At 59.9% G+C, this 56,268-nt stretch carries 51 protein-coding genes; 25 read left to right on the top strand and 26 right to left on the bottom strand.

Going from position 1 to position 56,268, the window contains the following annotated elements; all coding sequences use genetic code 11:
• The first annotated feature begins 90 nt into the window (after positions 1-90).
• The gene (locus AACY18_RS09045) at positions 91-420 is read left to right on the top strand and encodes a DUF1820 family protein (protein ID WP_003185742.1); all 330 of its coding nucleotides are present in this window, start codon (positions 91-93) and stop codon (positions 418-420) included.
• 138 nt (positions 421-558) lie between these two features.
• On the opposite strand, the gene AACY18_RS09040 is transcribed toward AACY18_RS09045, so the two are convergent.
• From AACY18_RS09040 to AACY18_RS09025, 4 genes are all read right to left on the bottom strand, one after another.
• Positions 559-1,113, bottom strand: a complete 555-nt coding sequence (locus AACY18_RS09040; protein WP_042561233.1) for a tetratricopeptide repeat protein — start codon at positions 1,111-1,113, stop codon at positions 559-561.
• 224 nt (positions 1,114-1,337) lie between these two features.
• Positions 1,338-2,621 carry a glutamate-1-semialdehyde 2,1-aminomutase gene (gene hemL / locus AACY18_RS09035; protein WP_221730174.1) on the bottom strand — a complete coding sequence of 428 codons (1,284 nt, stop codon included), beginning with the start codon at positions 2,619-2,621 and terminating at the stop codon, positions 1,338-1,340.
• Between the two features lie 17 nt (positions 2,622-2,638).
• Positions 2,639-3,262 (bottom strand): thiamine phosphate synthase, encoded by a 624-nt coding sequence (gene thiE / locus AACY18_RS09030; protein WP_339464721.1) that lies wholly within the window; start codon positions 3,260-3,262, stop codon positions 2,639-2,641.
• 18 nt (positions 3,263-3,280) lie between these two features.
• Positions 3,281-4,078, bottom strand: coding sequence for a hydroxymethylpyrimidine/phosphomethylpyrimidine kinase (locus tag AACY18_RS09025; protein ID WP_339431364.1), 798 nt, complete (start codon positions 4,076-4,078; stop codon positions 3,281-3,283).
• Positions 4,079-4,383: 305 nt separating this feature from the next.
• Between AACY18_RS09025 and AACY18_RS09020 the strand changes: the two genes are divergently transcribed.
• From AACY18_RS09020 to AACY18_RS09005, 4 genes are all read left to right on the top strand, one after another.
• The gene (locus tag AACY18_RS09020) at positions 4,384-6,738 is read left to right on the top strand and encodes a 7TM diverse intracellular signaling domain-containing protein (protein ID WP_339464720.1); all 2,355 of its coding nucleotides are present in this window, start codon (positions 4,384-4,386) and stop codon (positions 6,736-6,738) included.
• A 98-nt stretch (positions 6,739-6,836) separates the two neighbouring features.
• Positions 6,837-8,486 (top strand): acyl-CoA dehydrogenase family protein, encoded by a 1,650-nt coding sequence (locus AACY18_RS09015; protein WP_339464719.1) that lies wholly within the window; start codon positions 6,837-6,839, stop codon positions 8,484-8,486.
• Between the two features lie 93 nt (positions 8,487-8,579).
• Positions 8,580-10,079, top strand: a complete 1,500-nt coding sequence (amn, locus tag AACY18_RS09010; protein WP_339431367.1) for an AMP nucleosidase — start codon at positions 8,580-8,582, stop codon at positions 10,077-10,079.
• A 141-nt stretch (positions 10,080-10,220) separates the two neighbouring features.
• Positions 10,221-10,787: a pseudouridine synthase gene (locus tag AACY18_RS09005; RefSeq protein ID WP_221730278.1), complete on the top strand. Its 567-nt coding sequence runs from the start codon at positions 10,221-10,223 to the stop codon at positions 10,785-10,787.
• Here the strand turns inward: AACY18_RS09005 and AACY18_RS09000 are convergent.
• Together AACY18_RS09000 and AACY18_RS08995 are read right to left on the bottom strand one after the other, a co-directional pair.
• Entirely contained in the window at positions 10,782-10,991 is a 210-nt protein-coding gene (locus AACY18_RS09000; RefSeq protein WP_003185724.1) for a DUF2788 domain-containing protein, read from the bottom strand. The genes AACY18_RS09005 and AACY18_RS09000 overlap by 6 nt on opposite strands.
• Positions 10,992-11,181: 190 nt before the next feature.
• Entirely contained in the window at positions 11,182-11,661 is a 480-nt protein-coding gene (locus tag AACY18_RS08995; RefSeq protein WP_007909658.1) for an Lrp/AsnC family transcriptional regulator, read from the bottom strand.
• A 449-nt stretch (positions 11,662-12,110) separates the two neighbouring features.
• Here AACY18_RS08995 and AACY18_RS08990 point away from each other — a divergent pair, with 449 nt between their 5' ends.
• Positions 12,111-13,115 carry a DUF6515 family protein gene (locus tag AACY18_RS08990; protein WP_339464718.1) on the top strand — a complete coding sequence of 335 codons (1,005 nt, stop codon included), beginning with the start codon at positions 12,111-12,113 and terminating at the stop codon, positions 13,113-13,115.
• Here the strand turns inward: AACY18_RS08990 and AACY18_RS08985 are convergent.
• Positions 13,109-14,017 carry a cation diffusion facilitator family transporter gene (locus AACY18_RS08985; RefSeq protein WP_339464717.1) on the bottom strand — a complete coding sequence of 303 codons (909 nt, stop codon included), beginning with the start codon at positions 14,015-14,017 and terminating at the stop codon, positions 13,109-13,111. The genes AACY18_RS08990 and AACY18_RS08985 overlap by 7 nt on opposite strands.
• Positions 14,018-14,031: 14 nt before the next feature.
• Positions 14,032-14,466 carry a polyribonucleotide nucleotidyltransferase gene (locus AACY18_RS08980; protein ID WP_339464716.1) on the bottom strand — a complete coding sequence of 145 codons (435 nt, stop codon included), beginning with the start codon at positions 14,464-14,466 and terminating at the stop codon, positions 14,032-14,034.
• Between the two features lie 109 nt (positions 14,467-14,575).
• Between AACY18_RS08980 and hrpB the strand changes: the two genes are divergently transcribed.
• On the top strand, positions 14,576-17,095 hold the full coding sequence (gene hrpB / locus AACY18_RS08975) for an ATP-dependent helicase HrpB (RefSeq protein WP_339464715.1): 2,520 nt from the start codon (positions 14,576-14,578) through the stop codon (positions 17,093-17,095).
• Between the two features lie 96 nt (positions 17,096-17,191).
• On the opposite strand, the gene AACY18_RS08970 is transcribed toward hrpB, so the two are convergent.
• Together AACY18_RS08970 and AACY18_RS08965 are read right to left on the bottom strand one after the other, a co-directional pair.
• The gene (locus tag AACY18_RS08970) at positions 17,192-18,088 is read right to left on the bottom strand and encodes an EamA family transporter (RefSeq protein ID WP_339431372.1); all 897 of its coding nucleotides are present in this window, start codon (positions 18,086-18,088) and stop codon (positions 17,192-17,194) included.
• A gap of 13 nt (positions 18,089-18,101) precedes the next feature.
• Positions 18,102-19,379 carry an MFS transporter gene (locus AACY18_RS08965; RefSeq protein ID WP_339431373.1) on the bottom strand — a complete coding sequence of 426 codons (1,278 nt, stop codon included), beginning with the start codon at positions 19,377-19,379 and terminating at the stop codon, positions 18,102-18,104.
• A gap of 154 nt (positions 19,380-19,533) precedes the next feature.
• Here AACY18_RS08965 and AACY18_RS08960 point away from each other — a divergent pair, with 154 nt between their 5' ends.
• A complete protein-coding gene (locus tag AACY18_RS08960; RefSeq protein WP_221730162.1) occupies positions 19,534-19,989 on the top strand; it encodes a winged helix-turn-helix transcriptional regulator in 456 nt (151 codons plus the stop codon).
• A gap of 19 nt (positions 19,990-20,008) precedes the next feature.
• Here AACY18_RS08960 and AACY18_RS08955 read toward each other — a convergent pair whose 3' ends face one another.
• On the bottom strand, positions 20,009-21,088 hold the full coding sequence (locus AACY18_RS08955; RefSeq protein WP_339464714.1) for an endonuclease/exonuclease/phosphatase family protein: 1,080 nt from the start codon (positions 21,086-21,088) through the stop codon (positions 20,009-20,011).
• A 75-nt stretch (positions 21,089-21,163) separates the two neighbouring features.
• A complete protein-coding gene (locus AACY18_RS08950) occupies positions 21,164-21,838 on the bottom strand; it encodes a YciC family protein (RefSeq protein WP_221730160.1) in 675 nt (224 codons plus the stop codon).
• Positions 21,839-22,017: 179 nt separating this feature from the next.
• Between AACY18_RS08950 and AACY18_RS08945 the strand changes: the two genes are divergently transcribed.
• The 3 genes from AACY18_RS08945 to AACY18_RS08935 all read left to right on the top strand — a co-directional run bounded on the left by AACY18_RS08945 (position 22,018) and on the right by AACY18_RS08935 (position 24,041).
• Positions 22,018-22,776, top strand: a complete 759-nt coding sequence (locus tag AACY18_RS08945) for a DUF2076 domain-containing protein (RefSeq protein ID WP_339431421.1) — start codon at positions 22,018-22,020, stop codon at positions 22,774-22,776.
• 138 nt (positions 22,777-22,914) lie between these two features.
• Positions 22,915-23,394, top strand: coding sequence for a LabA-like NYN domain-containing protein (locus tag AACY18_RS08940; protein ID WP_003228475.1), 480 nt, complete (start codon positions 22,915-22,917; stop codon positions 23,392-23,394).
• Positions 23,395-23,435: 41 nt separating this feature from the next.
• Positions 23,436-24,041 (top strand): 3'-5' exonuclease, encoded by a 606-nt coding sequence (locus tag AACY18_RS08935; RefSeq protein ID WP_339464713.1) that lies wholly within the window; start codon positions 23,436-23,438, stop codon positions 24,039-24,041.
• Between the two features lie 129 nt (positions 24,042-24,170).
• Here the strand turns inward: AACY18_RS08935 and AACY18_RS08930 are convergent, their stop codons facing one another.
• A complete protein-coding gene (locus AACY18_RS08930; protein ID WP_339464712.1) occupies positions 24,171-24,629 on the bottom strand; it encodes an Lrp/AsnC family transcriptional regulator in 459 nt (152 codons plus the stop codon).
• A 163-nt stretch (positions 24,630-24,792) separates the two neighbouring features.
• Between AACY18_RS08930 and yedA the strand changes: the two genes are divergently transcribed.
• Both yedA and AACY18_RS08920 read left to right on the top strand, forming a co-directional pair.
• Positions 24,793-25,728 (top strand): drug/metabolite exporter YedA, encoded by a 936-nt coding sequence (gene yedA / locus AACY18_RS08925; protein WP_339464711.1) that lies wholly within the window; start codon positions 24,793-24,795, stop codon positions 25,726-25,728.
• A 77-nt stretch (positions 25,729-25,805) separates the two neighbouring features.
• Positions 25,806-27,143 carry a DEAD/DEAH box helicase gene (locus AACY18_RS08920; RefSeq protein ID WP_339464710.1) on the top strand — a complete coding sequence of 446 codons (1,338 nt, stop codon included), beginning with the start codon at positions 25,806-25,808 and terminating at the stop codon, positions 27,141-27,143.
• A 124-nt stretch (positions 27,144-27,267) separates the two neighbouring features.
• On the opposite strand, the gene AACY18_RS08915 is transcribed toward AACY18_RS08920, so the two are convergent.
• Positions 27,268-28,509 (bottom strand): TIGR03862 family flavoprotein, encoded by a 1,242-nt coding sequence (locus tag AACY18_RS08915; RefSeq protein ID WP_339464709.1) that lies wholly within the window; start codon positions 28,507-28,509, stop codon positions 27,268-27,270.
• A 198-nt stretch (positions 28,510-28,707) separates the two neighbouring features.
• Positions 28,708-29,628, bottom strand: a complete 921-nt coding sequence (locus AACY18_RS08910; RefSeq protein ID WP_339464708.1) for a histone deacetylase family protein — start codon at positions 29,626-29,628, stop codon at positions 28,708-28,710.
• Between the two features lie 83 nt (positions 29,629-29,711).
• On the opposite strand from AACY18_RS08910, the gene AACY18_RS08905 reads away from it, so the two are divergent.
• The 3 genes from AACY18_RS08905 (at position 29,712) to AACY18_RS08895 (ending at position 31,850) form a co-directional block, all read left to right on the top strand.
• Positions 29,712-30,281: a GNAT family N-acetyltransferase gene (locus tag AACY18_RS08905; RefSeq protein ID WP_339431392.1), complete on the top strand. Its 570-nt coding sequence runs from the start codon at positions 29,712-29,714 to the stop codon at positions 30,279-30,281.
• Between the two features lie 109 nt (positions 30,282-30,390).
• Positions 30,391-31,260, top strand: a complete 870-nt coding sequence (tesB, locus tag AACY18_RS08900) for an acyl-CoA thioesterase II (RefSeq protein WP_339464707.1) — start codon at positions 30,391-30,393, stop codon at positions 31,258-31,260.
• Positions 31,257-31,850: an HAD family hydrolase gene (locus AACY18_RS08895; RefSeq protein ID WP_339431394.1), complete on the top strand. Its 594-nt coding sequence runs from the start codon at positions 31,257-31,259 to the stop codon at positions 31,848-31,850. Before tesB ends, AACY18_RS08895 begins: the two co-directional genes overlap by 4 nt.
• 138 nt (positions 31,851-31,988) lie before the next feature.
• On the opposite strand, the gene AACY18_RS08890 is transcribed toward AACY18_RS08895, so the two are convergent.
• The gene (locus AACY18_RS08890) at positions 31,989-32,942 is read right to left on the bottom strand and encodes an alpha/beta hydrolase (protein WP_339431395.1); all 954 of its coding nucleotides are present in this window, start codon (positions 32,940-32,942) and stop codon (positions 31,989-31,991) included.
• Positions 32,943-33,830 (bottom strand): KPN_02809 family neutral zinc metallopeptidase, encoded by an 888-nt coding sequence (gene ypfJ, locus AACY18_RS08885; protein ID WP_339464706.1) that lies wholly within the window; start codon positions 33,828-33,830, stop codon positions 32,943-32,945.
• 230 nt (positions 33,831-34,060) lie between these two features.
• Here ypfJ and AACY18_RS08880 point away from each other — a divergent pair, with 230 nt between their 5' ends.
• A complete protein-coding gene (locus tag AACY18_RS08880; RefSeq protein ID WP_339431397.1) occupies positions 34,061-34,837 on the top strand; it encodes an IclR family transcriptional regulator in 777 nt (258 codons plus the stop codon).
• A 146-nt stretch (positions 34,838-34,983) separates the two neighbouring features.
• Positions 34,984-35,862: a DMT family transporter gene (locus AACY18_RS08875; RefSeq protein WP_339431398.1), complete on the top strand. Its 879-nt coding sequence runs from the start codon at positions 34,984-34,986 to the stop codon at positions 35,860-35,862.
• Positions 35,863-36,185: 323 nt separating this feature from the next.
• Here AACY18_RS08875 and AACY18_RS08870 read toward each other — a convergent pair whose 3' ends face one another.
• Together AACY18_RS08870 and AACY18_RS08865 are read right to left on the bottom strand one after the other, a co-directional pair.
• A complete protein-coding gene (locus tag AACY18_RS08870; RefSeq protein WP_339464705.1) occupies positions 36,186-40,064 on the bottom strand; it encodes a hypothetical protein in 3,879 nt (1,292 codons plus the stop codon).
• Between the two features lie 217 nt (positions 40,065-40,281).
• Positions 40,282-41,619, bottom strand: a complete 1,338-nt coding sequence (locus AACY18_RS08865) for an MFS transporter (RefSeq protein WP_339431400.1) — start codon at positions 41,617-41,619, stop codon at positions 40,282-40,284.
• A gap of 261 nt (positions 41,620-41,880) precedes the next feature.
• On the opposite strand from AACY18_RS08865, the gene quiC reads away from it, so the two are divergent.
• Entirely contained in the window at positions 41,881-43,782 is a 1,902-nt protein-coding gene (quiC, locus tag AACY18_RS08860; RefSeq protein ID WP_339464704.1) for a 3-dehydroshikimate dehydratase QuiC, read from the top strand.
• 102 nt (positions 43,783-43,884) lie between these two features.
• Positions 43,885-44,553, top strand: coding sequence for a TetR family transcriptional regulator (locus tag AACY18_RS08855; protein ID WP_339431402.1), 669 nt, complete (start codon positions 43,885-43,887; stop codon positions 44,551-44,553).
• A gap of 51 nt (positions 44,554-44,604) precedes the next feature.
• Here the strand turns inward: AACY18_RS08855 and AACY18_RS08850 are convergent, their stop codons facing one another.
• From AACY18_RS08850 to AACY18_RS08835, 4 genes are all read right to left on the bottom strand, one after another.
• On the bottom strand, positions 44,605-45,459 hold the full coding sequence (locus AACY18_RS08850) for a shikimate dehydrogenase (protein ID WP_339464703.1): 855 nt from the start codon (positions 45,457-45,459) through the stop codon (positions 44,605-44,607).
• Positions 45,460-45,464: 5 nt separating this feature from the next.
• Positions 45,465-45,905: a type II 3-dehydroquinate dehydratase gene (aroQ, locus tag AACY18_RS08845; protein ID WP_339431404.1), complete on the bottom strand. Its 441-nt coding sequence runs from the start codon at positions 45,903-45,905 to the stop codon at positions 45,465-45,467.
• Between the two features lie 194 nt (positions 45,906-46,099).
• Positions 46,100-47,179: a tRNA (uridine(54)-C5)-methyltransferase TrmA gene (gene trmA, locus AACY18_RS08840; RefSeq protein WP_339464702.1), complete on the bottom strand. Its 1,080-nt coding sequence runs from the start codon at positions 47,177-47,179 to the stop codon at positions 46,100-46,102.
• Entirely contained in the window at positions 47,176-48,471 is a 1,296-nt protein-coding gene (locus AACY18_RS08835) for an NCS2 family permease (RefSeq protein ID WP_339464701.1), read from the bottom strand. Before AACY18_RS08835 ends, trmA begins: the two co-directional genes overlap by 4 nt.
• Before the next feature lie 221 nt (positions 48,472-48,692).
• Between AACY18_RS08835 and AACY18_RS08830 the strand changes: the two genes are divergently transcribed.
• Both AACY18_RS08830 and AACY18_RS08825 read left to right on the top strand, forming a co-directional pair.
• Positions 48,693-49,142 carry a DUF4879 domain-containing protein gene (locus AACY18_RS08830; protein WP_339431422.1) on the top strand — a complete coding sequence of 150 codons (450 nt, stop codon included), beginning with the start codon at positions 48,693-48,695 and terminating at the stop codon, positions 49,140-49,142.
• 66 nt (positions 49,143-49,208) lie between these two features.
• Positions 49,209-49,760 (top strand): DJ-1 family glyoxalase III, encoded by a 552-nt coding sequence (locus tag AACY18_RS08825; protein WP_339431407.1) that lies wholly within the window; start codon positions 49,209-49,211, stop codon positions 49,758-49,760.
• Between the two features lie 6 nt (positions 49,761-49,766).
• Here AACY18_RS08825 and AACY18_RS08820 read toward each other — a convergent pair whose 3' ends face one another.
• Complete coding sequence (locus AACY18_RS08820) at positions 49,767-51,005, bottom strand: MFS transporter (RefSeq protein ID WP_339431408.1); 1,239 nt, start codon at positions 51,003-51,005, stop codon at positions 49,767-49,769.
• A 392-nt stretch (positions 51,006-51,397) separates the two neighbouring features.
• On the opposite strand from AACY18_RS08820, the gene AACY18_RS08815 reads away from it, so the two are divergent.
• From AACY18_RS08815 to AACY18_RS08805, 3 genes are read left to right on the top strand one after another with little or no spacing between them, the layout of a single operon-like run.
• On the top strand, positions 51,398-52,840 hold the full coding sequence (locus tag AACY18_RS08815; RefSeq protein WP_339431409.1) for a cytochrome ubiquinol oxidase subunit I: 1,443 nt from the start codon (positions 51,398-51,400) through the stop codon (positions 52,838-52,840).
• Positions 52,841-52,843: 3 nt separating this feature from the next.
• Positions 52,844-53,851, top strand: coding sequence for a cytochrome d ubiquinol oxidase subunit II (gene cydB, locus AACY18_RS08810; protein WP_339431410.1), 1,008 nt, complete (start codon positions 52,844-52,846; stop codon positions 53,849-53,851).
• Between the two features lie 57 nt (positions 53,852-53,908).
• On the top strand, positions 53,909-54,076 hold the full coding sequence (locus AACY18_RS08805) for a DUF2474 domain-containing protein (RefSeq protein WP_221730131.1): 168 nt from the start codon (positions 53,909-53,911) through the stop codon (positions 54,074-54,076).
• Between the two features lie 73 nt (positions 54,077-54,149).
• Here the strand turns inward: AACY18_RS08805 and AACY18_RS08800 are convergent, their stop codons facing one another.
• Both AACY18_RS08800 and AACY18_RS08795 read right to left on the bottom strand, forming a co-directional pair.
• Positions 54,150-55,274 carry a class I SAM-dependent methyltransferase gene (locus AACY18_RS08800; protein WP_339431411.1) on the bottom strand — a complete coding sequence of 375 codons (1,125 nt, stop codon included), beginning with the start codon at positions 55,272-55,274 and terminating at the stop codon, positions 54,150-54,152.
• A gap of 177 nt (positions 55,275-55,451) precedes the next feature.
• Positions 55,452-56,132 carry an autoinducer binding domain-containing protein gene (locus AACY18_RS08795; protein ID WP_339464768.1) on the bottom strand — a complete coding sequence of 227 codons (681 nt, stop codon included), beginning with the start codon at positions 56,130-56,132 and terminating at the stop codon, positions 55,452-55,454.
• Between the last annotated feature and the right edge of the window lie 136 nt (positions 56,133-56,268).

Genomic DNA, 56,268 nt, shown 5'->3' with positions numbered 1-56,268 from the left:
GAACAAGCCCTCAGGTTCCTACCGCTGTGCGTCCGGTGGCTATGCTATAGTTTGCGCCCTCATTTTTATCCCCGATGTTATCCGCCCGCCATGACCAAACGCGAAGCTCCAATCTACAAGGTGATTTTCCTCAATCAGGGCCAGGTATTCGAAATGTACGCCAAGCAGATCTATCAAAGTGATCTGTGGGGTTTCCTGGAAGTGGAAGAGTTCGTCTTTGGCGAGCGCACGCAAGTGGTCGTCGATCCGAGCGAAGAAAAGCTCAAGGCACAGTTTGAAGGCGTTGTGCGCAGCTTTGTGCCGATGCATTCGATCGTGCGCATCGACGAAGTCGAACGCCTCGGCACCCCGAAAATCAGCGAAGCCCGCGGTGCGGTCGGCAATGTAATGCCGTTTCCGATGCCGATGCCTGAGAAGTAAGGCTCAGGACCGAGTCGCCTCATTCGCGAGCAAGTCGAATCGTCGCACCGTCGCTCCCACAATTGATCTTCAGTGTTCAGAAGATCCCATGTGGGGGCGGGCTTGCTCGCGAAGAGGCCAGAAAAATCCGTACAGAATTCAGGGAAGGGGCGAGAACGGCGTACGCCCATCGGCGCTTTGCAGTTCCATCAGGTATTTACGGAAAATTTGCCCGAGTACCTGAGTGGCGGTTTCGAGATCTTCGCGGGACATTTTTTCGGAGACTTCGTCGGCTGTGTCGAGCGCCTCTTCGGCGCCGTTGACCGCGGCCATCTTCAGTACGATGTACGCCTGAATGTTGTTGGCCTGCACGCCTTCACCGTGGAAGAACATGGTGCCGAGCTTGAATTGCGCCTGGGCGTGGCCTTGCAATGAGGCCTTTTCGAAATAGCTCAGGGCTTGATTGAGGTCGCGCGGCGCATTCTTGCCGTCGTAGTAGAACTCGCCCAACTCGTATTGCGCTTGCGCATCCCCTTCATCCGCCGCTTTCTGGCAGGCAGCCAATGCCTGCGTGACGTCTTGCGGCTGAGTATTGAGGGTGCAACGACCCATCGCCGGGATCAACAACGAGTTGCCGCCTGCTTGTGCATGCGCGAGCAGGGGCTGAAGGAGCAACAGGCAGCCCAAGGCAAGGGTGCGGCCGGTGCGGTTCATGGGAATCGACTTACCTCTGAAGGGCACGCGGACCCATCGAGGGATCCAATAAGCGCGCATTATGAAATAAGCAGGGCCAACCTTACAAAGTCTTTACTCGTTTTTCTGCTGCGCGGGGAATATATCGCCCACTTTCAGGAAGATTTTTGGCAGAGGCGTGGAAAAAGCGTGGGGATGTAGGTGAAGGCTGACGCTGGCAATGGCCAACGTCAGCGGTACGGCAATTACTTCAACGCAGCGAAGGCGCGTTCGGCAGCGTCCAGCGTCAGTTTTAACTCGGCTTCGCCATGGGCGATCGACGTGAAGCCGGCTTCGAATGCGCTCGGCGCCAGATACACGCCGCCCTCCAGCATCAGGTGGAAGAAGCGACCGAACAGTGCAGCGTCGCTAGCCATCACGTCTTCAAAGGTGACGATGGCGTCGGCGCCGCTGAAGTACAGGCCGAACATGCCGCCCGCCTGGGTGGTCACGAATGGAATGCCAGCGGCATCGGCGCGTTGTTGCAGACCGTCGAGCAGACGCGTGGTGTAGTCGGTCAGCTCGGCGTGGAAACCCGGACGGCTGATCAGGCGCAGGGTGGTCAAGCCAGCGGCCATGGCCAGAGGATTGCCCGACAAGGTGCCGGCCTGATACACCGGGCCCAGTGGCGCGATGCGCTCCATGATTTCACGTTTGCCACCGAAGCAGCCGACCGGCATGCCGCCGCCAATGATCTTGCCGAACGTGGTCAGGTCGGGATTGACGCCGTAGTACGCCTGAGCACCGCCGAGGGCGACGCGGAAACCGGTCATCACTTCGTCGAAAATCAGCACCACGCCATGTTTGTCGCACAGCGAGCGCAAGCCTTCGAGGAACCCCGGTGCTGGCGGCACGCAGTTCATGTTGCCGGCCACGGGCTCGACGATGATGCAGGCCACTTCCTGGCCGACTTCAGCGAGCATCTTTTCAACGGCGTCAATGTCGTTGAAGGGCAGGGTCAGGGTGTGTTTGGCGAACGCCGCCGGCACACCGGCCGAACTTGGCACGCCTTGGGTCAGTGCGCCGGAACCGGCCTTGACCAGCAGGCTGTCGGAGTGACCGTGGTAGCAGCCTTCGAACTTGATGATGCTGTCACGACCGGTGTAACCGCGAGCCAGGCGGATGGCGCTCATGGTCGCTTCGGTGCCGGAACTGACCATGCGCACCATGTCCATCGACGGCACCAGCGAGCAGACCAGGTCGGCCATCTCGGTTTCCATCGCGGTTGGCGCACCGTAGGACAGGCCGTGTTGCAGTTGATTGCGCACGGCGTCGAGCACGTCTGGATGGCTGTGGCCAAGGATCATCGGGCCCCACGAACCGACGTAATCGACATAACGCTTGTCGTCTTCGTCGGTAACGTAGGCGCCTTCGGCGTGCTTGAAGAACAGCGGTGTGCCGCCCACGCTCTTGAACGCACGAACTGGCGAATTGACGCCACCGGGAATGTGTTTCTGGGCGTTGGCAAACAGGGTTTCGGAACGAGACATGATCGGGCTCTCAATCTTCAGGATTTGAACAGTTCGTTGAACGCGCGAGCGCGGCGGGTCACTTCGGCGGTGCTTTCAGCGCCGAACAGGCCGTGGACGACGGCCAGCAGGTCGACACCATGGGCCACCAGCGGCGCGGCGTTGTCGAGGGTGATGCCGCCGATCGCGCAGATCGGCAAATGCAGTTGGCGACGGGCGTCATCGAGCAGATCGAGGCTGCAAGTCGGTGCGCCGGGTTTGGTGTTGGAGTTGAAGAAGCGGCCGAAGGCGACGTAGCTCGCGCCTTCTTTGGCGGCTTGTTCGGCCAGTTCGATCTGCGCGTGGCAGGTCGAGCCGATGATCGCTTTCGAGCCGAGCAGAGCGCGGGTCGGTGACAGTGGGCCGTCGGTCTGGCCCAAGTGCACGCCAACGTTGAGGCGCGCAGCCAGTTCGGCGTCATCGTTGATGATCAACTGCGTTTTGTAGCGCTCACACAGATCACGCAGCGCTTCGGCCTCACGCAGACGGCGGGCCTCATCGTTGCTCTTGTCGCGGTATTGCAGCAGGGTGACGCCGCCTTCCAGCGCCGCCTCCACGTAAGACAGAAACTTCCCGGCCAGCAATTGGCTGTCGGTAATGGCATACAGGCCACGTAGTTTCATCAGGCAGACCTCACGACGTTACGAGCAGAAATCCAGCGGCAGACGACGCGGCACGAACTGGCCTTTGCCCAGTTGTTCGGCGTCGCGCAGGGTGCGCCAGGTGTAATCCAGTGCACTGCGCACAGCGCTGGCGAGGTTTTCGCCCTGAGCCAGGCGACCGGCCAGAGCGCTGGCGAGGGTGCAACCGGAACCGTGATAGCTACCCGGCAGACGCTGGCAATAAAAGGTTTCACGCAGGCCGTCGCGGCTGTACAGGCGATTGTGGATTTCAGTTTCGTCGCCGTGGCCGCCGGTGATCAGCAGGTTTTTGACGAACGGCAAGAGTTTTTCAGCGCACTCGTCGGCAGTGCCTTCGGGCAGTTCAGCGAGGATTCGGGCTTCGGGAAGGTTGGGGGTGGCAATGATCGACAGCGGCAGCAGACGTTCGCGCATCGCATAGCCGACCTCGTCCTTGCCCAGACGTCCGCCGCCGCCGGCGCGCAGCACCGGGTCGCAGACCACAGGCAAGTGCGGATGCGCTGAAAGCAGTTCGACGACGGTGTCGACCATTTCCAGCGAACCGAGCATGCCCAGTTTGACCGCAGCGACGTCGGAGTCGTTGAGCACGGCATTGGCCTGGGCCAACACCCACTCGCGGTCGAGGACGCGGAAGTCAGTGACGTTGACGGTGTCTTGCACGGTCAGGGCGGTGACGGCCGGAGCCGCATGGCAACCCTGCGCGAGCAGGGCTTCGATATCTGCCTGCAAGCCGGCGCCACCACTGGGGTCGTGGCCGGAGAGACAGAGGACAACGGGGCGTGAGCTGTAGATATTCATGGTGCGCGAGCTTACCACCAAACCTGATTTTCCGGTTCAGTGCCGTTGTGTCCTGCCGATAGCCCGGGCATAGAACCCCGACCGTATTGTCACAACTTGACCGGCTCAACAGCTCTAGCTCGCTGCTTTGCTCTGAAACGCCCGTTCTAGAGCCTTTGTGGGAAAAATTTCGATGGTGCTCAATGGCCATCAACGGCTATGCTAGGCTGGATCCAAACCAATAACAGGTAATACCGGTTTTACGTCTACTCAAAGGGAATGGGGGGGCTTCCTGACACAACCGGACGAGCCACGCTGGGGCTTCAATGCGCTATTTGCTGATGTTGCTGTTCTGCTTGCCCCTCATGGCGAGCGCCGTCGAATTCGACGAGTTTACCCAGAGCCTCCCTCTGGGCCGGTCACTGCAAGTGTTCGAAGATCCGGGCGGTCAGGCGAGCATTGCCGATGTCCGCGCGCAGGCTGCAGCCGGCCATTTCAAACCCAACGACAAAGCCACGCTCAACGCCGGGTACTCGCGTTCGGCGTTCTGGCTGAAAATCGACCTGCATTACCGTCCTAATAATCCGACCGCACAACGCACCTGGTTGCTGGAACTGGCTTATCCGCCACTCGACCATCTCGACCTGTATCTGCCCGATGCCAAGGGCGACTACCGCCTGGTGCGTCAGACCGGCGATGCGCTGCCGTTTGCCAGCCGCGAGATTCGTCAGAACAGTTATCTGTTTGACCTCGCCTTCAAACCCGATCAGCAACAAACCGTGTTCCTGCGCCTGGCCAGTGAAGGCTCGATCCAGGCACCCGTGACATTATGGTCGAGCACCGCGTACCTTGAAGACCAGCCAGTGCGCCTGTATGTGCTGGGCGTCATTTATGGTGTGTTGCTGGGGATGCTGGTCTACAACCTGTTCATCTACCTCAGTGTGCGCGACACCAGTTACCTCTATTACATCTTCTACATTGCCTCGTTCGGTCTTTATCAACTGTCGGTGAACGGCGCCGCCGTCGAGTATTTCTGGCCGAACAATCCGTGGTGGGCCAACGCTTCCACCCCCTTCTTTATCGGTTGCGCCGGCCTGTTCGGCAGCCAGTTCGCCCGCAGCTTCTTGCAGACCAAAAACCACAGTCGTTGGCTTGATCGCCTGCTGATCGCCCTGATCGCGTTCGGTGCATTGGTGGTCGGGTTGTCGCTGATGACCAGTTACGCCCTGGCCCTGCGGCTGGCGACGACCCTGGCGTTGACCTTTACCGTGGTGATTTTCGCGGCGGGGATTCTCGCCTGGTGGCGCGGCTTGCGCGTGGCGCGGTACTTCATCATTGCCTGGTCGGCGTTCCTGCTGGGCGGCGTCATCAATACGCTGATGGTGCTGGGCTTGCTGCCGAACGTATTCCTGACCATGTACGCCAGCCAGATCGGCTCGGCCATCGAAGTGGCGCTGTTGTCGCTGGCACTGGCGGATCGCATCAACGCCATGCGCGAGCAGCAGGCGCAAACGCTGTACGACGCCGGTCAGAAACTTGAAGTGCTCAACCAGCAACTGGCCCACAGCAACAAGCTCAAGGATGAATTCCTTGCGACCCTGACCCATGAACTGCGCACGCCGATGAACGGTGTGATCGGCTCGCTGGAACTGATGCAGACCGTCGACCTTGACCCCGAGCTTGAGCAATACCAGCAGACCGCCGCCGGTTCTGCCCGGGACATGATGCGCATGGTCAACGGCATCCTTACCCTCACCGAATTGCAGGCCGGCAAGCTCAAGGCCACCCCTGGCAGTTTCAGCCTGCGCGGTGTGGTTGAAGCATTGCGTGTGCAGTTCGACGGTAATGCCGCGAGCAAGTCGCTGGACTTCAAGGTCGATGTTCTGCCGACCCTGCCGGACCGCCTGCACGGTGACAGCGCGAAACTGGCCCAATGCCTGGAATGCCTGCTGGACAACGCCCTCAAGTTCACCCGCGTTGGCGGGCTGGCGCTGCGCGTGACCGGCAAGCCGTCGACGGACAATCGTCTGGCGTTGTCGTTTGCGGTGATCGACACCGGCATCGGCTTCACCGATCTGGGCGAGGCGACGCTGTATCAGCGTTTCTTCCAGCTCGACGGTTCGATGACCCGCGAATATGGCGGATTGGGCGTGGGTCTGGCGATCTGTCGGCAATTGGTCGAGTTGCTCGGCGGCACGCTCACCCACCGTTCTGAACCCGGAAGTGGCAGTCGCTTCCAGTTGGATGTCGAGTTCGAGTTGCCGGTGGTCGAGCCTGCCCTTGCCCCCACGCCTTTGCGCGATTGCATCCGCGCACCGCAGGACTGCACGGTGATGTTGGTGGATGACAACAGCGTCAATCAACTGGTGATGCGCGGGATGTTGCTCAAGCTCGGTTTTCGCGTGCGTACCGCCGACAACGTTGCAGTGGCGCTGGACTTGTTGCAGCGTGAAACCTTCGACGCGGTGCTGATCGATTGCCAACTGCCCAGCCACGAAGGTGTTTCGCTATGCTGCCAGATTCACGCTTTGCCTGGCTGTGCCCATCTGCCGGTATTCATGTTGGCGTTGAGCGCTGATCGAGAGCCTTGTGCCACGGACGCGTCGATTGATTACCTCAACAAACCGGTGAAATTCGAAGATCTGCAGTCGGCGCTGGAGCGATGGGTATTGTGCTGCTGACAGGGTAAAAGCGCCGCCAGTTCGGCGGCTATGACACTTTGTTCGACGATGGGCCGGTGCTTAACTGGTGTCTCTGGCTGATCCCAAGGAGCCCCGTCATGAACCTGCATCAGTTCGCCGAAACCCACGAAGTCACCAATCAGCCACCGTCGCTGGACGGCACCAACCTCTACCGCATCGACCTGCCATTGCAGGAGTGGTCGCGGCGGTTCGGTGCCGGTTGGGCCGAGTCGCGGATCGATGCCTACGGTGAACTGGCCGGCGGCCCGTTGATGGAAGCCGGGTTCCTCGCCAATCAGAACAAACCGGTGTTCGCCAGCCATGACCGCTACGGTCATCGCATCGATCTGGTGGAATTCCATCCCGCTTATCACGAACTGATGCGTACCGCGATCGAGCATGGCCTGACTTCGTCGCCGTGGACTCATCCACAGGACGGTGCCCATGTCGCCCGCGCCTCGATGAGTTATCTGCACAGCCAGGCCGAGGCCGGCAGCGGGTGCCCGTTGACCATGACCTTCGCCAGTGTGCCGGCCCTGCGCTTGCAACCCAACCTGGCCGAGCAATGGCTGCCGAAAGTCCTTGCCACCCAATACGATCCGCGCAATGTCGGCATGGCGCACAAGGCCGGTGTCACCCTCGGCATGGCCATGACTGAAAAACAGGGCGGCACCGATGTGCGGGCCAACACCACCAAGGCTTATCCGGTCGGCGGCAGTGGGCCGGGGCAGGCGTATGAACTGGTCGGGCACAAGTGGTTCTGCTCGGCGCCGATGTGCGATGCGTTTCTCACGCTGGCGCAGACCGACAAGGGCTTGAGCTGTTTCCTGCTGCCACGCCATCGCCCGGACGACACGCGCAATCAGTTCTATATCCAGCGCCTGAAAAACAAACTCGGCAATCAGTCCAATGCCTCCAGCGAAGTGGAATTTCGCGGCGCGTTGGCGTGGATGATCGGCGAAGAAGGGCGTGGTGTGCCGACCATCATCGAAATGGTGGCGATGACGCGCTTTGATTGCATGGTCGGCTCCAGCGCCTTGATGCGTCAGGCCCTGACTCAGGCCAGCCATCACTGCGCGCACCGTAAGGTCGGCGGCAAACTGCTCAGCGAGCAACCGTTGATGCAGAACGTGCTGGCCGATCTGGCCCTTGAAAGTGAAGCCGCATTGGCCTTGAGCCTGCGCATGGGCCGTGCGCTGGATCATCTGGACGATCGCCACGAAGCGCAATTCGCCCGGCTGGTGACGGCGGTGGGCAAATACTGGATCTGCAAACGCGCCCCGGCAATGATCAACGAGGCGGCCGAGTGCATGGGCGGCGCGGGGTATGTCGAAGACAGCATCCTGCCGCGCCTGTACCGCGAGGCGCCGGTCAACTCGACGTGGGAAGGCTCGGGCAACGTGCAGTGCCTCGACGTGCTGCGCGCCTTGTCGAAAGAGCCGGGCGTGCTGGATGTGTTGTTCCATGAATTGGGTGACGGCCATGGTGACAAACGCCTGGCTGCGCATATTCAGCAGTTGCAGGCGCAGTTCAAGGACACCGGCGATATTCAGTATCGGGCGCGGCAGTTGACCGAGGACATTGCGCTGGGGCTTCAGGCCAAGCTGTTGCTGGAGGCGGGGAATGCGGCGGTGAGCGATGCGTTTATTGCCAGTCGGTTGGGTGGCAATGGCAGGGTCTACGGCGCGCTACCGCGAGGCCTCGATGTCGAAGCCATTGTCGCCCGCTCGACCCCGCAAGGTTTCTGAGACACTACAAATCCCACAGGGGATCTTCTTTGTTTGAAAGATTGAGGTACAGCCACAACGCCACTGTTCCCGTCGCGCCACGATGCAGGCAAGATGAAGCTCTGCAAGTCAGAACACAGGAAGCTGATCGTGACCGAAGCGTTTATTGTTGTTCAAACCGCTGAACAAGCCGTGGATCGTCTGGCCCAGCTGCATGAGCGGGCCACTACTGCGCTGAATTCGGCGCTCAAGCGTTACCTCAAGGATCGCGTCGAGCCCGACGCCGAGCAGCGTGCTCTTTTTCGTTATCCCGAACTGCGTCTGACCTACCACTGCCATGGCGAAGTCCCGCAGACCACCCGCGCTTACGCCAAAGTACAGCTGCCGGGCACCTACAGCGTGACCGTCACCCACCCGGCGGCGTTTCGCAAATACCTGCTCGAACAACTGACGCCGTTGATGCACGATTTCACCGTGACCGTGGAAGTCGGCGTCAGTCAGCAAAATATTCCGTATCCGTACGTGGTCGAACAGGGCGATGAACTCGCCGGTTCCGGCGTGACGGCGGCAGTGCTGGCGCGGGTGTTCCCCAGTACCGACCTGTCGGCCGCCACCGATGGCATCGCCGACGGTCTCTACGATTGGGAAAACACCGACCCCCTGCCGCTGGCGTTGTTTGATGCGGCGCGCGTCGACTTTTCGCTGCGTCGTTTGGTGCACTACACCGGCAGCGACTGGCGCCATGTACAGCCGTGGATTCTGCTGACCAACTATCACCGCTACGTCGACCAGTTCATCGTCCATGGTCTGGAGCAGTTGCGCAGCGATCCGCGTTTCGTGCGCATGGTGCTGCCGGGCAACGTGATCATCGACAAGAGCATGGATCACGGCGAAGCGTCGGCGATTGCCGCGGGTGTGGTCTGGCACCGTTATCAGATGCCGGCCTATCACCTGATCGCCAGTGATGGTCATGGTGTGACGCTGGTGAATATCGGCGTCGGTCCGTCCAATGCCAAGAACATCACTGACCACTTGGCCGTGTTGCGTCCGCATTGCTGGCTGATGATCGGTCACTGCGGAGGGCTGCGTCAGTCGCAAACCATCGGCGACTACGTGTTGGCCCACGCTTACATGCGTCGCGACGGGATTCTCGACCGGGTGGTGCCGCCGAACATTCCGATCCCGGCGCTGGCCGAAGTACAGCTCGCGCTTCAGCAAGCGGCAGCCAATATCACCGGTGAGAAAGGTGAAGAGCTGAAAAAGCGCCTGCGCACCGGCACCGTGCTGACTTACGACGACCGTAACTGGGAGTTGCGCTGGGCGCAGGAGCGTCCGTTGATCAATCTGTCCCGCGCCGTGGCGGTGGACATGGAAAGCGGCACCATCGCAGCGCAGGGTTATCGCCTGCGGGTGCCGTACGGCACGTTGTTGTGCGTGTCGGACAAACCGCTGCACAGCGAGATCAAACTGCCGGGCTCGGCCAATGCGTTCTACGAGCGTGCGGTCAGCCAGCACTTGAAAATCGGCATCGAAGCGGTGGACCTGCTGCGCACCGAACTCAACTCGCTGCACTCGCGCAAACTGCGCAGCTTCGACGAACCGCCGTTCCGTTAACGGTTTGTCGTGGTCATTTGGCGGTCAGGGCACTAGCATTAGCAGCCCTGACCGTTAGATGTTCTTTTCGCCATGTCCCGTCCCCCGCGTCCACCTTCCCGCCGCCCTGGCGCGAAGCCTCAGTCTTCCTCCCCGCGCCGTATTGCCAAGGCGCCGCCGGCCGAGCCGAAGCTGATCCTGTTCAACAAACCCTTCGATGTGCTGACGCAGTTCAGCGATGAAGGAGGGCGGGCGACACTCAAGGATTTCATCGATGTGCCTGGCATCTATCCGGCCGGGCGCCTGGATCGTGACAGCGAAGGCTTGCTGCTGCTGACCAATGACGGCCAGTTGCAGGCGCGGATCGCCGACCCCAAGCACAAACTGGCCAAGACCTATTGGGTGCAAGTCGAGGGTGAGCCAAGTGCTGAGCAATTGCAGCGCCTGCGCGATGGGGTCGAACTCAACGACGGCCCGACCTTGCCTGCCGAGGCGCGGCAACTGGACGAACCCGCGTTGTGGCCACGCAACCCGCCCGTACGCTTTCGCAAAAGCGTGCCCACGAGTTGGCTGGAGTTGGTGATTCGTGAAGGGCGCAACCGTCAGGTTCGGCGCATGACCGCGGCGGTAGGACTGCCGACGTTGCGACTGGTGCGGGTCAGAATTGGCGACTGGACGATCGAGGGGCTCGATCAAGGCCAGTGGAAGGAAGTGCCGGCGCGGTTATAGAGCGCCGGATTCGATCAGGCCAATTACTACGCTCTTGATGACGAACGCGGCCACGCCCAGGCCGAGCACGAAGAACAGAATGAACGAGCCGAAACGTCCGGCCTTGGACTTCTTCGCCAGATCCCAGACGATGAAACCCATGAAAATGATCAGGATGCTGACGAGGCCCGTCATCATCCATTCTTCGAATACGGCTGGATCCATTGGGTATCTCCGGCGTGGGCGCGGCTGAAAGGGCTTGGCGATTATACGCCGAGGGTGGCTGAAGCCGCATTGACCTGCGTCGGTGTGCCGCAGTCGTTGATGACCTGTTCCGGCCTCTTCGCGAGCAAGCCCGCTCTCACAGGGGAATGCACTCCAGAATGTGGGCGCGGGCTTGCTCGCGAAGGCGATCTCAACTACGCAAATGAGTCAGCGGCAGTTCAGTGCTATTGAGCACCTGGTTCAGCACAAAGCTGGAGCGCACACTGGTCACCCCTTCAATCCGCGTCAGGTGCCCCAGCAGCAGTTTCTGATAGTGATCCATGTCCGGCACCACCACCTTCAACTGATAGTCGGCATCCACGCCCGTCACCAGACTGCACTCCAGCACCTGCGGCAATGTGCGAATCGCCGCTTCGAAGTTCTCGAAACGCTCCGGCGTGTGCCGGTCCATGCCGATCAGTACATACGCGGTCAGACTCAGGCCGAGCATCTTGCGATCCAACAGGGCGACCTGACGTGAGATATAGCCGTCGTCTTCCAGTTGTTTGACCCGGCGCGAGCAGGGCGACGGTGACAAACCGATACGTTCGGCCAGTTCCTGGTTGGAGATGCGGGCGTCGCGCTGCAGTTCCGCCAAAATGCTCAGGTCGTAACGGTCGAGTTTGCTCATGAATCAGGCCTTTGTCATAACTATTGCGGTGGATTATCTATCCAGGGTTAAAAATTGCGCAAGTGATGTTTATTTGAGCAATATTCGCAATCCTCTGTCGCCGGCTCAGGCCTATTCTTATCACCAGAATCACTGCTCGGTAACACAGTCCACAGCGGCCCGCCTATCAGGCCCGCCGCGGCCGCCACCCCCACCGGGGTTGTGCCGGCCCCCGAGCTGCACACTGTCCAGAAGACGGCGTGAGGTGAGCCGACGTCAAAAGCGTCGAGCCAGGACGAAGTTCTCTAGAAGGGAGGCCGACGGGTCTCCCTTTTTTCTTGCCTGCGATTTTTTGCCTTCGCCCACACGCGACTCAATAAATAAGTTTCGTGACTGATAACCTGTTGCAGAACCCGGTGTGTACATTCCCGGTCTTAGTTACACGCCCTGAACCCGCAGTGAGGAATAGCATGAAGTCGCGCATCTGGCGTCTGGCCGGTGTTGGTTTGCTGTGTGTGAGTGTCAGTGCGCAAGTGCTGGCCGATGACCCGGAAAGCCGCGCCCCCAATGGTGGTGGCCGCGGGCCGGATCATCAGGGCAATAATCGGGGGCATGGCGGCAACAATCAGCCGCGTGCGCAGAACAACGAGATCATTCGTGGCGACAACAGTCGCCAGTTCGAACACAACGGCCAGCCGCACGACGAGGGTCAGTGGCAGACACACAATCGTGCGCAAAATCAGCCGAATCCGGTTCATCAGCCTTCACCACCGCCAGGCAACAGTCTGCCGATCCAGCCACGTCCCGACACCGTGCGCCAGACTCAGGAGCCGCGCCAGGGCTACTACCGCGACGAGCGTCCGCAAAACGGCTACAACAACCCGCATTGGCAGAACGGCAACCGGCCCAACGACAATCGCTGGCCGGGGCGTCCGCAAGGGCATGGCAATGGTTGGGGCCCAGGCCCGCAGTACCGGCCGGGGCATGTGATCGACCGCTTCCCGGATCGCGACTATCGCGTGCCGTATCGAGGCCAGGATTACTTTTATTCCGGCGGCTACTGGTATCGCCCGCAGGGCCCACGCTACATCGTCGTGCAACCGCCGCGCGGGATCCGCATCCAGTATTTGCCGGATTACGCCCGTGAAGTATGGATCGGCGGCGCGCTGCTGTTCCTCGCCGCCGGTTCTTACTACGCCTATCAGGAAGCGACGCAGGATTACGTGGTGGTCGAGCCGCCGGTTCAGCCGCCGCAGCCACAATCGCAAGGTTATGACGTCGAGGCGTATCCGGCCAACGGTCAGTCGCCGGAACAGGTCCAGCAGGATGGCTATCAGTGCTATCAGTACGCGGTGCAGCAAAGCGGTTTCGATCCGCGCACCGCGACTTATCAACCGGCGCCCGAGGTGGTGCAGGCTTACCGTCAGGCGCAGGGCAACTGCCTGAGCAGTCGCGGTTACCAGGTGTCTTACTGAATCCGGGTTTGCACCCGTTCAGTCTTGACCACCTCCTGCGGGTCGGCGTGCACCAGCACTTCGGCCCTTGGGTAGGCTTTGTGAATCGCATCCGCCGCTTGATCGCTGATGCTGTGAGCGACTGACAGGGTCAATTCCCCCGGCAATTCCAGGTGCAACTGCACGAACCAGTGGTGGCCGGAAATCCGCGTGCGCAAGTCATGCGCGCCCAACACCCCCGGCACGCTGCAGGCCAGGTCGAGCATGTGCTGGCTGACATCTGTCGGCAGTTCTTCGTCCATCAACACCGAAAAACTTTCCCGTCCGATCTGGATCGCGCTCCACAAGATGTAAGCCGCAATCCCGAGGCCAAACCACGCGTCGAGTTGAGAAAATCCCAAACCGGCCAGCACCAGCGCAAGCAGGATGCTGCCGTTGAGCAATAGATCTGAGCGGTAATGCAACGAGTCGGCGCGCACGGCGTTGGAGCCGGTCTGCTTGATCACCCGATGCTGCAAAATCAGCAAGGCGACCGTCAGCACCAGGGAGAAAATGATCACGCCAATGCTGATCCACGGCGCCCCAAGCGGTTCCGGCTGCTTGATGCGTTCATAGGCTTGAAAGGCAATCAATACCGCACTGCCACCGATGAACAATGCCTGCGCCATGCCGGCCAGTGATTCGGCCTTGCCGTGGCCGTAACGGTGGTCGTCATCCGCCGGGCGTAATGCGTAATGCACCGCCAGCAAATTAATCAACGAAGCAATGCCATCGAGTGCCGAGTCGGTGAGGCCAGCGAGCATGCTCACCGAGCCGCTCAGCCACCAGGCGATGGCTTTGGCGATGATCAGCGTACAAGCCACCGCCACCGAGGCGCGGGTTGCCAGGCGCAGCAGGCGGGCGTGTTCGGGACTGGATGTCATGGTGCAGTTATTCCTTATGCGGCAGGTTGCAGGCCAAACATCGCCAGTTGTTGCGTGCTGCCTTTGTGCTGGATCAGGCGTGGGTCATCCAGAGCCTTGTTTATTTCAACGGCAGCACTGCCCAGCTCGCTTTGGAGAATAGCCTGCAACTTGTGGTTATCGACCTGACCGTCCGGGCCGATGGCTTGCTTGAGCTTGGCCGGGTCGATCTGCGCGGTGTGGCCCGGTTCGAAATAGATCGCCCCGGTGGCGAAGTCGACGGCAAACGCGATCAGCCCGGGAATGACGTAGAACAGCAGGCCCACGGCGTCGAGCACGGCAATCGCCGGATCGATCTTGCCGTCGATCTGGCCGCGACGATCGGGGTAGAAAATCGAACCGCACGCGGTGATTTGAGTGAGCAGGGTGGCGACCAGTACACCGCCGATCAGGCGAAAAGGTAAGCGCATGGGATATCTCCTGAGTCATTTGTAAACGAAGCGTCGTCGAGTGACGTTAAGACCCTGACAAACGCCCGGCAGTTCGCCGTTATACTCGCGCCTCTGTTTGGGAGCCAGCATGATTTCTTTGCCGATCGACGAAGTTTTACCCGCATTGCGTGACGCGTTGGCGACACGCCACGACGCGGTGCTCGAAGCGCCGCCCGGCGCCGGTAAAACCACCCGCGTGCCGTTGGCCTTGCTCAACGAAGCGTGGCTGAGCGGGCAAACCATTCTGATGCTTGAGCCGCGCCGCTTGGCCGCGCGCGCCGCTGCTGAGCGATTGGCCAGCGAACTGGGCGAGAAGGTCGGTGAAACCGTCGGTTATCGCATCCGCCTCGACAGCAAGGTCGGCCCCAACACACGCATTGAAGTGGTCACTGAAGGCATTCTCACTCGCCGCTTGCAGGACGACCCGGCGCTGGAAGGCGTGGGTCTGCTGATTTTCGATGAATTCCACGAGCGCAGCCTCGACGCCGATCTGGCGCTGGCCCTGAGTTTGAACGGTCGTGAGCTGTTTCGAGCTGAACAGCCGCTGAAAATTTTGCTGATGTCGGCCACGCTGGAAGGCGAGCGTCTGGCCGGGTTGCTCGACGACGCACCGATCCTGCGCAGTGAAGGGCGCATGTATCCAGTGACGATGCGCTGGGGGCGGCCGTTTCAGCCCGGCGAATACATCGATCAGCGCGTGACGCAGACCGTGCTCGAAGCCCTTAACGATGAAACCGGCAGCCTGTTGGTGTTCCTCCCGGGGCAGGCGGAAATTCGCCGTGTGCATCAGCAATTGAGCGATGCCATTGGCGAGCGCCAAGACGTCTTGCTCTGCCCGCTGCACGGCGAACTTGACCTCAATGCCCAACGCGCCGCCATCGATCCGGCGCCGGCCGGGCAGCGCAAAGTGGTGCTGGCGACCAACATCGCCGAGACCAGTCTGACCATCAACGGCGTGCGCGTGGTGATCGACGCCGGGTTGGCGCGGGTGCCGCGTTTCGATCCGGGCAGCGGCATGACGCGGCTCGACACTCAGCGCATCTCCAAGGCCAGCGCCACGCAGCGTGCGGGTCGGGCGGGACGCTTGGAGTCGGGTGTTTGTTATCGGTTGTGGTCGCAGGATCAGCACGAACAACTGGCGGCATACGGCAGCGCGGAAATTCTCTCAGCGGATCTGGCCAGCCTGGCGCTGCAACTGGGGCGCTGGGGCGTTACGCCGGGCGAACTGGTCTGGCTCGACGTGCCACCGGCGGCGGCTTATGCACAGGCGCAGGATCTGCTGCAGCGACTCGGCGCTTTGGAAGGGCAGGCTCTGACTTCGCACGGTCAGGCCATGGCCGAGTTGCCGGCGCATCCGCGTATCGGCCATTTGTTGCTGCGCGGGCGAGCGTTGGGCTTGGCAAACATGGCCTGCGATGTCGCCGCGTTGCTTGGCGAGCGCGATATCTTGCGCGGTGCCGGGGCGGATCTGCACAGCCGCCTGGTGCTGCTGTCCGGCGAAGAACGTGCGGCTCGTGGCGCGCAGGGCGGTGTGCAACGTGCACGGCAACTGGCGCGGCAATATCGTGGTTACCTGCGGGGCAAGGCGAGCGAGCCGGTCAGCGACCCTGATCACCCACGCTGGCTCGGCGCACTGCTGGCCTTGGCCTACCCGGACCGCGTCGCCCAACAACGACGTGCCGGTGGCGCCGAATACCGCTTGGCCAACGGTCGCGCCGCGCTGTTCGCCGAAGCGGACAGCTTGATGAAAGAGCCGTGGATTGTCATTGCCGACCTCGGCAGCCGTCAGGGCCAGCGCGAGGAACGGATTTATCTGGCAGCGGATTTCGATCCGGCGCTGTTCGACTCAGTGCTCGCCGAACAAGTGCGCAACGTCGATCAACTCGACTGGGACGAGCGCGAAGGCGTGCTGCGCGCCGAGCGTCAGCGCAAGGTCGGCGAGTTGATCCTCAGCCGCGAACCGCTAACCGGTCTCGATGAAGCCGCCCGCAGTCAGGCGCTGGTCAATCTGGTGCGACGCAAGGGGCTGGAACTGCTGCCGTGGACACCGGAGCTGCGCCAGTGGCAGGCCCGTGTTGCGTTGTTACGGCAACTTGATCTGAACACTCAGGACGAAAGCCAATGGCCGGATGTCAGCGACGCGACGCTGTTGAAAACTCTTGAAGACTGGCTGATGCCGTATCTGGGCAAGGTCTCGCGGCTCAGTCATTTTGCCAACCTCGATCTGTCCAGCATCGTCCGCAATCTACTGCCATGGCCGCTGCCGCAACGGCTGGATGAGCAGGCGCCGCATCACATCAGCGTGCCTTCAGGGTCATCGATTCGTCTGGATTACAGCGAGCATCCGCCGATTCTGGCGGTGCGTTTGCAGGAGCTGTTTGGCTTGGCCGAGACGCCAAGGATTGCCGGCGGGCGGCAGGTGGTCAAGTTGCACCTGCTGTCCCCGGCACGACGACCGGTGCAGGTGACGCAGGATCTGGCCAACTTCTGGCGCAGCACGTATGCCGAGGTCAAGAAGGATTTGAAAGGTCGGTATCCCAAGCATTATTGGCCAGATGATCCGTTGGTGGCTGAAGCCACGGCACGGGCGAAGCCCCGGGGGACCTGATCCGGGGCTGTGCCAATGCAAGGCGCCGATTCAGGGGCTAACAGCGGCCCTTGACGAATTCACGTCTCCCCGGCCCCATACTTACTCCCTGGCGATTCATATTGAAGTGCGCGCAGGGCGCGCAAGCATCGCATTGAAAATACGCTGCCCATAGAGGCCAACGGCCAGGCCGACCACGATCAGCATCACCGTCAGCACCTTGCTCGCTGGCACGCTCTCGTGGAAGATCAGCACCGAACCGAGCATGCCGAAAATCGGCACCAGCAACGACAGTGGCGCGACGGTCGAAACCGGGTAGGTTTTGAGCAGCGAGTTCCAGATCCAGTAGGCGAACAGTGTGTTCGGGTAGACCTGAAACAGGATCGACAGCACGGCGGTCGTATCGACCTGATTGACGAACGAGGTGAAGCCGGCGCTGCCGTTCACCGTGTAGTCGAGAGCGAACAACGGGATCGGTGCAAAGGCGCTGGACCAGACCAGAAACCCGAAGACTTCCAGGGTGCTGGCCTTCTTGTTGATGATGTTGGCGACACTCCATGACACCGCGCCCACCAGCACCAGCAGCACGCCGGGCAGACTGACCGAGCCATCGCTGATCATGATGATGCACAACAATCCGCCAAGTGCGATCAGCATGCCCAGTACCTGAAATCGGGTCAGCGCTTCCTTGAACACCCAGCCGCCCAACAGAATCGTGAAAAACGCGCTCAATTGCAGCACCAGCGAAGCGATGCCCGCCGAAAGCCCGGCCTTGATACCCAGGTTGACGATGCCCCACAAGCCGATGCCGAACACCAGTCCGTAACCGATGATGTAGCGCCATGGCACATTCGGTTTGCGGATGAAAAAGATCGCCGGTAATGCACAAAGGCTGAAGCGGATACCCGCCAGAATAAAAGGATCTACGGTCGCCAATCCCAGCTTGATGACCGAGAAGTTGACCCCCCAGATTGCGGTGATCAGTACAGCCAATACGACGTGCAGTGGTTTCATTACAGGTACGCCTTCAGGTAGTCAGACAATTACGGGAGGTCAGCTCCAGAGATAACCAGTACAACAGCGCTATCCCACTGAAGGCCGCGCCCAGCAGGCAAACCGCGCCCCAGCCAAAATGGGCGTAAGTGTAGGTGGCCGTAATAGCGCCGATGCCGCTGCCCACGGAGTAGAAGCACATGTAGGCCCCCACCAGTCGGCTTTGCGCGTCGGGCCGCGCGGCGAAGATCAGGCTTTGGTTGGTCACATGCACCGCTTGCACGGCAAAGTCGAGCAGTACCACACCTACGACCATCGCCAGCAATGAGCTTTCAACAAACGCGGTGGGCAGCCAGGACAGGGTCAATAGCACCAGCGCAATCCCTGTCGTGCGATTGCCCAGGCCCTGATCGGCCATTCGCCCGGCCCTTGCGGCGGCCAGCGCGCCCGCTACCCCGGCCAGACCGAACAAGCCTGTCTGGGTGTGCGACAGTGACAGTGGTGGTGCGCTTAGCGGCAATACCATGGCGGTCCACAGCACGCTGAATGCAGCGAATATCAGCAGGGCAAAGGTGCCCCTGACGCGTAGCGTCCGTTCGGTGAGATACAACTGGAACACTGAGCGCAACAACTGCACGTAACTGTCTTTGGCCGGTGGCGTGTTCGATGTCGGCAGCGTGCGGTACAGCACCAGCGCCATGCCGATCATCAAGGCTGCCGAGACGAAGTAGACGCCTCTCCATCCGGCCAGATCGGCCACCGCGCCAGACACAAAGCGCGCCAGCAGAATGCCCAACACTACGCCACTGGTCACCGTGCCAATCGCTTCACCACGTTGCTCGGGGCTGGCGAGTGTGGCCACGTAGGCGACCACCACCTGCACGACCACTGCCATCAGGCCGACCAGCACCATTGCGCCGAGTAACATGCCCCAACTCTGCGCCAGCCCAACCGCACACAACGACACGGCCGACAGCAGCATCTGCGTCAGAATCAGCCGCTTGCGATTGAGCAGATCGCCCAACGGGACGATGAACAACAGGCCCACTGCATAACCGGCCTGAGTCGCCGTGACCACTACACCAATAGTGTCGGGCGACACTGACAGGCTGGCGCCCATCGACTCCAGCAGCGGTTGTGCGAAGTAGACATTGGCCACGGCCATGGCGCAGGTAATCGCGAAGAGAAACGTCTGTTGACGACTTAAACCACGGGCAGTTGTGCGTCCATCAGGGGCTGGAGCAGTAACGGCGTCGGCTGTCTTTTCGGCGTTGACGTCGCTTTTCGAGGGCCTTAGGAGGTTCAACGTCATCATTCCATCCTTGGGAATAACAGGTTTCAAAACAAAACCGATGCGTTGATTTTTATCGAAACGGGTTTTAATCTGCAACTGGTTTTTCACGCAATATTTTCTTCTGCCGTTAGAACTGTTCTAACGCGCACGATCTCGCAAAAATTGGAGTCTCATGGCCAGACAGTTGCTACTGGCACAAAGCGAATGCCCGGTGGCCCGCACGCTTGAGGCTATTGGCGATCGTTGGGTGTTGATGATCATCCGCGACGCTTTCGATGACGTGCGTCGCTTCAGTGAATTCCAGAAACGTCTGGGCCTAGCTAAAAATATCCTCTCGGCGAAGCTCAAGAGGTTGGTCGAACTGGGCGTGTTTGAGGTGCAGCCGGCATCCGATGGCACCGCTTACAAAGAGTACGTGCTGACCGAGATGGGACGTTCGGTGTTCCCCATCGTGATCAGCATGCGCCAGTGGGGCGAGGACTTCCTGTTCAGCAAGGGCGAGAGTTATTCGGTGTTGCTGGACAACGAGCACTCGGAGCCGGTCGAGACCATTACGGTGCGCTCCAAAGCTGGCGAGTTGCTGGGCCCGGCGGATTGCCATCGGCGTGTGGTCAAGCGCCGCAGCTGATTGTGGCCATGCTGCGTTTTTAAGGCGCAGCCGGCAGCAGGAACCGCGCAATCACCGGCAAATGATCGGAAATGCGCAGCGTGTCGTCCTGACGCACCATCGCTTCCACCCGTTTGATCTTCGGGCTGTAGAACAGATAGTCGACCGTGCGATCCGGGCCGTTGAGGCCGGGGTCGTTGGGGTAGTGGGTCAGCCATTGCGCGCGGTCGATGCCGCTGGCTTCGCTGTTGGTCGGGATCATCGGGTACTTGTCCCACAGCAGATGCAGCTCGCTGTCGGCGGAGTAGGGCGTGCGCTGCTCGGCGGGCAAACGACGATATTGGCCCAGCGGCAACAGGTTGAAGTCGCCACCGATCAGCCACGGCAGGCCCTGACTTTCATACTTGTCGAGCACCTTGGCCACGGCCGTCACTTGCGCATGCAACGTGTCGTCCGGTCGGTGGGCGCGTTCCAGATGGGTATTGAATACGGTCAGTTGCCCGCCATCGCTGAGCGGCAGTTTGGTCGCGAGCAGGGCGTCTTTGGGCTGGAACTGGCGGCTGATGAAATTGCTTGGGGCCACCGGTAATTGCAGGCGTTCGGCATGTTCGATGCGATAGCGGCTCAGCGTCGCCAGTTGCCGGCCAACGCTGCCATAGATATGGGGCTCAGGGACAAAATCGGCTTTCCAGTCAAAAGCGCTGGCGCTGCACGGGTACAGATCGGCGACCCGCTCCTGCAACAACTTGAGTTGATCCTGATAGTCGCTGGCCTTGGCGCCGTCATCGAGTTCCTGCAACAGCACCAGATCGGGTTGTTCGTCGCGGATTACCCGCGCCACTTCATCGAGGCTGAAGGCCATGTCCTCCAGCGTCGGCGCTTCATCGTTACCCTGGGCCAGGTCATTCCAGAACACATAACGCTTGCCGGCCAGATACTGCACGTTCCAGGTCATGACTTTCAGCGCTTGCCCGGGCACCAGCATGGGCGGTGTGCCGGTGCAACTGACCGGCAGGGTTTCGCGGGCGTCGGGGCGCCAGGTCAGGCCGAAAATCAGCCCGCCGATCAAGATGACGGCGAGCAGAGCGAGCAACAGGGTGTAGCGCAGTAGACGGGTCATGGCTCGGCTTATAGCGTTACAGAAAGTGGCCCCGAGCATACCTGACGGCGGTCTCGAAGCCCAATTGCGGAGCGGTCAGACCGCGCCGTCACGTTTTTCCGGAAGTTGGCTGATCAACATGAACAGGCGGAACAGCACCACGCTGGTGAACAGTTGCAGGAAGCTGTGGCCGCTGTCGATCAGCACCGACACTATCGGGTTCTGCGGCTCGGGGTATACCGCCAGCGTCGCCCCCTTGAGCAACCACAAAGGCGTCATCACACACAGAATGCACAGCAGAATCCGCCAGAAATGCCCGCGGCTCAGCCGCAGGCTTTCCTTCATGGCGTGCAATGGATTGAGGCCGCGCAGCACCAACAGGTATTCGCCGAACGCCAGCATCACCATCAAAATCAGGCCCGGCAGGAAATACAGCGAAAGGCCCAGCAGAATCAGCAACGTGTTGAGCGCGGTGAGCAGGGCGAAACGCGGCCACAACCGCGCAGACATCGCCAGCAGATCAAGGGTGCGCGGGGCTTCTCCACGGGTGCGGGCGTCGAGAAACAGGATTAATGCGGCGGTGTACAACGGATAGACCAGCAAGCCGACGATCACACTGACGGATGAGAAACTGTCCGGGTCGCTGGCGTGATCCACCACTTGTTGCAGCAGCGCTTCGACGATCACCAGCGGCAGGCACAACTGCACGATGCTGGCCAAATGGCGTTTGAAAAAGAACAGAGAGTCGCGCAGCACTTCGAAGGCATTCATCAGTCGGTATCGCAGGTCGAAAACAGTGGCTCACTTTAACCGATGATGCGCGAGCCCACACAAACGTAAACATTCGGTAAAGGTCATTGAAAGGTTTTGTCGCAGCCTCCATTACGGACGAGCACCTTGTCCAAAAGTGGGCGAGGGCCATGTTATCCCCGGCAATCTACGAGGTCGCCATGAACAGCGAAGAGCAAACCCTGATCGATGGACTGTTTTCCCGGCTGCAACAGGCCGAAACGGAGGCAGCCCCGCGCGACGCCCAGGCCGAGACGCGGATCAAGGAACACCTGACGCGCCAGCCGGCGGCAGGTTATTTCATGACCCAGGCGATTCTGGTTCAAGAGGCGGCGCTCAAAAGCCTGGATGAGCAGAACAAGCAACTGACCCGGCAAGTCCAGCAGTTGCAGGCCGAACTGCAAGCGGCCAAAGCGCAGAGTGCAGCGCCGGCGCCGAGCAGTGGCGGCGGTTTCCTGTCGAGCATCTTTGGTGGCAGCCCGCGTCCGGCACCGACCCCGAGTGCTGCTCCGGCGTCCACGGGTGGCTGGCGCGAGCCTGCACCACAGCAGAACGTTGGTGCTCCACCTGCGCAACAGGGTTTTGCTGCGCCACCGCCCAATTATGCGCAACAAGCCGCACCGGCGGCCGGCAGCAGCTTTCTCGGCGGCGCCTTGAAAACCGCGGCCGGTGTAGCCGGTGGTGTGATGCTGGCGCAGGGAATCAGCAGCCTGTTCCACCACAATCAGCAGCCGCAAGAGATTGTTGAGGTGATCAAGGAAGAGCCGGCTCAAGTCGCCGACCAGAGCAACAACGGCTGGGGTGACGATCAGCGCATGGCCGGTAACGATTCCTACGGCAATGACCAGGGCGGATTTAACGACACCGACTACAGCGATGACAGTTCATCGTTCTTCGATGACGACGATTCCTTCGTCTGATTAACCATTCGTCCGGAGCCTGTGAGGGCTCCGGGGCGATTATTCGCGGAACGTTCCTGTTGGCTGGCATACTGAGCGCCTTTTTCGGGCCCAGCGCCTGATCCCGCTTCGTGCGCTTGCGCGCCCACAGGAACTCCGGTGAAAAAAATCGCAGTGTTCGCCGATGTGCAGAACCTCTACTACACCGTGCGTCAGGCTTATGGTTGCCACTTCAACTATGCGGCGCTGTGGGCGGACATCAGCAAGGATGGGCAGATTGTCGAGGCCTACGCCTACGCCATCGACCGTGGCGACAGCAAACAGCAGCAGTTCCAGCAGATCCTGCGCAACCTCGGCTTCACCGTAAAGCTCAAACCCTACATCCAGCGCAGCGACGGCTCGGCCAAGGGCGACTGGGACGTGGGCATCACCCTGGACATCATGGACGCCGCCGACCACGTCGACGAAATCGTTCTGGCCTCCGGTGACGGCGATTTCGACATGCTGCTCGAACGCATCATCAACAAGCACGGCGTGCAAGCGGTGGCCTACGGTGTCCCGGGCCTGACCGCCAACTCGCTGATCCGCGCCGCCAGCCGTTACGTGCCGATCGAGGGCGCGCTGCTTCTGAAGAATTGAGCGGCTACTGAAGAATTGATCTGGACGGAGTACAACAAGGTTTGGAACGCATTGCAGTCATCGACTTTGAAACCACCGGCCTCTCGCCGAACAGCAACTGCCGCGCCACGGAAATCGCCGTGGTCATGCTGGAGAACGGCCGCATCGTCGAGCGCTACCAAAGCCTGATGAACGCCGGCGTACGCGTCCCGGCCTTCATCGAACAACTGACCGGAATCAGCAACGCCATGCTGCGCACCGCGCCCTCGGCCGAGCGGGTGATGGAAGAGGTCAACGAGTTTGTCGGCTGCACGCCACTGGTGGCCCACAACGCCTCGTTCGACCAGAAGTTCTGGGACTTTGAGCTGGGGCGGATCAAGCGCACGCGGTTGCAGAACTTTGCCTGTTCGCTGTTACTCGCCCGCCGACTGATGCCGGCCGCGCCGAATCACAAACTTGGCACCCTCACCACATTCGCCCGCCTGCCGCACACCGGTCAGGCTCACCGGGCGATGGCGGATGCGGAGATGGCGGCGAACTTGATGGCGCATCTGACGGGGGAGTTGCGAGACAAGCACGGCGTACGCGAGCTATCGCATGATCTGCTGTGCAAGCTGCAGAAAGTGCCAGCGGCGAAAGTGAGCGAGCATCTCCAGCGCTATCGCTGATGTTCAGGTCAACAGATAACCCTGCGGGAGCGGGCTGGCTCGCGAAGTTGGTGTTTCATTCAACATTGATGTCGACTGATTCACCGCCTTCGCGAGCAAGCCCGCTCCCAGATTGGATCTCTGCTGGCGTCAGGTCTGTTTGCCGTTGTTTTCGATATGGCCGAGCGGCACGCGTTTTTCGATGGCGCTCGAAAGCACAATCGACGTCTTGCTGAACCCGAATTTCGCCACCCGATTGATCAACGCCTCCAGTTCCAGCATTGAGCCCACCGCCCCTTTCATGATCACGCACGGATCGCCCGTCACTCGAAAGCACTCGGTCAGTTGCGAGATCGTGGCCAGTTCGTCGTACACCTTCTGGCTGCCGTTCTGGTGCAGGCGCAGTTCGATCACGCACTGGATCGGCAAGCCGATTTTCGACAGGTTGATTTTTGCCTCATACCCGGTGATCACCCCGGATGCTTCCAGTTTGGCCACGCGCTCGGCCACGGCGGGCGCTGACAGATTTACTTTGCGCGCCAGGTCGGCGTAGGACGCACGACCGTTTTCGAGTAGGGCGCTGAGCAGCATGCGGTCGTATTTGTCCAAGGCCGAACTCCTGTAAATGCCAGACTTTCGAAATCGCGGTTTATCCCGTCGATCTCCGTGATTTCCAAAGTGTACTGGCCTGATAAACAGGTTTTGTAACTTATTTTTGCCCGTTGGCCTTTCTAGAATAATCCATCCCTCGCCTCTGACTTTCGAGCCGTCCATGCCTGCCCTGCGCCGTTTTCCCTTGCCGCTGATCGCCGCGTTTTTTGCGCTGTATGTGATTTGGGGGTCGACCTATCTGGTGATCCGCATTGGTGTTGAATACTGGCCGCCGCTGATGCTTGGCGGGGTGCGCTTCGTGATTGCAGGGACGCTGATGTACGCCTTCCTGCGTTGGCGCGGGGCGCCGGCACCGACCTGGGCGCAGTGGAAAGCGGCGGGGATCATCGGGATTTTGCTGTTGAGTCTTGGTAACGGCGCCGTGAGTGTGGCCGAACACACCGGCGTGGCTTCAGGCGTTGCGGCGTTGGCGGTGGCGACGGTGCCGTTGTTCACGTTGCTCTGCGGTTATTTCTGGGGGGCGCGTAATACCCGTCTCGAATGGGCCGGGGTGGTGTTGGGGATTATCGGCATCGCCATGCTCAACATGGGCTCCAACCTTCAATCGAGTCCGCTGGGGGCGATGTTGCTGATTTTTGCTGCGGCGTCGTGGGCGTTCGGTTCGGTCTGGAGCCGACACTTGCCCCTGCCGCCAGGCGCGATGGCCAGTGCCGTGGAAATGCTCGTTGGCGGCGTCGTGTTGTTGATCGGCAGTGCGCTGAGCGGTGAGCACTTGCAAGCCGTGCCGCCAGTGGAAGGCTGGTTGGCGCTGGCGTATCTGATCTTCTTCGGCTCGATCATTGCCTTCAACTCGTACATGTACCTGCTCAAGCACGTGCGTCCGGCGGCGGCTACCAGTTATGCCTACGTCAATCCGGCGGTGGCGGTGTTGCTGGGGATTGTCTTCGTCGGCGAGACCATTGGCATTGAAGAAGCACTGGCGATGCTGGTGATCATCAGCGCGGTGGTGCTGATTGGGCTACCCCAGTGGCGTCGGGCGCCTCCGCCGCCAGTCGTGGCGCCGACAACCCTGCCAACAGAAAACCGTACGAATTAGGGTAAACTGCGCGCCATTGCACATTCGTTTTGCACACTCTTTTGCAAATCCGCGCTGAATTTTCCTACGGTACTCCCATGACTTTCGCCTCCCTTGGCCTGATCGAACCCTTGCTGCGCTCCCTCGAGACGCTCGGCTACCAGACCCCGACGCCGGTGCAGGCGCAAGCCATTCCGGCCGTGCTGGCCGGTCGCGACCTGATGGCAGCGGCCCAGACCGGCACTGGCAAAACCGCCGGTTTCGCCTTGCCGCTGCTGCAGTTGCTGGCCATGGAAGGGCCGAAAGTCGCTGCCAACTCGGCGCGTGCGCTGATTCTGGTGCCGACCCGCGAGCTGGCCGAGCAGGTTCATGAGTCTGTGCGCCAGTACGCCGAAAACCTGCCGCTGCGCACTTATGCGGTTTACGGCGGCGTCAGCATCAACCCGCAAATGATGAAGCTGCGCGGCGGCGTTGATGTGCTGGTCGCCACGCCTGGTCGCCTGATTGACCTGTTCCGCCAGAACGCGCTGAAACTCGATCAGTTGCAAACCCTGGTACTGGATGAAGCCGATCGTATGCTCGACCTGGGCTTCTCCGAAGAACTGGCGAACATCTACCGCATGCTGCCGAAAAAGCGCCAGACCCTACTGTTCTCCGCGACCTTCTCCGACGATATTCGCCTGCTGGCCGGGCAGATGCTCAACGACCCACTGAGCGTCGAAGTCAGCCCGCGCAACGTCGCCGCCAACACCGTCAAGCAGTGGGTGGTGACGGTGGACAAGAAGCGCAAGGCCGAACTGTTCGTGCATCTGATGCGCAAGAGCAAGTGGAAGCAGGTGCTGGTGTTCGCCAAGACCCGTAACGGCGTGGACGCGCTGGTGGAAAAACTCCAGGGCCTGGGCGTCAACGCCGACGGCATCCACGGTGATAAACCGCAGGCGACCCGTCAGCGTGCGCTGGATCGTTTCAAACTCAGCGAAGTGCAGATTCTGGTGGCCACCGATGTCGCGGCCCGTGGTCTGGACATCGAAGACTTGCCGCTGGTGGTCAACTTTGATCTACCGATCGTGGCCGAGGATTACATTCACCGTATCGGCCGTACTGGCCGTGCCGGTGCGACGGGCGAAGCGATTTCTCTGGTGTGTGCCGATGAAGTGAACATGCTCTCGGCCATCGAGATGCTGACGCGCCAGACGTTGAAGCGCCAGAACGAACCGGACTTTGAACCTGAGCACCGCGTGCCGGATACCGATGCCAGCGGTCAGGTGATCAAGAAGCCGAAGAAACCGAAAAAGCCGAAAACCTCCGGCGGTGGCGGCAAGCGCAATCTGGGTAAATGGGTCGACAGCGGCGAGACGCAGGCGCCGGAGCCTTCGATCAAGCCTGTGCGTAAAGTGCCGGTATTCAATACCGGGCCGCGTAAGCGTAAGCCTTGATTTTGATGCGGCGTCACTAGGACTGCTTTCGCGAGCAAGCCCGCTCCCACATTCGACCGAGTACTTCAATTGAAAGCGGTCAACTGTGGGAGCGGGCTTGCTCGCGAAGGGCGCACTGCGGTCTTCAGCCCTCGCGCTGCAGCCACTCCAATATTGCGAACCCGGCAGCCCGGCCACTGGCAAAACACCCCGTCAGCAAGTACCCGCCCGTCGGTGCTTCCCAATCGAGCATCTCGCCAGCGCAGAACACGCCCGGCAAGGCCTTGAGCATCAGGCGCTCGTCCATCGCCTCGAACGTCACGCCCCCGGCACTGCTGATCGCCTCATCCAGCGGACGGGTTTTCACCAAGGTCAGCGGCAATGCTTTGATCGCCCGCGCCAGCCGCGCTGGATCGGCGAAGGTCGCCGCATCAGTCAACTCACGCAACAACGCCGCTTTCACCCCGTCAATCCCGACCTGACTGTGCAAGTGCTTGGCCATCGAGCGCGAGCCACGCGGTTTGCTCAGCGCAGCCTGTAATTTATCCACAGGCCGGCCGGGCAGCAGGTCGATGTGAATGGTCGCTGAGCCGTGCGCGTTGATCGCCTCGCGCATCGGTGCCGACAACGCGTAGATCAAACTTCCTTCAATACCGGTCGCGGTGATCACGCATTCGCCCAAGCGCGCAATGTCGTCGTTCAAGCCGATGGCGATATTTTTCAGCGGTGCGCCAGCGAATTTGCTGACAAGCAATTCGCTCCAGGCCTGCACTTCGAAGCCGCAATTGCTCGGCTGCAATGGCGCCAGTCCTACGCCACGCTGCTCAAGCGGCAACATCCATGCGCCGTCGGAACCGAGTCGCGACCAACTGCCGCCGCCGAGGGCGAGCAGCGTGGCGTCGGGTTTGAGGGTTTTCTCGCCTTCCGGGCTGTCGATGCGTAGCGCGCCGTGTTCATCCCAACCGAGCCAGCGGTGGCGGGTGTGGATAACTACGCCGCTGTCGCGCAGGCGTTTGAGCCAGGCGCGCAGCAGGGGCGCGGCTTTCATGTCGGTGGGGAACACACGGCCGGAGCTGCCGATGAAGGTTTCGATGCCCAGATCGTGAATCCAGCGGCACAACGCATCGGCGTCGAAGCTGCGCAGCAACGGGGCGATTTGCGGTGCGCGTTCGGCGTAGCGCGAAAGGAACGCTGGGTAGGCTTCGGAATGGGTGATGTTCATGCCGCCGACGCCTGCCAGCAGAAACTTGCGGCCCACCGAGGGCATGCCGTCGTACAGATCGACGCGCACTCCGGCCTGGCCCAGCACTTCGGCGGCCATCAGGCCGGCAGGGCCACCGCCGATGATGGCGACGTGAGCGGGGAGGGGGGCGGAAGTCTGAGTCATGGCGTGCGCTGCGGTATGGCGGGATAAGCCGCGCATTCTAACAGCGCCGGACAGGGTGGGAGGGGGCTGTGGTGATCCACAAAATCTGGTTAATAAATGACCATCGTGCTGCAAGCTATGTCCAGCATGGCCTCTAGTCCCTTGCACTCAGGTTATCCACAGGCCGTTCCACAGCGAATGTGGGTAACGCAGCACACCTCAATGACAACCGTGTGACGTCCAGACCCGTTGCGCGCTGTGATGGAGAATGCCGTGGCGGCGGGCGAGCGCGTGGCGATCCTTGCTGTAGCCGCCGCCAATCACGCCGACCACCGGAATATCACGGCCCAGACAATGGCGCATCACGCTTTCATCCCGGGCGGCAACGCCTGCGTCGGTGAGTTGCAGATAACCGAGGGCGTCGTCCTTGTGCACATCGACGCCCGCGTCGTACAGCACCAGATCCGGTTGATACAGCGCCAGCAAATAGTTGAGCGTGTCGTCCACGACTTTTAAATAGTCGGCATCGCCCATGCCTTTGGGCAGCGGAATGTCCCAGTCACTTTCGGCTTTGCGTGCAGGAAAATTCTTCTCGCAGTGCAGGGAAACGGTAATCGCCTCCGGGGTGTCGTGCAGAATCCGCGCCGTGCCGTCACCCTGATGCACATCGCAATCGAAGATCAACACCCGGTTCACCCGGCCGCTTTGCAGCAGGTAATGGCTGATGATCGCCAAGTCATTGAAGATGCAGAACCCGGCCGGGTAGTCGTAGTGAGCGTGATGGGTCCCGCCGGCCAGGTGACAGGCCAGACCATGCTCCAAGGCTTTTTCCGCCGCCAGAATCGAGCCACCGACCGCGCGCACCGTACGCCGCGCGAGCGCTTCGTTCCATGGCAGGCCGAGGCGCCGCTGGTCTTCGCGGGACAACTCGCCGCTCATGTAACGTTCGATATAGCGACGGTCATGGGCCAGGGCGAGGATGTCGTTGGGACAGATCTCGGGACGCAGCAGGTCGGCGTCGCGGGTCAGGCCGCTGTCGACCAGGTGATCGCGCAGCAGACGGAATTTGTCCATGGGGAAGCGGTGATCCGCCGGAAACTCGGGGCTGTAGTCTTCGTGATAGATCAGCGGCAGTGGCATGGCGACTTCATGTAGGAAACGTAGGAAAGAGTGAGCGATCCTACCAGCGATGTAGACTTGCGGCATGGAAACGGAGGAGCACGATGGAGCCGATACTGGAACTGGAAAGCGCACGCCTGCTGATGCGTCAGTGGCAGGACGAAGATTTGCCGGCATTTGCGGCGATGTGTGCCGATCCTCAGGTGATGCGCTACTTTCCCGCTCGGTTGAGCCGTCTGGAAAGCGCCGCGCTGATCGGCCGTGTGCGCGGGCATTTTGCTGAGCATGGTTTCGGTTTGTGGGCGCTGGAGCGCAAGGACAGTGGCGAGTTCATCGGTTTCACCGGACTTTGCGTCGTCGGTTTCGATGCACCTTTTACGCCGGCAGTGGAAATCGGCTGGCGCCTGGCCAAGGAACATTGGGGCTTGGGTTATGCCAGTGAAGCGGCATGGACTGCTCTGCGTTGCGGGTTTGACCGGTTGGCCCTGAAGGAAATGGTGTCCTTCACCGCGAAATCCAATCTGCCTTCGGAGAAAGTCATGCAGGCGATCGGCATGCACCACGCGCCGGCGGATGATTTCGATCACCCGAAACTCGCCGTCGGTGATCCGTTACGCAAACATGTGCTGTACCGCATCACCCGGGAGCAGTGGCTGCAAACCTTGCATGGATAAGCCGACACGGACGTTTACAATGGCCGCCATATCATTGGCCCGCGCCAGAATCTGAATCGGCCGCCGCAGCCAAGACTGCGCGGCATAGCTTTGTGTGAGGAGAGTCTGAATGAGCCAAGTATTGGAAGATCTGGTCGACCTGCTGACCCTGGAACCGATCGAAGAAAACCTGTTCCGAGGCCGTAGCCAGGACCTTGGTTTTCGTCAGTTGTTCGGGGGGCAGGTACTCGGTCAGTCGTTGTCGGCGGCCAGTCAGACGGTTGAAGAAACCCGCCATGTGCATTCGATGCACGGCTATTTCCTGCGTCCGGGCGACGCCAAGTTGCCGGTGGTCTATTCGGTGGACCGCGTGCGCGATGGCGGCAGTTTCAGCACTCGCCGGGTGACGGCGATCCAGAAGGGCCATCCGATTTTCACTTGCAGTGCTTCGTTCCAGTATGACGAAGAGGGCTTCGAGCATCAGAGCCAGATGCCGGTCGTGGTCGGGCCGGAAAACCTGCCATCGGAACTGGAACTGACCCAGCAGCGCGCGCACCTGATTCCGGAGCACATGCGCGAAAAACTGCTGTGCCCGAAACCGATCGAGGTGCGCCCGGTCACCGAGAAAGACCCGTACAACCCGCAACCGGCCGATCCGGTGAAGTTTGTGTGGTTTCGCGCCGACGGCGCCTTGGCCGATCTCCCGGCCTTGCATAAATACCTGCTGGCCTATGCCTCGGACTTCGGTCTGTTGACCACCTCGATGCTGCCCCACGGCAAATCGGTCTGGCAGAAAGACATGCAGGTCGCCAGCCTCGATCACGCGCTGTGGTTCCACAACGATCTGCGTGCCGATGACTGGTTGCTCTATGCGATGGACAGTCCGTGGGCCGGCAATTCCCGTGGTTTCTCCCGTGGCAGCGTCTACAACCGTGCCGGGCAACTGGTCGCCTCGGTGACTCAGGAAGGCCTGATTCGGCATCGCAAGGACTGGGCATGAGCCTCGTTGATGTGAAGCATTGGGTGTTCGACATGGACGGCACGCTCACCGTTGCCGTCCATGACTTCGCGGCGATTCGCGTGGCGTTGTCGATTCCGCCCGAGGACGACATTCTCACCCACCTTGGCGCGCTGCCAGCCGCTGAAGCAGCGGCGAAACATGCCTGGTTGCTGGAGCACGAACGTGATCTGGCGCGGGGTTCGACCCCGGCCACCGGCGCCGTGGCACTGGTGCGTGACCTGCACTCGCGCGGTTATCGCCTCGGCATTCTCACCCGTAATGCCCGCGAACTGGCGCATGTCACACTGGAGGCGATTGGCCTGGCTGACTGCTTTGCCGTGGAGGATGTGCTGGGCCGTGATGACGCGCCGCCCAAGCCGCATCCGGGTGGATTGCTGAAGTTGGCCGAGGCGTGGTCGGTGCCGGCCAGCGAGATGGTGATGGTCGGCGATTACCGCTTTGATCTGGATTGCGGTCGGGCGGCAGGGACGCGGACGGTGCTGGTGAACCTGCCGGATAACCCATGGCCGGAGCTGACGGACTGGCATGCGCAGGATTGTGTTGAGTTGCGGCGGATGGTGTTCGCCTGAGCCATTGAGTGTCTGGACGGACGCCTTCGCGAGCAAGCCCGCTCCCACAGGGGATTATCAGTGGATACAACGTTGAGTCCGAAGCCCGTCCTCTGTGAGAGCGGGCTTGCTCGCGAAGAGGCCGACATGGCCACCGCATTACTGATCAAACAGAGCTTTTTGTCCCTCAGGCGACGTCAACATCCCATCGCCGTTGTGCCCAACCCCGGGTACTTCAACCAGCCGCTGATTCACCCCTTCCGGATGGCGGCGTAGCAGGTAGCCAAAATACAGCTTCCCGCGCGTCAGGCGGTCAGCCCCTTGCGCCTCGGCCTCGCAGCCTTTGTCCAGCGCCGGATGCTGCGGGTCGATGTCCTGCTGTCCGAGCAGATAAATCACCTCGCGTTTGATGTAACGGCTTTCAAGCTGCAACGGCGTTTGCCCACCGGCGTATATCGGCATGTCTGACAGGCCGTACTTCCAGCGATTGAAGTTGGGGCATTGCGCGTGATCGAACGCGACCGGTCGCTGTTCGTTGAAATAGGCATACGAAGACGGATTGGCCACCACGTAGCGCAGGTGAATTGCGTTGGCCTTCAGCGCGGGTTGATCCTTGGCGAGCAAAGCGTATCGCTGCACCACCTGCCCCCCGCCGGAGTGACCGAAAATCACGATCTGTTTCACGTCCGGAAACTGCTTGCGATCAGTAATCCGGGCGACGATTTCGTCCAGTGCCGCATAGGAACTCAGCGGATTCGGGCCTGTGGATAACCGACCGCCCATCCACTCATTGCCTTTCCAGCGCAACACGGTGGCAGGCAAGGAGTACAGGGCTGTATCACTTTCATTGAGGAACTGCGGAGCGATGACCAGCGTGTGGGCGGTTTGCCCTGCCAGTTCAGTGGCGCTTTCGGCGCTTTTGCGATAGGTCTCGGCGTTGCGCAACCGGCCATGAATGATGATCAGCACTCGCTCGATCTTTTCCGGCGCCGGGCCGATGCCCACCGCCATTTCGCCGGCCTTGAGTTGCAGGCGCCCGGGGCTGATGGCGTCGACCCCGGCCGCTTGCGCGGTGCTGCCAATGATCAGTAAAGCCAAAAGCCACTTATGCATTTACAGGTTTTTCGCCGCGAAGGTATCGCACTGGCCGACTTGGCCTTGCGCGAATCCGGTTTTGAACCAGCGCACCCTTTGCGCCGACGTACCGTGGGTAAACGAGTCCGGCACCACACGGCCCTGACCTTGTTGCTGCAGGCGATCATCACCGATGGCGTTGGCGGCGTTCAAGGCTTCTTCGATGTCGCCCGGTTCCAGCCAGTTCAAACGGTTCTGCGCGTTATAGGCCCAGACACCGGCCAGGCAGTCGGCCTGCAATTCCTGACGAACCAGTAGTCCACCAGCACCTTGCATCTGCCGGCCTTGCTGGCGGGCTGTCTGAATTTTCGCCGAGACGCCAAGAAGCGTCTGCACATGGTGTCCGACTTCGTGAGCGATCACGTAGGCCTGGGCAAAATCGCCGGCAGCCTTGAAGCGTTGCGCCATTTCCTGGAAAAACGCCATGTCCAGATAGACCTTCTGATCCGCCGGGCAATAAAACGGCCCGGTGGCTGAGGTGGCCAGACCACAGGCGGAATTGACCCGATTGCTGAACAGCACCAGGGTCGGATCCTTATATTGGCGGCCGGCCTGCTGGAAAATCGCGCCCCAGGTGTCTTCGGTATCGCCGAGGATTGAACGGACGAATTCGGCCTGTTCATCATTGGCCGGCGGCGCCTGGCGGGTTTGCGAGGTGGGTGCCGTTTGCTGGCCCGTCTGGCCGGTGAGTTGACCGAGGATCTGCAACGGATCCTGGCCAGTGATCCAGCCGATGCCAACGATCAACAAAATGGCCCCAAGGCTCAGGCCCTTGCCGCCACCGAAACGCATCCCGCCACCACCGCCGGTATCATCACCACGGGCATCGACGACGTTGTCACTGCGTCGGCCTTTTTTCCATAGCATGCGGGAATCCTCTTTCTGATCGTGGTGATGAGTGTTGCTGGTGTGTGAGTGTGGCGCCAGTCCAGTCGTCCGTCTATTCGTACGCCCGCAGCGAAGCCGACGGGTAAGAACCTGTCGTGTTCGGCGAATTCCATTCAACACCGTTTTTTTGTGAACCGTTCAAGCTGTTCCAGATTTTGCTTTGTGTCGCGCGTATTCTAGAATCCACGACATTTCATTGGGATCTCACCATGGCCGGCAGTCAAATCGAACGGGTTTTCAGCGTGCTGGAAAACCTCACCAGTGACCCGCGTGGTTTAGCGCTGCAAACGCTCGCCGAGCAGATCGACATCCCGAAAAGTGCGACTCACCGTTTGCTCGCCGAACTGGTCCGCTTGGGGTACGTGCGGCAAAACCCGGAAACCTTGCGTTATCACTTGTCCACGAAACTGGTGGCGATGAGTTTTCGTTACCTGTCGAGCAGTGGCGCGGACATCGTGCAACCGGTGCTTGATCGTCTGGCTCAGGAAACCGGCGAACTGGTGCGACTGGGCGTCATCGACGGCGAGCGGCAGACGTGGATTGCCAAAGCTCAGGGGGCGCGCACCGGCTTGCGCTACGACCCGGACATGGGCCGCGATGCTCCGCTGTTCTACACCGCTTCGGGCCATGCCTGGCTGGCGTGCATGACGGATGCCGAGGCGCTGTCGCGGGTTGAGCGGCAAGCGGCTGAGGTGCCGGTGGATATCGGGCCGAATGCACCGCGCTCCAATATCGAACTGCTTGAACGCCTGCGATTGGCGCGCGAGCAGGGCTATGCCTGCGTCGAGGAAAGTTCGGCCGTAGGGACGTCGGCGATTGCGGCGGTGGTGCGCCATCCCGCGGATGGGCGAGTGATCGGTGTGCTGAGCATCGCCGGGCCGAGTGCGCGGATGCCGGGCGCCAGGTTGCACGAACTGGCACCGTTGCTGTTGCGGTTTACCGAAGAGCTGTCTGCAGCGAGTCTGGCTTCGGAGCTGTTCGTCTAACCTGAAATTCTGTGGGCGTTGCCCGTTTATGAAAGTGTGCGTTGTTCGCACACTTTTACGGATGATGGTTGTCTGAAAGTGGAATCGGGTTCTAGATTATTGATCGAGGCTCTTCTCTCAGTTTGTTCCTCTCTTAGAGATATTCAATGACCGTCAGCACCCCGCTATCCGGAGTCAACCAACCCTTCAAAGGGATCTTGCTGATTGTCGTGGCAACCTTCCTGTTCTCCAGTCACGACGCGCTGTCGAAATATCTCTCGGGTTTCTATCCGATCGTGATGGTGGTGTGGGCCCGGTATGTGGTGCACACCTTACTCATGGCAGGGATTTTTTTACCGCAGTCCGGACTGCGCGTCCTACGCACGAAAAAGCCTTTATGGCAGTTGGCTCGCGCACTTTGCCTGCTCGGCACCAGCCTGTTCTTCACCACGGCGCTGCTGTATATCCCGCTGGCAGAAGCCACGGCGGTGAACTTCCTGGCGCCGGTATTGGTGACGGCGTTGTCGGTGCCGCTATTGAAGGAGCGGGTCACCCGCGGCCAGTGGATTGCGGTCATTTGCGGCTTTATCGGCGTGCTGATCATCGTTCATCCGGGGGGTGAACTCTTCACGCCCGCCGTGTTGTTGCCGTTCTGTTCGGCGCTGTTTTTCTGCTTCTATCAATTGCTGACTCGCAAGCTCGCCGAGATAGACAGCCCGACCACCAGCAACTTTTTCGCCGGGCTGTGCAATACGCTGGTGATGAGTGCGCTGGTGCCGTTCTTCTGGCAGGTGCCGACGTTGACTCACGCCGCACTGATGCTGGCGTTGGGCAGTTGCGGGATGACGGCGCACTTGTTTCTGACGCAGGCATTCCGCCATGCCGCACCGGCACTGTTGGCACCGTTCGGTTATTGCCAGATCGTGTTTGCGGGGCTGCTGGGCTGGGTGGTCTTCAATCACACACCGAGTCTGTTGACCGTGATCGGTATTGCGGTGATCTGTTGCAGCGGTCTGGCGGCAGCGTGGCAACAAAGCCGTCGATAAGAACGTGTGGGAGCGGGTTGCTCGCGAAGGCGTCCGCAACCGCACCACATCACTCGCAGCTTGTCAGCGACCGAACCACAATAGAACTCGCCTCAAAGGCACACAAGCCGGCGGATTTTGGCGTAGCGGTAGGCAAGCGTGCAGGGGGAGCCTTGGTCCGTGATCGGAAGCGTTGGTTAACTAGCTTATTTAAGACAATCCCAATGCGCGCAGCTTCGGCAACCCCCTTCAGAAAGACTGCTTCGTTCCGGTGGTGCTGTCGGAGACTGCGAGACGCTAGAGAACCAGGATTCTGAACGCTTCCACGCTCTCTGCGGTCACCCTTATTGGCCTTGAACCTCTCTCATGCGCAAATTAGTCAAGAAATAGTCATTACCGGCACCGGTAGCCAAGTGGCTAACAAACACAAAATTCATGTTTTCCGATTGCGCAATAAAAGTACATGAATAAGGTGTCCACTGTGAGGCCGGTGGGGACATGAAGGCTATTAGCACTTCATAGTCTGATCTGAACGAAAGCTGTGCAAGCGGAGGCTGATTTCCATTGGATGCAAGACAGCTGAATTCGTATTTTTTGCCACGAATCAAGTTGGTGTAGGTTTTTTTTAATACGACACCTGCTGAGTTGTTTGTGTAAGTGCTATTGGTCAGAGATGAGAATCCGAGAAAGTTGGCATAGCTCCAGTCTCTCTGATCAACAATCACCGGGCCATTTACCCAGCCATTTCTCTGGAGGTTGGCAAAGTTTGTAAAATCATCAAGGAGCGGTATTGCCCGAATGGAATAAGTTCGAATCGGAAACTTTGTAGCATCTTCCAGTATGGACTCGCCTTTAAAGTTGACAATGTATGTCATTGTTAATGTGGTGCCATTCCCCAGCTCTTTGAGCCGATCCAAGGGAATGCTTTTTTCGAAGTCTGAGGCGGTTTCGTTTTCTTCCTCCTCGGGGTCATGAAATTTTACGATCAAGCCGTGTCTGTCTATTCCTTCATAAAGCAACCACCGTACTTCTCGTGGCGTATGGGGTGACATCGAAACGGTCGACTGATCAGTGCTCCGAAGTTGAGTAATGTCGAGTAGATTGCTTGTATTCCCGGCTATTACGGGCGTGGGCAATCGTGTATCGCCATCCTCGATTTTTTCGACACGTACCTTCATCGTTGGTGACCTTCCAGCCAGGCCTCCATCACGGTTTAAAATCCACCGGAACTCAACGACCGAGTCTTGGTGAGTCATCCAGAATGCTTGCGGCAGCGGCTCATTTACACGGTTGTTGTCATTAAACTTTTTTAATTTGAACGGCGGTGCTCCGACCACTGCATTTACATGATCAAGCCGCCCTCTGTCGTTATCCAGCGCTTGGAATTCCATCCGCATCGTCACGCCTTGCGGATACGCCAGTGGATGAATCGGGCTCGTTGCGTTCACCATAAAGGGCTCCCGCAGTTCTTCCGTCACCATTAGCGTTCTCGCTGCCGACACAAGGCTTGGTTGTTCCAGATCTCTGGCCGTAAAGCTGTGCTTCGCCTTGCTCAGATTTGAAACGGTCAGGCTCCAGAATCCGGTTGTTTCATCGGCGGTCTCCTTACCCGTGACAACCGTATCGTCGAGCACTTCAACTTCCCGCCCGGCTGCTGCAGCGCCGCTCAAGATGACGGCTGTTTCCATGGTGAAGCCATTATCGGGGATTTCGTTGCCGCTTGGAGAGCCTTTAACTGAAGTCAAAGTTGGCGCCCTGACGGTTTCCACGATCAGTGTGCGCACATTCGAATACACCGCAGAGTTGTGGTACAGCGATTTGACATACAACCGACGCGCACCCGCTTCAGCAGTGATCGTGCGTTCCCATAGCCCTGTGACTTCATCCGCTGTCGCAGTTCCCTTCGACACTGCGCTTGCACCGTTGCCATCAAAAATCTCGACATCCTGACCCTTGCTGGCGGTGCCTTTGAGTGTCAGAGACGTGCTGACCGTGGTTGTACCTTCCGGCACTTCCTTGTTCCTGTCGTCTAGTACATTGCTCAGTGTTGGCACGATGACGGCAGTGACGGTGAGGTTGTAAGCGGTGGAACCAGGTTCGTCAGCATACTTTCCGGTCGCGGTAAAACTGTGCTTCGCTACACTCAGATTCGGCACGGTGTATGTCCAGATTCCGGACTCCGGATCTGCCTTGACCTGATCCTTGACCTCGACGCCATCGCGTATCTCGACGTTTTTGCCCTTGGCGGCGATGCCGCTCAGCACCACGCTGGTTTCAACGGTCGTACCACCGTCGACAATTTCCTTGCCGCTTGGTGATCCCTTCACTGATTCGATGGTCGGCGGATCAAGTTCCACCGCCTCACCCACCACAAACTCCAACGCATCCGAATAACTCGTGGTGTTGGTCGCCGCCCGCAAAATCCGGTAGTTCACCGTCACCTTTTTCCCGCGGTTCGGCTCGATGTGCGTCGCCACAAACGTGGCATTCAGCGGGAATACCACATCCTTGTCCCTGGACAGCGCGTTGAGGATCTTGAAGTCTTCTTTCTCGCCAGTGACTTCACCGACCCAGGTGTAAGTCACGGTATCCCCGGATTCGGTCGGGGTGGCGATCGGGCGGGGGGCGGTGAGTTTGCTGATGCCGTCGAGCAGGTCTTTGGGTTCCAGGGCGCCGTCTTTTTCGCCGAGGACAGTCGGTGGCACCAGTTCCAGCCTGGGTTCGCCGACGTTCAGCAGCGAGGCATGTTGCGAAGGACGCGAGATGATCACCTCGTCCACGCTGCTGATCAGGCAGTACGAGAGGTCCAGCGTGCCGCCTTCCAAGGTTTTACCGTGCTCGCCGTCGGCGGTGATGATGAAGCCCGCGGGGTCATTGGCCTCCTCTTCAGTCGGAAAAAACCAGTCCAGATCCGGGTCGTAGGTGGTGCCATCGGGCCGGAGGCCGAACCATTTGAGTTCGATGGCGTTTTCGGCCGTAATCTGTGGATCGTTCAGAATGCGGATGCGGTAGCGCGAGGCATCGGGATCGAGTGCGCCCTGCGGCGCATCCAGGGCGATGGGCGCAGCGAGGCGTTTGGGTTCACCGATGATGTTGTAGGTACGGGATTTGGAGCGCTGGATGACTTGCTCATCGCGCTCCAGCTCGAACTCGTACACCGCCTGGCGTGTGCCCAGCGCGCGAAGGCTGGTGTTGCTGTGCAGTACGTCGACCTGCGTCGGCGGCATCTTGTCGATGGGCTGGCGCACCTTGATGTCGATCGGTTGATTGTCGGCGGTGGTGCCGGTCAGCGTCATGATGATGACGTCGTCCTTTTTGAATACATCTGATGCCGCCCAGACCTGCAGCACGGGTTTATCGTCACCCATCAGGTCCAGGTCCACCCTGAGGCCGTCGGCCTGCTTGAGGATCGGCGCCTCCAGCCGCGAATTCCCGGAGTCGACCACGATGCGCTGTGCCTTGCACCAGTCCTCGGACTGGTTGAGCACGCAGTCGCGAATCATGTAGCTGACGGACACGCCGTCAGTATCCGAGTCGCCGGCCGCAAGGAGAGTCTTCTCATCGATGAAGATCCTGATCGGGTTGGCGTCAGGGGCGTCTATTTGTGCCTGGGTGACCGGTTCAGACTTCACGGTCTGGCCGGCCCAACCCACCGAAATCACATCGCCCACGGCAACGTAGGGGTACGGCAGGCCGGTGCCGGACTTGGGCGCAACGATGACGTACACGCCATCCTTGATGCTGTCCTTGTCGACACCGTCGCGCACCACCTCTGGCGGGATAAATGCCATGGCCAGTTCGGAGTGGCCATAGTCCGGATCGATATCCTGACCGCCAGGCAACTCGAGTTTGACGAAGAGCTTGAAGATCGGCCCCGGCTCGGGTTTTGTCTGCCCGTGGCGCCTTACCGAATAGGACAACTCCCATGATCCGCTCTGCAACTGCTGCGCCGGAACAAACAGGGTGGTGCGTTGATTCAATTCAACCGGATCCGTGATGGTCTTGTGATCCACCATTTGCCCATCGAGTAATAGCTCGGCCTTGTCGCCCTGGCTTTTGTTGGACCAGACAGGGATCTGGACTTTCAGGCCCCAGTCGGGAAAGTTGAGTCGCGCAGCGGCAAGGTTGATGCCCCAGATGTCACCAGGCAAGCGTATGCCGCCGGGGATTTCCTGCTCGGGCAGGGCCAGAGTGCTGATGGGTTTGCGGGGTTGGACGAGCATGGTGAGCACTCCTGCCACTGAATAAGGCGATGGAGTGATTAGGGCGCAAAGGCAAGGATGGCGCACCTGTCAGATCTGACAGGTGCGCAAGGTGTTCCGACGAGCGGTCGTGGATGGCAGCGTCAAAAACACAAAATCGAAGCCTTCGGCAGTTTCTGCAGGGATTTAGGCTCAATCCATAAAAGAGGAAAGTTTCACCGTCAGGTAGGTAGCCGGGTTACTCGGTGACGTCAGGAATCTTGCGCGGTGCCATGAAGTACATCCAGATCAGCGCGATGAAGTACATCGCCGGAATCAGGGTGAACAACACGGTGTAGTTGTTGTGGGTGACGGTCAGGATATGGCCGACGATCTGGGTCATGAACATCCCGCCGATTGCCGCGCACATGCCGCCGAAACCGAAGACGGTGCTCATCATGTGCTTGGGGGTGTAGTCCATCACCAGGCTCCAGATATTCGCGGTCCAGGCCTGATGCGCGCCGATGGCCAGGGAAATCGCTGCCACCGCCACCCACAGACTGCTCGAACCGGCCGCCATGATCACGCCGATGATGCAGCAGGCGAACAGGAACATCGACAGCAGCCGCGCCTTTATCGGGTTCATGCCGCGACCGATCAGGAATGAAGACAGGATGCCGCCGCCGACACTGCCGAAGTCGGCAGTGAGGTAGATGATGATCAGCGGGATGCCCATCTGGGTCACGTTGATGCCCAGGTTGTATTGCTGATTGAGAAACGGCGGCAGCCAGTACAGGTAAAACCAGAACACCGGAGCGGTGAGCGAGTAGGCGAGGGCGAAGGCCCAGGTGCCGCGCATCCGCAGGATTTTCGAGAACGGCACGCGAGCCTGTTCCGGCTCGACTTCCTGCTGGATGTAATCGAGTTCCGATTGTTTGACGCTCGGATGATCTTCCGGGTTGAAGTATTTCAGACCCCAGAACAGCAGCCAGATCCCGCCCAGTGCCGACATGCACAGAAACGCCGCCTGCCAGCCCCATACATGGAGAACCAGCGGCAGAAGCATCGGCGTGAACATCGCGCCGACGTTGGTGCCCGCGTTGAAGATGCCTGTGGCGACTGCGCGTTCACCGGCCGGGAACCACAGGCGAGTGGTTTTCACGCAGGCCGGATAGTTGGCCGCTTCCGTCAGGCCGAGGATGAAACGGCAGACCATAAAGCCGACCGCCGACGTTGCCAGACCGTGGGCGCCGGTGGCCAGGCTCCAGAGCAGCACCGCGCAAAAGAACACGCGCTTGACGCCGACCCGGTCGATCAAGCGGCCTTGCAGAACGAAGCCGATCGCGTAACCGACCTGAAACCAGAAGTTGATGTTGGCGTAATCCATCGCCGTCCAGCTCATTTCCTTGGCGAGTATCGGCTGCATGACCCCGAGCGCGGCGCGGTCGATGTAGTTGAGGGTTGTGGCGAAAAATACCAGCGCCAGCATGCCCCAACGGGTCTTGCCGACGGCCATGGCGCCGCGGATCTTGTCGCCGATGCCACCCGTGGCAGTGCTCATGGCTGGCGCCATGCGGGAAGTCTGTGAAGGAATCATGTGTTCCACCCGTTTTTGGAGTTGTTATTTGGTGTTCTTTTTTCTTGAACGCTGCGACCGGTGCGTCGCGACCGGACTCAATGTGCTGTGGATGTTGGGCAGTGGACGAAAACTCGTCAATTCGTCAAACCGGCATTGTGTTCGATAATCGCACGCAAAACTAACTGGGTAGTACACTTTAAATTGCTGCGAGAAGTGATGCAGCCAATAATTTCCCCACGACAAAAAACGAACAACGCGGCGCAGTCCGGGAGTTGAAACATGCAGCGTTCCATTGCCACCGTTTCCTTGAGCGGCACCCTGCCGGAAAAACTCGAAGCCATCGCCGCCGCCAGTTTCGACGGGGTGGAGATTTTTGAAAACGATCTGTTGTACTACGACGGCAGCCCCCGGGACATTAAACAGATGTGCGCCGATCTCGGGATCGCCATCACCCTGTTCCAGCCGTTCCGCGATTTCGAAGGCTGCCGCCGTGACCGTCTGGCGCGCAACCTGGAGCGGGCCGAGCGCAAGTTCGATCTGATGCAGGAACTGGGCACCGATCTGGTGCTGGTCTGCAGCAACGCCTCGCCTGACAGCGTTGGCGATCAGCAGATTCTCGTCGATGACCTGCGCTTGCTGGCCGAACAGGCCGGTGCTCGTGGGCTGCGCATTGGTTATGAAGCGCTCGCGTGGGGGCGCCACGTCAATACCTGGCAACAGGTCTGGGACATCGTGCGTCAGGCCGATCACCCCAGCCTCGGCGTGTTGCTCGACAGCTTTCATACCTTGTCGTTGAAGGGCGATCCGCGCGCTATCGCTGACATTCCCGCAGACAAGATTTTCTTCGTGCAAATGGCCGACGCGCCGATTCTGTCGATGGATGTCCTAGAGTGGAGTCGGCATTTTCGCTGCTTCCCCGGCCAGGGTGAATTCGATCTGCCGGGGTTCCTCGCACCGATCATCCAGAGCGGCTACACCGGGCCGCTGTCGCTGGAAATCTTCAATGATGGGTTCCGCGCCGCACCGCCGCGGGCCAATGCCGCCGACGGTTTACGCTCGCTGCTGTACCTGGAAGAGAAAACCCGTCAGCGCCTTGAACAAGAAACAGCGCCCGTGGTCAATCGCGAAATCCTCTTCGAAACCCCCAAGGCCCGCGAGTACAACGGCATCGAGTTTCTCGAATTCGCCGTTGATGAAAGCCTCGGCGCCAAGCTTGCGCACTGGCTGGAGCGGCTGGGTTTCGTCAAGGCTGGTCAGCATCGCTCCAAGAGCGTCAGCCTGCTGCGTCAGGGTGATATCAACCTGATCCTCAACTGCGAACCCTATTCGTTTGCCCACAGTTTTTTTGAGGCTCACGGCCCATCGCTGTGCGCCACCGCTGTGCGAGTCAAGGACAGCACCCGTGCGCTGGCGCGTGCCGTGGCTTACAAGGGCCAGCCATATCGCGGGTTGGTCGGCCCGAACGAATTGGAGCTGGCGGCGGTGCGCGCACCGGACGGCAGCCTGATTTATCTGGTGGATGAAGAGGCGGATGTCTACGGCACCGACTTCAATCTGCTGCCAGGTGCATCGGCCCGTGGCGGTCTCAAACGCATCGATCACATGGCCATGGCGCTGCCGGCTGACAGCCTCGACAGTTGGGTGCTGTTTTACAAAAGCTTGCTGGATTTCGAGGCCGACGATGAAGTCGTGCTGCCCGACCCTTACGGTCTGGTGAAGAGCCGTGCGTTGCGCAGTCGCGACAGTTCCATCCGCTTGCCGCTGAACATTTCCGAGAATCGCAACACCGCGATCTCCCATGCGTTGTCGAGTTATCGCGGCTCTGGCGTGCATCACATCGCCTTCGATTGTGACGATATCTTCGCCGAAGTCAGTCGTGCCAAAGCATCCGGTGTACCGCTGCTGGATATTCCCCTGAACTACTACGACGATCTTGCCGCACGCTTTGATTTCGACGACCAATTCCTCAGCGAACTGGCGTATTACAACGTCCTCTATGACCGCGACCCGCAGGGTGGTGAGTTGTTTCACGTCTATACAGAGCCGTTTGAAGGGCGATTTTTCTTCGAGATCATCCAGCGTAAAAACGGTTATGCCGGTTACGGCGCGGCGAACGTCGCGGTGCGTCTGGCGGCGATGGCCAAATCTCGCAGTGGCGCTGTGCGCCAGGTGAAGTTGTAGGAAATTCGTAAACGCGGGATTAAACACATGCCGCGCGGCTTCCTTCACTGTGCCGCGCGGCCCATAATCGCCAGCCTGTGCAGTGATGGCCGTGAGCCCGCAATGACAATGACTTCAGAACTCCCCGCCGCTCCCGTTGCGGAGCCGCGCAAGAGTCGCAAGAACAATCCGGAAAAAACCCGCGAGAATATCCTGCAAGAGGCGATCGTCGAGTTCGTCCAGCAAGGACTGTCCGGTGCTCGCGTCGACGCGATCGCCGAGCGCATCCACACCTCCAAACGCATGATCTATTACTACTTCGGCAGTAAGGAGCAGTTGTACGTCGAGGTCCTGGAAAAACTCTACGGCGATATCCGCAACACGGAAAACCGTCTGCATCTGGACGAGTTGTCGCCGATTGTGGCGATTCGGCGTCTGGTGGAGTTCACGTTCGATCACCACGATCACAATGTCGATTTCGTGCGCATTGTCAGTATCGAGAACATCCACAACGCCGAATACGTGAAGCGTTCCGATGCGATCAAGGCAATGAACAACACCATCCTCGATTCACTGGGCGAGATCCTGCGTCGGGGTGTTGAACAAGGTGTGTTCCGTACCGGGCTCAATGCGCTGGACGTGCACCTGCTGATCAGTTCGTTCTGCTTCTATCGCGTGTCGAACCGCCATACGTTCGGTGAGATTTTTCAGATCGATCTGCCGGACGAAAGCATCAAGCAGCGTCATCGCGAGATGATCTGTGAGTCGGTGTTGCGTTACTTGCAGGCCTGACGCATTCCCCTTGTGGGAGCGAGCAAGCCCGCTCCCACAGGAGGATCGAGTTCAACCCTTCATGCTTTGAAAATGCGCCAGCATTCGCTGCGCATCCGGCACTACACCGCTGAACAGCTCAAACGCCTTCACGGCCTGAAACACCGCCATGTTGCCGCCATCCAGCGTGCGGCAACCCAAGGCGCGGGCGTTGCGCAGCAGTTCGGTTTCCAGCGGGAAATACACAATTTCCGCTACCCACAATTCCTTGCGCAGCAACTCCACCGGTACGGGCATGCCCGGCAGTTTGGCCATGCCCATCGGCGTGGTATTCACCAGGCCGTCCGCCAGACTCAGTGAACTGGGCAGATCATGTCCGGCCATGGCGCGAGCGAAACCGAAATGCTGATTGAGATTGTTGGCCAGACTTTCGGCGCGCTCGCTGTCGACATCAAAAATGCTCAGTTGCTGCACGCCTTCGCTCAGCAACGCGTGGGCCACTGCCGCGCCTGCGCCACCGGCGCCCATCTGGACGACACGTTCACGGGGCGCATCCTTCAGGCCTCGGCGAAAACCCTCCGCGAAACCCAGGCAATCGGTGTTGTGACCGACGCGTTTGCCGTCCTTCAACACCACGGTATTCACCGCGCCGATGCCACGGGCCTCTGGAGACAATTCGTCGAGCAGCGGGATGATCGCCTGCTTGCACGGGAACGTGATGTTCAAACCGGTGTAATTCATGCGCTCGGCGGCCAACAGCAGGTCGGATAGGGCGGTGCAGTCCACATGCAGTTGATCAAGATCGATGAGTCGATAGATATAACGCATGCCCTGCGCATCGCCTTCGTGTTCATGCAAGGCCGGGGTGCGAGAGGCCTGAATGCCGGCGCCGATCAGCCCGGCGAGTATCGCGTTGTGGCGGGACATCGGATTCACCCCTTCAATCGCTGGCTGAAATGTTCCAGGGCCAGGCGATAGCCATGGCTGCCGAAACCACACATCACTGCCGTGGCGATGGCCGAGACGAACGAATGATGACGAAACGGTTCGCGCGCATGGACATTGGACAGATGCACTTCGATGACCGGCAATTGGCTGGCAACCAGCGCATCGCGAATCGCCACCGAGGTGTGCGTCCACGCCGCCGGGTTGATCACGATCCCGGCGCAACGGCCACGGGCCGCGTGAATCCAGTCGAGCAGTTCGCCTTCGTGATTGGTCTGGCGAAACTCCACGGCCAGACCGAACTCCTCGGCGGCACGTCCACACAACGCAGCAATATCAGCCAGGGTTTCGTGGCCGTAAGTCGCCGGTTCACGGGTGCCGAGCAAGTTCAGGTTCGGGCCGTTAAGCACCAGAACGATAGGAGGCATGAGGGGAAACTCCACTTATTGTTTTTGGCTTTGGCTGAGGGGGGGGCAGCCAGTGGAGATAAAATGTACTAGATGGTTACTTGGGTCAATTGCACAGCTTTGCCGTGGGTTTTTTTTGTTCGGTGATCGCACAGTCAACACTTATCCACAAAAAAGCCGTCATCACGACGGCTTTCTCGTATCCGGTATCGGCATCAACGGCGGGTCAGCAACACACCCGATTCCATGTGATGCGTCCACGGGAACTGGTCGAACAACGCGCAGCGCGTGATGCGGTGCGTGTCGTGCAACTGGGCGATGTTGGCCGCCAGGGTCTGCGGGTTGCAGGAGATGTACAGGATGTTGTCGAAGCGCCGGGTCAACTCGCAGGTGTCCGGGTCCATGCCCGCGCGTGGCGGGTCGACGAATACGCTACCGAACTCGTAGCTCTTCAGGTCGATGCCCTGCAAGCGACGAAACGGACGCACTTCGTTGAGCGCTTCGGTCAGCTCTTCGGCGGACAGACGCACGAGGGTGACGTTATCCACAGCGTTTTCGCTGAGGTTACTCAGTGCGGCGTTGACCGACGTCTTGCTGATTTCGGTGGCCAGCACTTTGCGCACGCGGGTGGCGAGCGGCAGGGTGAAGTTGCCATTGCCGCAATACAGCTCCAGCAGGTCGTCAGTGCGATCGCTCAGTGCTTCGTAAGCCCAGTTCAACATCTTCTGGTTCACGGTGCCGTTAGGCTGGGTGAACGCGCCCTCCGGCTGGCGGTAGCTGAAAGTGCGGCCGCCGACTTCGAGTTTTTCTACCACGTAGTCGTGGCCGATCACTTCGCGTTTGCCCTTGGAGCGACCGATGATGCTGACCCCCAGGTCTGCCGACAGCTTGGTGGCCGCCGCCTGCCAGTGCTCGTCCAGCGGACGGTGATAGCACAGGGTGATCATTGCGTCGCCGGCCAGCGTGGTCAGGAACTCCACTTGAAAAAGCTTGTGACTGAGCGCCGAACTCGCCTGCCACGCGGCCTTGAGCTGCGGCATCAACTGATTGATGCGCAGGCTGGCAATCGGGAACGCTTCGATCAGGATCGGCGTGCGTTTGTCGTCCTGGGAGAACATCGCGTAGTGACGCTCGCCGGCCTCGCGCCACAGGCGGAATTCGGCGCGCAGACGGAAGTTCTGCAGCGGTGAGTCGAACACTGTCGGCTCGGGGGCATCAAACGGTGCCAGCAGGTCACGCAGGCGCGTCACCTTGTCTTCGAGCTGAGCGGCGTAGGCTTGGGAATCGAAAGTCATGCGTTGAACCAACCCAACTTGATCACGAACAGAATCGACAAAATCACCAGCGCCGGGTTCAGTTCACGGGCGCGACCGGACAACAACTTGATCGCGGTCCAGGCGATGAAACCGAACGCGATACCGTTGGCGATCGAGTAAGTGAACGGCATGGCCAGCGCGGTCACCACGACCGGGGCGGCAACGGTGATGTCTTCCCAGTCTATTTCCGCCAGACCGGAAGTCATCAGCACGGCGACGAACAACAGCGCGGGTGCGGTGGCGAATGCCGGAATGCTGGACGCCAATGGCGAGAAGAACAGCGCCAGCAGGAACAGGATCGCGACGACGACGGCAGTCAGACCGGTGCGGCCGCCCGCACTCACGCCAGCCGCGGATTCGATGTAGCTGGTGGTGGTCGAGGTGCCCAGCAGCGAACCGGCCATGGCGGCGGTGCTGTCAGCGATCAGCGCACGGCCCATTTTCGGCATGTGGCCGTCCTTGCCCATCAGGCCGGCGCGCTTGGCAACGCCGATCAGGGTGCCGGAGTTGTCGAACAGGTCGACGAACAGGAAAGCAAAAATCACGCTGACCAGACCGATGTCCAGTGCGCCTTTGATGTCCAGTTGCAGGAAGGTCGGGGCCAGCGAAGGTGGCATCGAAATCACACCGCCGAACGGGGTGAAGCCCAGGGCGATCGAGACGATGGTGACCGCCAGAATGCCGATCAGCACCGCGCCGCGTACTTTGAGTGCTTCGAGGGCGACGATCAGGGCGAAACCGAGGGTGGCGAGAATCGGCGCCGGGGCTTTCAGGTCACCGAGGCCGACCATGGTCGCCGGGTTGCTGACCACGATGCCGGCGTTGTGCAGGGCGATCAGCGCCAGGAACAGGCCGATACCGGCGGCAATCGCCGAGCGCAGCGGCAGCGGGATGCTGTTGATGATCCATTCACGGATGCGGAAGATCGACAGCAGAAAGAACAGCACGGCCGAAATGAACACCGCGCCCAGTGCCACTTGCCAGGTATGGCCCATGTGCAGCACGACGGTGTAAGTGAAGAAGGCGTTCAGACCCATGCCCGGAGCGAGGGCAATCGGATAGTTGGCGATCAGGCCCATGACCGTCGAACCGATCGCGGCGGCCAGACAGGTGGCGACGAACACCGCGCCCTTGTCCATGCCGGTCTCGCCGAGGATGCTCGGATTGACGAACAGAATGTAGGCCATGGCCAGGAACGTCGTGATACCCGCAAGAATCTCGGTTCGCACGTTGGTGTTGTGTGCCTTGAGTTGAAACAGCCTTTCCAGCATGTCTGCTCCCCGTGGCGCGCATGGCGCCGTGAATGTATCGACCTCAACAGCAAAGCACAGACCGTCGCAAGCGCCTGGAAAATTGTGATGGGCCGGAAAAAGCCGCGCATCATACCAGCAGCGTGGGCAATATGGCGGTTGTTGGTGTCGATCGTCGGCGAAGTTTTGCCGTGAGAGCAACTGCGCCATACTGCGCGCTGATTTTTGGGGACGGGGAACGCATGAGCATGGGCTGGGTAAAGGCTTTCGGAGTAATTGCTGGGCTGATGGTCGGGACATCGGCTGTGTGGGCGGCATCGGCACCGCCCTTGAGTGAAGTGAAAGTCATCAAGGTGCAATCGCCTGCCTGCGGTCTGGAGGACATCGCTGATGGCCAGACGCAAACTCAATGCAATCACAGCGGACCGAGCATCAAGGTCTACGTGCTGGAAGTCGGGTATGGTCAGAGTCAGCCGCATGCCACGTTGGACGGCTTCGAAGTGGACGGCACCCGGGCTCCGGTATGTGCCTTTGGTAACGGCAATCTGACCGAGTGCACGCCCGGCAGCAATACCGTCGGCTCCCTCTATACCTTTGATCTGAAAGGTAAGCAGGAGGGCACCTTCCTCTTCAGTAACACCTCGATCAATGCCCCACGCAACACGATGTCGACGCAGCTTTACATCAAGTAATGGCAGCCGCTGCGCGATCTGGAGGAAGCTGACTACGCTTTGAAGATCACCCAGCGGAAATCGCCCATGACCTTTAGAGCCCTGATTACCCTCGCCGAGGGGATCGATGACCTGCAAAGCGTGACCCTGATCGACGTGCTGCGCCGCGCCGGCATCGAAGTGATGGCAGCCAGCATCGAAGGACGGCGCATGCTGACCTGCGCGCGCGGTACCCGCCTGACGGCTGACGGCATGCTGGTCGATGTGCTGGCGCAGACTTTCGATCTGATTGTCCTGCCGGGCGGCGACGTCGGTTCACAACACCTTTCGGCACATCAGCCGCTGCAGCAACTGCTCAAGGATCAGGCCAGCGCCGGGCGCCTGTTCGCCGCTATCGCCGAAGGCCCGGCAGTCGCCTTGCAAGCCTTCGGCGTTTTGCGTCAGCGACGCATGACCTGCCTGCCGGGCGTCAGTCATCAATTGTCGGGCTGCACGTTTGTGGATCAACCCGTGGTAGTTGATGGCAACTGCATCACCGCCCAGGGTTCTGGTGCTGCGCTGGAGTTTGCGCTGGTGCTGGTCGAACAACTTGGCGGCAAGGCTCTGCGGGGGAAAGTGGAGGGGGCGTTGCAGGTTTGACGAGCGCTAAACCTTCGCCTCTTCCACCAACTCCGTCATCCGGTCCCGTTTGGCCAGGGTCGGGAACAGTTTGATCCATGTTCCGGTCACCACCAGTGTGCCGATCCCGCCCATCACCACCGCCGGCACAGTACCGAACCAGTGCGCGGTGATGCCGGATTCGAACTCGCCCAACTGGTTCGAGGCGCCGATGAACAGTCCGTTGACCGCACTGACCCGGCCGCGCATTTCGTCCGGTGTTTCCAGTTGCACGAAGGACGCGCGGATCACCATGCTGATCATGTCCGCCGCGCCGAGCACCACCAACACCGCCAGCGAGAACCAGAACGAGGTCGACAGGCCGAAGGCAATGGTCGCGACGCCGAAGACCCCGACGGCGGTGAACATCACCCGGCCGACGTTGCGCTCTACGGCAAACCGCGCCAGGAACAGTGACATCAACAAGGCGCCCACGGCGGGCGCCGAACGCAGCAAACCCAGGCCCCACGGACCGGTCAGCAAGATGTCCTTGGCAAATACCGGCAGCAGCGCCGTGGCGCCACCGAGCAACACTGCAAACAGGTCAAGCGATATCGCTCCGAGGATGTCGGGACGGCTGCGAATGAAACGAATCCCCGCGAGCAGCGAATCAAGCGTGGCTTTGCCTTTGTTCAAGGGCGTTTGTCGTGCAGGCAGGTTGAGCATCAGCGAGCAGGCAATGACATAGAGAATCACCGTCGGGCCATACACCCAGACGCTGCCGAACGCATAGAGCAAGCCGCCAAGGGCCGGGGCGACGATGGTTGCGGATTGTTGCGCCGATTGCGCCGCCGCCACTGCACGCGGGAACAGCGCACCGGGCACGATGCTCGGCAGCAGTGCCTGGGTGGTTGGCATCTCGAACGAGCGTGCGGCACCGAGCAGAAAAGCGAGGATAAAGATCATTTCCCGGGTGACGTGATCGGTGGCGCTGCCAATTGCCAGCGCCAGCGCAATCAACGCTTGCAGCGACTGACAGATCGCTGCGACCTTGCGCCGGTCATAGCGGTCGGCGACGTGTCCGGTGTGCAACATGAACAACACACGCGGGGCGAACTCGACCAGGCCAACCAGACCCAGATCAAGCACGTTGCCGGTCAATTGATAGAGGTTCCAGCCAATGGCCACGGTGAGCATCTGAAAACCGCTGGCGGTAAAGATCCGGGCCAGCCAGAACGCAAGAAAAGGGCGGTGGTGACGTAACAGCAGGGGCTCTTGGCTGGGCATCTGAAGGCAGGTCTGGCTGGTGGGGAATCGCGAGATTATCACCAGTCTGTAACAGGAAGTTGCCAAGGTAGAAAATTTAGTTAGCCAGACATCGACTTTCTTTCAGGGCACAGATCAACGCATCGCTGGGGCGCCAAGGTGATGAGGCAACTTGTCACGCGGCAAACAACCACGCCGTTCATCACTCAAAATGGGACTACTCTTTCAACGTTGCATGATCCAGATCAAAACCCTGAGCGGAATTGATCCGGTGGCCCGTTGGCCAGACTCCCTGCGTTGCGATGGTTGTTAAAAAAGAACGAATCAGAATTCGCCGCACTCCATATCCGTGGGGGCAGTAGGCGTTGGGGCCACAAGCCCCACAGCCGGTATTACCTGACAGAGGAAGACTTATGTTCGGTTTAGAGGCACTCGATCTCGCCCGAATTCAGTTCGCGTTCACCGTCTCGTTCCACATCCTGTTCCCGGCCATCACCATTGGGCTGGCGAGTTACCTGGCGGTACTCGAAGGCCTGTGGCTCAAAACCCATAACGACACCTACCGTGACCTTTACCATTTCTGGTCGAAGATCTTTGCCGTCAACTTCGGCATGGGTGTGGTCTCCGGGTTGGTCATGGCTTATCAATTCGGTACCAACTGGAGTCGCTTCTCTGATTTCGCTGGCGCCGTCACCGGGCCGCTGCTGACGTACGAGGTGCTCACGGCGTTCTTCCTTGAGGCCGGTTTCCTCGGGGTGATGCTGTTCGGCTGGAACAAGGTCGGACGTGGCCTGCATTTTTTCTCCACGGTGATGGTGGCCATCGGCACGCTGATTTCAACGTTCTGGATTCTCGCTTCCAATAGCTGGATGCAAACCCCGCAGGGCTTCGAAATCGTCAACGGTCAGGTGATCCCGACCGACTGGTTTGCGATTGTCTTCAACCCCTCGTTCCCGTATCGCCTTATGCACATGGCCACGGCGGCGTTCGTCGCGACCGCTTTTTTTGTCGGCTCCTCGGCGGCCTGGCATTTGCTGCGCGGCAAGGACAATCCGGCCATCCGCACCATGCTGTCGATGGCGATGTGGATGGCGTTGATCGTTGCGCCGATTCAAGCCGTCATCGGTGACTTCCATGGCCTCAACACGCTGGAACATCAGCCGGCGAAAATCGCTGCGATTGAAGGTCACTGGGAAAACAAAGGTGACGAAGCCACACCGCTGATTCTGTTCGGCTGGCCGGACATGAAAGAAGAGAAAACCAAATTCGCCGTTGAGATCCCGTACCTCGGCAGCCTGATCCTGACCCACTCGCTGGACAAGCAGGTGCCGGCGCTCAAGGAGTTCCCGCCGGAGGACCGGCCTAACTCGACCATCGTCTTCTGGTCGTTCCGGGTCATGGTCGGCCTCGGCTTCCTGATGATCTTCACCGGTTTGTGGAGCCTGTGGCTGCGCAAACGCGACACGCTGTATACCTCGCGGCCATTCCTGTACCTGGCGTTGTGGATGGGGCCGTCCGGCCTGATCGCGATCCTCGCGGGCTGGTTCACTACGGAAATCGGTCGTCAACCGTGGGTGGTTTACGGGTTGATGCGCACGACGGATGCGTCCTCCAACCACAGCTTCATGCAGATGAGCATCACGCTGATCATGTTTGTGGTGGTGTATTTCGCGCTGTTCGGTACAGGTCTGGGCTACATGATGCGTCTGGTGCGCAAGGGGCCGATAACCGACGAAGGCAAGGAAACCAACGACGGTGGTCCTGGCCAGAAACGTACGCCGGCCAGGCCGCTGTCGGCGGCTGACGACGATGGCGCCGAGGCTGACCACAGCCCCACCCTGAGCAAGGAGATTTGAATCATGGGTATTGATCTTCCGCTGATCTGGGCCGTGATCATCATCTTCGGCATCATGATGTACGTGGTCATGGACGGCTTCGACCTGGGGATCGGGATTCTCTTCCCGTTCATCCCGGGCAAGACCGACCGTGACGTAATGATGAACACCGTCGCCCCGGTGTGGGACGGTAACGAAACCTGGCTGGTGCTGGGCGGTGCGGCGTTGTTCGGCGCGTTCCCGCTGGCCTATTCGGTGGTGCTGTCGGCGTTGTACCTGCCGCTGATTTTCATGCTGATCGGTCTGATCTTCCGTGGCGTCGCGTTCGAGTTTCGCTTCAAGGCCAAGGACGATAAACGTCATCTCTGGGACAAGGCGTTCATCGGTGGTTCGGTGGCGGCGACGTTCTTCCAGGGCGTGGCGCTCGGTGCGTTCATCGATGGTCTGCCCGTGGTCAATCGGCAGTTCGCCGGTGGCTCACTGGACTGGCTGACGCCGTTCACGCTGTTCTGCGGTGCCGCGTTGGTGGTGGCTTATGCCTTGCTCGGCTGCACCTGGCTGATCATGAAGACCGAAGGCAAGCTGCAAGAGCAGATGCACAACCTGGCGCGGCCGCTGGCCTTCGTGCTGTTGGCGGTGATCGGTATTGTCAGCCTCTGGACACCGCTGGCCCACCCGGAAATCGCAACACGCTGGTTCAGCATGCCGAACCTGTTCTGGTTCATGCCGGTGCCGATTCTGGTGTTGATCACGTTGTACGGCTTGATCCGCGCCGTGGCGCGCAACGCCAACTACATGCCGTTCCTGCTGACCCTGGTGCTGATCTTCCTGGGCTACAGCGGTCTGGGCATCAGCCTGTGGCCGAACATCGTGCCGCCGTCGATCTCGATCTGGGACGCCGCCGCGCCGCCGCAAAGTCAGGGGTTCATGCTGGTGGGTACGTTGTTCATCATCCCGTTCATCCTGGGTTACACCTTCTGGAGCTACTACGTGTTCCGCGGCAAGGTGACTCATGAGGACGGTTATCACTAGTCGTGACCACGAAGGCGTCGCCAGCGGCGCCATCGCCCCCAACCGGAGGATGAAGCAATGCCCGGCAAACATTCCCTGCACGACATCGAAGAGGCTGAAAAAAAACCGCTATGGCAGCGGCTCGGCTGGTTGGCCATGATCTGGGTGGGCAGTGTCGGTGCGCTGTTTATCGTTGCCAGCCTGATGCGCATGTTCATGAACGCCGCAGGCCTGACCACTCACTGAATCACTTCGTCCCGGCGCCTTCGGGTACGGATTTGCAACCCTCCTGACGGAGGGTTTTTTTTCGTCTTGCGGATTACTTGCGGGCCTTGAGAATCACGAACTTCGGCGTTGCCGCCACCTGCTCGACACCCCGGAAAAGTCGCGCCAGTTTGCTGTGGTAACCCAAGTGACGGTTGCCGACGATGTACAGCGCACCACCGACCACCAGCGCTTCGCGAGCCTGCTGAAACATGCGCCAGGCAAGGAAGTCGCCCACCACTTGCTGCTGATGGAACGGCGGATTGCACAGGATCACATCCAGCGATTGCGCTTCCTGCCCGGCCAGACCATCGCCGGCCCGCACGATCACGTCGCGATCTCCCAGCGCGGCGCGCCAGTTCTCGGTGGCCGATTGCACCGCCATGAACGACTCGTCGACCAGCGTGTACTGCGCGTCGGGGTTTTGCAAAGCACTGGCTATCGCCAAAACACCGTTGCCGCAGCCGAGATCGGCAACCCGTGCGCTACCCAGACTCTTGGGCAAATGCGGCAAAAAGGCGCGGGTGCCGATGTCCAGGCCTTCACGGCAGAACACGTTGGCGTGGTTGAGCAATTCGATAGACGGTGTGTCGAGACGATAACGCGATGGGTAGGGCGACACCGCCGGTGTCTTTGCTTCTGGTGTGGCGATGAGCAATCGGGCTTTTTTCACTGCCAGTGAAGCTTGCACCGGGCCGATGTAACGTTCCAGCAGATCACCGGCAGCGCGTGGCAGATGTTTGACCATCGCCGCAGCGATCACTTGCGCGCCGGGAGCCAGTTGCCCATGCAGGCGAATGAGTTGTTCTTCGAGCAAGGCGAGGGTTTTGGGGACGCGGATCAGCACGCGGTCGAAGGGCCCGACCACAGGCTCGCTGGCCGGAATACCGCAGATCGCATCGAACGCTTGGCCGTTGCGCAGCAGGTTTTTTTCCAGACCTTGAAAACCCAGAAACGAATCACCGCTGCTGGTCACTTGCACCTTGCCCAGCAGGCTGGCGGCCAGTGCGCCGAAGCTGTCGTTGAGCACCAAGATTCGGGTGTCGGCCGTCGGTTGCTGTGCGGCCAGATGGTTGAGCAAGTATTCGTCGGCCGCATCGAAAGCCTGCAGTGGTTCGTTCTGCTGTTCGGGCTGGCGGATCAGGTCGAGTTGGGCGAAGGGCGTATCGAGCAAAGGCATGGGGCGGGGACTCAGGGTGATCAACGGGTATCCCGCAGCCCTGGTGTCATGCGGCGGAACCGATCAAGTGAACTGCAACGCAACAAAGCTTCACGTTATCACTCAGAAAGGCCACAAATGGTACGTTTTTTTCTCCGCAAATACCCGTGAGTTTTAATCCGGATGCAAGGCAACGCTTTAGATGATTCCGGCTCTGGCGGCCGCGATGACGGCGGAAATCTTGTTGCAGACGTTGAGTTTCTCGATCACGTTTTGCACGTGATAGTTCACGGTGCGTTCGCTCAAGCTGAGGATTTTCGAGATCTCATAAGCCGTTTTTCCACCGGCGGACAATTGCAGAACCTCCAGTTCTCGTGGCGAAAGGTGTGGTTTGTCGGATTTGGCCGGATTCACGGGCAGGGTGCGGGCGAACAGTTCGCTCAAGTGACTCGCGGCGTAGAAGATATAACCAAAGTGCTCGTACAACTCGAGCGGACTGATCGGGCAGTGCTTGCGTGCAAGGCTGATAATGCTGCACAACCCCGTATCTTCATGATGGAACGCCTGGGACCAGCCATATTGCAGTTTGTGCTCCTTTAACGCCTCCCATAGTCGCGGCGTATCTGCAAAGACTGTTTCATTCCATACAATCGGCATGACGGAGTGATTGCAATGCGCTACTACTGGGTCAATTACGCTGAATTTTTGTTGTTCATATTGCTGGTTCCATTCTTTGGGGTAGTTGTTGATATTAAACGCATCAAGATGCACTTCCTGGTCGGGTGACGTGACCGAAATTGCACAGAAATTGAAGCCAAGATTTTCGGCGAATCTGAGCAGAATCGGATAAGCGGCATCTATCCCTTTAGCGAAAGTCAGTTGCCTTAACCCCCGGTGTCAGGATAGTTGTCGCCTCTCCGGTTTTTCCAAAAAAAGCATATCGGGGGCGGAAAGAGACTGGTCGTGCCGTACTATTCACCTGAACGCAGAGCCGCATTACTTAAGATGCTGCTTC

Source organism: Pseudomonas sp. EA_65y_Pfl2_P74, assembly GCF_963970575.1.
In the GTDB taxonomy this organism is placed as follows: domain Bacteria; phylum Pseudomonadota; class Gammaproteobacteria; order Pseudomonadales; family Pseudomonadaceae; genus Aquipseudomonas; species Aquipseudomonas baetica_A.
The sequence above is the reverse complement of the archived record's forward strand: the minus strand, read 5'-3'. Positions and strand labels throughout refer to the sequence as shown.

What these genes read in the sequence shown, in the direction of transcription:
- AACY18_RS08995 (WP_007909658.1), bottom strand. Translation starts at nt 11,661, where the DNA reads ATGAGCAAACTCGACCGTTACGACCTGAGCATTTTGGCGGAACTGCAG.
- AACY18_RS08945 (WP_339431421.1), top strand. Translation starts at nt 22,018, where the DNA reads ATGAACAGCGAAGAGCAAACCCTGATCGATGGACTGTTTTCCCGGCTG.
- hrpB (WP_339464715.1), top strand. Translation starts at nt 14,576, where the DNA reads ATGATTTCTTTGCCGATCGACGAAGTTTTACCCGCATTGCGTGACGCG.
- AACY18_RS09045 (WP_003185742.1), top strand. Translation starts at nt 91, where the DNA reads ATGACCAAACGCGAAGCTCCAATCTACAAGGTGATTTTCCTCAATCAG.
- thiE (WP_339464721.1), bottom strand. Translation starts at nt 3,262, where the DNA reads ATGAAACTACGTGGCCTGTATGCCATTACCGACAGCCAATTGCTGGCC.
- AACY18_RS08910 (WP_339464708.1), bottom strand. Translation starts at nt 29,628, where the DNA reads ATGCCACTGCCGCTGATCTATCACGAAGACTACAGCCCCGAGTTTCCG.
- AACY18_RS08920 (WP_339464710.1), top strand. Translation starts at nt 25,806, where the DNA reads ATGACTTTCGCCTCCCTTGGCCTGATCGAACCCTTGCTGCGCTCCCTC.
- AACY18_RS08990 (WP_339464718.1), top strand. Translation starts at nt 12,111, where the DNA reads ATGAAGTCGCGCATCTGGCGTCTGGCCGGTGTTGGTTTGCTGTGTGTG.
- AACY18_RS08905 (WP_339431392.1), top strand. Translation starts at nt 29,712, where the DNA reads ATGGAGCCGATACTGGAACTGGAAAGCGCACGCCTGCTGATGCGTCAG.
- AACY18_RS08950 (WP_221730160.1), bottom strand. Translation starts at nt 21,838, where the DNA reads ATGAATGCCTTCGAAGTGCTGCGCGACTCTCTGTTCTTTTTCAAACGC.
- AACY18_RS08800 (WP_339431411.1), bottom strand. Translation starts at nt 55,274, where the DNA reads ATGCCTTTGCTCGATACGCCCTTCGCCCAACTCGACCTGATCCGCCAG.
- AACY18_RS08850 (WP_339464703.1), bottom strand. Translation starts at nt 45,459, where the DNA reads ATGTCCCGCCACAACGCGATACTCGCCGGGCTGATCGGCGCCGGCATT.
- AACY18_RS08890 (WP_339431395.1), bottom strand. Translation starts at nt 32,942, where the DNA reads ATGCATAAGTGGCTTTTGGCTTTACTGATCATTGGCAGCACCGCGCAA.
- AACY18_RS09015 (WP_339464719.1), top strand. Translation starts at nt 6,837, where the DNA reads ATGAACCTGCATCAGTTCGCCGAAACCCACGAAGTCACCAATCAGCCA.
- quiC (WP_339464704.1), top strand. Translation starts at nt 41,881, where the DNA reads ATGCAGCGTTCCATTGCCACCGTTTCCTTGAGCGGCACCCTGCCGGAA.
- amn (WP_339431367.1), top strand. Translation starts at nt 8,580, where the DNA reads ATGAAGCTCTGCAAGTCAGAACACAGGAAGCTGATCGTGACCGAAGCG.
- AACY18_RS08895 (WP_339431394.1), top strand. Translation starts at nt 31,257, where the DNA reads ATGAGCCTCGTTGATGTGAAGCATTGGGTGTTCGACATGGACGGCACG.
- AACY18_RS08985 (WP_339464717.1), bottom strand. Translation starts at nt 14,017, where the DNA reads ATGACATCCAGTCCCGAACACGCCCGCCTGCTGCGCCTGGCAACCCGC.
- AACY18_RS08980 (WP_339464716.1), bottom strand. Translation starts at nt 14,466, where the DNA reads ATGCGCTTACCTTTTCGCCTGATCGGCGGTGTACTGGTCGCCACCCTG.
- hemL (WP_221730174.1), bottom strand. Translation starts at nt 2,621, where the DNA reads ATGTCTCGTTCCGAAACCCTGTTTGCCAACGCCCAGAAACACATTCCC.
- ypfJ (WP_339464706.1), bottom strand. Translation starts at nt 33,830, where the DNA reads ATGCTATGGAAAAAAGGCCGACGCAGTGACAACGTCGTCGATGCCCGT.
- AACY18_RS08830 (WP_339431422.1), top strand. Translation starts at nt 48,693, where the DNA reads ATGAGCATGGGCTGGGTAAAGGCTTTCGGAGTAATTGCTGGGCTGATG.
- AACY18_RS08870 (WP_339464705.1), bottom strand. Translation starts at nt 40,064, where the DNA reads ATGCTCGTCCAACCCCGCAAACCCATCAGCACTCTGGCCCTGCCCGAG.
- AACY18_RS08805 (WP_221730131.1), top strand. Translation starts at nt 53,909, where the DNA reads ATGCCCGGCAAACATTCCCTGCACGACATCGAAGAGGCTGAAAAAAAA.
- AACY18_RS08835 (WP_339464701.1), bottom strand. Translation starts at nt 48,471, where the DNA reads ATGCTGGAAAGGCTGTTTCAACTCAAGGCACACAACACCAACGTGCGA.
- AACY18_RS08915 (WP_339464709.1), bottom strand. Translation starts at nt 28,509, where the DNA reads ATGACTCAGACTTCCGCCCCCCTCCCCGCTCACGTCGCCATCATCGGC.
- AACY18_RS09000 (WP_003185724.1), bottom strand. Translation starts at nt 10,991, where the DNA reads ATGGATCCAGCCGTATTCGAAGAATGGATGATGACGGGCCTCGTCAGC.
- AACY18_RS08875 (WP_339431398.1), top strand. Translation starts at nt 34,984, where the DNA reads ATGACCGTCAGCACCCCGCTATCCGGAGTCAACCAACCCTTCAAAGGG.
- AACY18_RS09020 (WP_339464720.1), top strand. Translation starts at nt 4,384, where the DNA reads ATGCGCTATTTGCTGATGTTGCTGTTCTGCTTGCCCCTCATGGCGAGC.
- AACY18_RS08865 (WP_339431400.1), bottom strand. Translation starts at nt 41,619, where the DNA reads ATGATTCCTTCACAGACTTCCCGCATGGCGCCAGCCATGAGCACTGCC.
- AACY18_RS08815 (WP_339431409.1), top strand. Translation starts at nt 51,398, where the DNA reads ATGTTCGGTTTAGAGGCACTCGATCTCGCCCGAATTCAGTTCGCGTTC.
- AACY18_RS08825 (WP_339431407.1), top strand. Translation starts at nt 49,209, where the DNA reads ATGACCTTTAGAGCCCTGATTACCCTCGCCGAGGGGATCGATGACCTG.
- AACY18_RS08855 (WP_339431402.1), top strand. Translation starts at nt 43,885, where the DNA reads ATGACAATGACTTCAGAACTCCCCGCCGCTCCCGTTGCGGAGCCGCGC.
- AACY18_RS08955 (WP_339464714.1), bottom strand. Translation starts at nt 21,088, where the DNA reads ATGACCCGTCTACTGCGCTACACCCTGTTGCTCGCTCTGCTCGCCGTC.
- AACY18_RS08965 (WP_339431373.1), bottom strand. Translation starts at nt 19,379, where the DNA reads ATGACGTTGAACCTCCTAAGGCCCTCGAAAAGCGACGTCAACGCCGAA.
- AACY18_RS08820 (WP_339431408.1), bottom strand. Translation starts at nt 51,005, where the DNA reads ATGCCCAGCCAAGAGCCCCTGCTGTTACGTCACCACCGCCCTTTTCTT.
- trmA (WP_339464702.1), bottom strand. Translation starts at nt 47,179, where the DNA reads ATGACTTTCGATTCCCAAGCCTACGCCGCTCAGCTCGAAGACAAGGTG.
- AACY18_RS09025 (WP_339431364.1), bottom strand. Translation starts at nt 4,078, where the DNA reads ATGAATATCTACAGCTCACGCCCCGTTGTCCTCTGTCTCTCCGGCCAC.
- AACY18_RS08960 (WP_221730162.1), top strand. Translation starts at nt 19,534, where the DNA reads ATGGCCAGACAGTTGCTACTGGCACAAAGCGAATGCCCGGTGGCCCGC.
- AACY18_RS08880 (WP_339431397.1), top strand. Translation starts at nt 34,061, where the DNA reads ATGGCCGGCAGTCAAATCGAACGGGTTTTCAGCGTGCTGGAAAACCTC.
- AACY18_RS09040 (WP_042561233.1), bottom strand. Translation starts at nt 1,113, where the DNA reads ATGAACCGCACCGGCCGCACCCTTGCCTTGGGCTGCCTGTTGCTCCTT.
- AACY18_RS08970 (WP_339431372.1), bottom strand. Translation starts at nt 18,088, where the DNA reads ATGAAACCACTGCACGTCGTATTGGCTGTACTGATCACCGCAATCTGG.
- yedA (WP_339464711.1), top strand. Translation starts at nt 24,793, where the DNA reads ATGCCTGCCCTGCGCCGTTTTCCCTTGCCGCTGATCGCCGCGTTTTTT.
- tesB (WP_339464707.1), top strand. Translation starts at nt 30,391, where the DNA reads ATGAGCCAAGTATTGGAAGATCTGGTCGACCTGCTGACCCTGGAACCG.
- aroQ (WP_339431404.1), bottom strand. Translation starts at nt 45,905, where the DNA reads ATGCCTCCTATCGTTCTGGTGCTTAACGGCCCGAACCTGAACTTGCTC.
- cydB (WP_339431410.1), top strand. Translation starts at nt 52,844, where the DNA reads ATGGGTATTGATCTTCCGCTGATCTGGGCCGTGATCATCATCTTCGGC.